General features: G+C 59.6%; 56 protein-coding genes, 1 tRNA gene, 1 pseudogene and 1 riboswitch. Of the genes and pseudogenes, 22 read left to right on the forward strand and 36 right to left on the reverse strand.

Annotation, left to right across the window (positions count from 1 at the left end):
- Positions 1–665: 665 nt before the first annotated feature.
- From AA309_RS11995 to AA309_RS12005, 3 genes are all read left to right on the forward strand, one after another.
- Entirely contained in the window at positions 666–1,265 is a 600-nt protein-coding gene (locus AA309_RS11995) for a hypothetical protein (protein ID WP_150117515.1), read from the forward strand.
- Between the two features lie 382 nt (positions 1,266–1,647).
- Complete coding sequence (locus tag AA309_RS12000) at positions 1,648–2,157, forward strand: helix-turn-helix domain-containing protein (protein WP_047189266.1); 510 nt, start codon at positions 1,648–1,650, stop codon at positions 2,155–2,157.
- Between the two features lie 10 nt (positions 2,158–2,167).
- Complete coding sequence (locus AA309_RS12005; protein WP_047189267.1) at positions 2,168–2,743, forward strand: hypothetical protein; 576 nt, start codon at positions 2,168–2,170, stop codon at positions 2,741–2,743.
- 298 nt (positions 2,744–3,041) lie between these two features.
- On the opposite strand, the gene AA309_RS12010 is transcribed toward AA309_RS12005, so the two are convergent.
- The 11 genes from AA309_RS12010 to AA309_RS12060 form a co-directional block, all read right to left on the reverse strand.
- Entirely contained in the window at positions 3,042–3,722 is a 681-nt protein-coding gene (locus AA309_RS12010) for a recombinase family protein (RefSeq protein WP_047189268.1), read from the reverse strand.
- A 230-nt stretch (positions 3,723–3,952) separates the two neighbouring features.
- A complete protein-coding gene (locus AA309_RS31925) occupies positions 3,953–4,444 on the reverse strand; it encodes an HNH endonuclease family protein (RefSeq protein WP_150117516.1) in 492 nt (163 codons plus the stop codon).
- Between the two features lie 96 nt (positions 4,445–4,540).
- On the reverse strand, positions 4,541–4,738 hold the full coding sequence (locus AA309_RS12020) for a hypothetical protein (protein WP_047189269.1): 198 nt from the start codon (positions 4,736–4,738) through the stop codon (positions 4,541–4,543).
- Between the two features lie 18 nt (positions 4,739–4,756).
- On the reverse strand, positions 4,757–5,104 hold the full coding sequence (locus AA309_RS12025) for a hypothetical protein (protein ID WP_047189270.1): 348 nt from the start codon (positions 5,102–5,104) through the stop codon (positions 4,757–4,759).
- Between the two features lie 2 nt (positions 5,105–5,106).
- On the reverse strand, positions 5,107–5,556 hold the full coding sequence (locus AA309_RS12030; RefSeq protein WP_047189271.1) for a hypothetical protein: 450 nt from the start codon (positions 5,554–5,556) through the stop codon (positions 5,107–5,109).
- A gap of 221 nt (positions 5,557–5,777) precedes the next feature.
- Positions 5,778–6,482, reverse strand: a complete 705-nt coding sequence (locus tag AA309_RS12035; RefSeq protein ID WP_047189272.1) for a hypothetical protein — start codon at positions 6,480–6,482, stop codon at positions 5,778–5,780.
- Positions 6,483–6,575: 93 nt separating this feature from the next.
- A complete protein-coding gene (locus tag AA309_RS12040; RefSeq protein ID WP_047189273.1) occupies positions 6,576–6,932 on the reverse strand; it encodes a hypothetical protein in 357 nt (118 codons plus the stop codon).
- Positions 6,932–7,168, reverse strand: a complete 237-nt coding sequence (locus AA309_RS12045) for a type II toxin-antitoxin system TacA family antitoxin (protein ID WP_047189274.1) — start codon at positions 7,166–7,168, stop codon at positions 6,932–6,934. Before AA309_RS12045 ends, AA309_RS12040 begins: the two co-directional genes overlap by 1 nt.
- A 9-nt stretch (positions 7,169–7,177) precedes the next feature.
- Entirely contained in the window at positions 7,178–7,813 is a 636-nt protein-coding gene (locus AA309_RS12050; protein ID WP_150117517.1) for a hypothetical protein, read from the reverse strand.
- Positions 7,814–7,966: 153 nt separating this feature from the next.
- A complete protein-coding gene (locus AA309_RS12055; RefSeq protein ID WP_047189276.1) occupies positions 7,967–8,173 on the reverse strand; it encodes a helix-turn-helix domain-containing protein in 207 nt (68 codons plus the stop codon).
- Between the two features lie 285 nt (positions 8,174–8,458).
- The gene (locus tag AA309_RS12060) at positions 8,459–9,073 is read right to left on the reverse strand and encodes a hypothetical protein (protein ID WP_150117518.1); all 615 of its coding nucleotides are present in this window, start codon (positions 9,071–9,073) and stop codon (positions 8,459–8,461) included.
- Between the two features lie 331 nt (positions 9,074–9,404).
- Here AA309_RS12060 and AA309_RS12065 point away from each other — a divergent pair, with 331 nt between their 5' ends.
- Together AA309_RS12065 and AA309_RS12075 are read left to right on the forward strand one after the other, a co-directional pair.
- Positions 9,405–9,779: a hypothetical protein gene (locus AA309_RS12065; protein ID WP_160310444.1), complete on the forward strand. Its 375-nt coding sequence runs from the start codon at positions 9,405–9,407 to the stop codon at positions 9,777–9,779.
- A 363-nt stretch (positions 9,780–10,142) separates the two neighbouring features.
- Entirely contained in the window at positions 10,143–11,366 is a 1,224-nt protein-coding gene (locus tag AA309_RS12075; RefSeq protein ID WP_047189280.1) for a site-specific integrase, read from the forward strand.
- 88 nt (positions 11,367–11,454) lie between these two features.
- Here the strand turns inward: AA309_RS12075 and AA309_RS12080 are convergent.
- From AA309_RS12080 to AA309_RS37420, 4 genes are all read right to left on the reverse strand, one after another.
- A tRNA-Gly gene (locus tag AA309_RS12080) sits at positions 11,455–11,529 on the reverse strand.
- A 44-nt stretch (positions 11,530–11,573) separates the two neighbouring features.
- Positions 11,574–12,665: a 2'-deoxycytidine 5'-triphosphate deaminase gene (locus tag AA309_RS12085; protein ID WP_047189281.1), complete on the reverse strand. Its 1,092-nt coding sequence runs from the start codon at positions 12,663–12,665 to the stop codon at positions 11,574–11,576.
- A gap of 73 nt (positions 12,666–12,738) precedes the next feature.
- Entirely contained in the window at positions 12,739–13,038 is a 300-nt protein-coding gene (locus AA309_RS37415) for a hypothetical protein (RefSeq protein ID WP_342027943.1), read from the reverse strand.
- The gene (locus AA309_RS37420; RefSeq protein WP_342027944.1) at positions 13,023–13,367 is read right to left on the reverse strand and encodes a CDP-alcohol phosphatidyltransferase family protein; all 345 of its coding nucleotides are present in this window, start codon (positions 13,365–13,367) and stop codon (positions 13,023–13,025) included. Before AA309_RS37420 ends, AA309_RS37415 begins: the two co-directional genes overlap by 16 nt.
- Positions 13,368–13,458: 91 nt before the next feature.
- On the opposite strand from AA309_RS37420, the gene apaG reads away from it, so the two are divergent.
- Positions 13,459–13,851, forward strand: a complete 393-nt coding sequence (apaG, locus tag AA309_RS12095; protein ID WP_047189310.1) for a Co2+/Mg2+ efflux protein ApaG — start codon at positions 13,459–13,461, stop codon at positions 13,849–13,851.
- A 7-nt stretch (positions 13,852–13,858) separates the two neighbouring features.
- Positions 13,859–15,031, forward strand: coding sequence for an acetylornithine deacetylase (gene argE, locus AA309_RS12100; RefSeq protein ID WP_047189282.1), 1,173 nt, complete (start codon positions 13,859–13,861; stop codon positions 15,029–15,031).
- Positions 15,032–15,162: 131 nt separating this feature from the next.
- Here argE and AA309_RS12105 read toward each other — a convergent pair whose 3' ends face one another.
- From AA309_RS12105 to AA309_RS12115, 3 genes are read right to left on the reverse strand one after another with little or no spacing between them, the layout of a single operon-like run.
- Positions 15,163–16,152: an Hsp33 family molecular chaperone gene (locus AA309_RS12105; RefSeq protein ID WP_047189283.1), complete on the reverse strand. Its 990-nt coding sequence runs from the start codon at positions 16,150–16,152 to the stop codon at positions 15,163–15,165.
- A complete protein-coding gene (argF, locus tag AA309_RS12110; RefSeq protein ID WP_047189284.1) occupies positions 16,149–17,075 on the reverse strand; it encodes an ornithine carbamoyltransferase in 927 nt (308 codons plus the stop codon). The genes AA309_RS12105 and argF overlap by 4 nt, the downstream gene beginning before the upstream one ends.
- On the reverse strand, positions 17,072–18,280 hold the full coding sequence (locus AA309_RS12115; protein ID WP_047189285.1) for an aspartate aminotransferase family protein: 1,209 nt from the start codon (positions 18,278–18,280) through the stop codon (positions 17,072–17,074). The genes argF and AA309_RS12115 overlap by 4 nt, the downstream gene beginning before the upstream one ends.
- 390 nt (positions 18,281–18,670) lie before the next feature.
- Between AA309_RS12115 and AA309_RS12120 the strand changes: the two genes are divergently transcribed.
- On the forward strand, positions 18,671–19,204 hold the full coding sequence (locus AA309_RS12120; protein WP_047189286.1) for a GcrA family cell cycle regulator: 534 nt from the start codon (positions 18,671–18,673) through the stop codon (positions 19,202–19,204).
- A gap of 190 nt (positions 19,205–19,394) precedes the next feature.
- Here the strand turns inward: AA309_RS12120 and phoB are convergent, their stop codons facing one another.
- The 8 genes from phoB to AA309_RS12160 form a co-directional block, all read right to left on the reverse strand.
- Positions 19,395–20,117 carry a phosphate regulon transcriptional regulator PhoB gene (gene phoB, locus AA309_RS12125; RefSeq protein ID WP_047189287.1) on the reverse strand — a complete coding sequence of 241 codons (723 nt, stop codon included), beginning with the start codon at positions 20,115–20,117 and terminating at the stop codon, positions 19,395–19,397.
- 2 nt (positions 20,118–20,119) lie between these two features.
- Complete coding sequence (gene phoU, locus AA309_RS12130) at positions 20,120–20,833, reverse strand: phosphate signaling complex protein PhoU (protein ID WP_047189288.1); 714 nt, start codon at positions 20,831–20,833, stop codon at positions 20,120–20,122.
- A 25-nt stretch (positions 20,834–20,858) separates the two neighbouring features.
- Positions 20,859–21,680: a phosphate ABC transporter ATP-binding protein PstB gene (pstB, locus tag AA309_RS12135; protein ID WP_047189289.1), complete on the reverse strand. Its 822-nt coding sequence runs from the start codon at positions 21,678–21,680 to the stop codon at positions 20,859–20,861.
- On the reverse strand, positions 21,677–22,573 hold the full coding sequence (gene pstA / locus AA309_RS12140) for a phosphate ABC transporter permease PstA (RefSeq protein ID WP_047189311.1): 897 nt from the start codon (positions 22,571–22,573) through the stop codon (positions 21,677–21,679). Before pstA ends, pstB begins: the two co-directional genes overlap by 4 nt.
- Positions 22,574–22,584: 11 nt before the next feature.
- Positions 22,585–23,535 (reverse strand): phosphate ABC transporter permease subunit PstC, encoded by a 951-nt coding sequence (gene pstC / locus AA309_RS12145; RefSeq protein ID WP_425286871.1) that lies wholly within the window; start codon positions 23,533–23,535, stop codon positions 22,585–22,587.
- A gap of 62 nt (positions 23,536–23,597) precedes the next feature.
- Positions 23,598–24,632 (reverse strand): phosphate ABC transporter substrate-binding protein PstS, encoded by a 1,035-nt coding sequence (pstS, locus tag AA309_RS12150; RefSeq protein WP_425286872.1) that lies wholly within the window; start codon positions 24,630–24,632, stop codon positions 23,598–23,600.
- 171 nt (positions 24,633–24,803) lie between these two features.
- Positions 24,804–26,111 (reverse strand): ATP-binding protein, encoded by a 1,308-nt coding sequence (locus AA309_RS12155; protein WP_047189292.1) that lies wholly within the window; start codon positions 26,109–26,111, stop codon positions 24,804–24,806.
- Positions 26,112–26,169: 58 nt separating this feature from the next.
- Entirely contained in the window at positions 26,170–27,228 is a 1,059-nt protein-coding gene (locus tag AA309_RS12160) for a lysylphosphatidylglycerol synthase domain-containing protein (RefSeq protein WP_052954657.1), read from the reverse strand.
- Between the two features lie 254 nt (positions 27,229–27,482).
- Here AA309_RS12160 and AA309_RS12165 point away from each other — a divergent pair, with 254 nt between their 5' ends.
- Positions 27,483–28,874, forward strand: a complete 1,392-nt coding sequence (locus tag AA309_RS12165; protein WP_047189293.1) for a sensor histidine kinase — start codon at positions 27,483–27,485, stop codon at positions 28,872–28,874.
- 34 nt (positions 28,875–28,908) lie between these two features.
- Positions 28,909–29,454, forward strand: a complete 546-nt coding sequence (gene cobU, locus AA309_RS12170; protein ID WP_047189294.1) for a bifunctional adenosylcobinamide kinase/adenosylcobinamide-phosphate guanylyltransferase — start codon at positions 28,909–28,911, stop codon at positions 29,452–29,454.
- Positions 29,455–29,465: 11 nt separating this feature from the next.
- Here cobU and AA309_RS12175 read toward each other — a convergent pair whose 3' ends face one another.
- Complete coding sequence (locus AA309_RS12175) at positions 29,466–30,218, reverse strand: ABC transporter substrate-binding protein (protein ID WP_244470334.1); 753 nt, start codon at positions 30,216–30,218, stop codon at positions 29,466–29,468.
- Positions 30,219–30,336: 118 nt separating this feature from the next.
- A riboswitch (cobalamin riboswitch) is annotated at positions 30,337–30,555 on the forward strand.
- 36 nt (positions 30,556–30,591) lie between these two features.
- Here AA309_RS12175 and AA309_RS12180 point away from each other — a divergent pair.
- Both AA309_RS12180 and AA309_RS12185 read left to right on the forward strand, forming a co-directional pair.
- A complete protein-coding gene (locus AA309_RS12180) occupies positions 30,592–32,568 on the forward strand; it encodes a TonB-dependent receptor plug domain-containing protein (RefSeq protein WP_047189296.1) in 1,977 nt (658 codons plus the stop codon).
- Positions 32,569–33,256: 688 nt separating this feature from the next.
- Positions 33,257–34,075 carry a transglycosylase SLT domain-containing protein gene (locus AA309_RS12185; protein ID WP_160310445.1) on the forward strand — a complete coding sequence of 273 codons (819 nt, stop codon included), beginning with the start codon at positions 33,257–33,259 and terminating at the stop codon, positions 34,073–34,075.
- Here the strand turns inward: AA309_RS12185 and AA309_RS12190 are convergent.
- Both AA309_RS12190 and AA309_RS12195 read right to left on the reverse strand, forming a co-directional pair.
- Positions 34,030–35,319 (reverse strand): MFS transporter, encoded by a 1,290-nt coding sequence (locus tag AA309_RS12190; RefSeq protein ID WP_160310446.1) that lies wholly within the window; start codon positions 35,317–35,319, stop codon positions 34,030–34,032. The two genes, AA309_RS12185 and AA309_RS12190, sit on opposite strands and share 46 nt — an antisense overlap.
- Positions 35,320–35,449: 130 nt before the next feature.
- Positions 35,450–35,680, reverse strand: a complete 231-nt coding sequence (locus tag AA309_RS12195) for a hypothetical protein (protein WP_047189298.1) — start codon at positions 35,678–35,680, stop codon at positions 35,450–35,452.
- A 191-nt stretch (positions 35,681–35,871) separates the two neighbouring features.
- Here AA309_RS12195 and rfbD point away from each other — a divergent pair, with 191 nt between their 5' ends.
- The gene (gene rfbD, locus AA309_RS12200) at positions 35,872–36,777 is read left to right on the forward strand and encodes a dTDP-4-dehydrorhamnose reductase (protein ID WP_047189299.1); all 906 of its coding nucleotides are present in this window, start codon (positions 35,872–35,874) and stop codon (positions 36,775–36,777) included.
- A 75-nt stretch (positions 36,778–36,852) separates the two neighbouring features.
- Positions 36,853–38,043: an O-succinylhomoserine sulfhydrylase gene (locus tag AA309_RS12205; protein ID WP_047189300.1), complete on the forward strand. Its 1,191-nt coding sequence runs from the start codon at positions 36,853–36,855 to the stop codon at positions 38,041–38,043.
- A 9-nt stretch (positions 38,044–38,052) separates the two neighbouring features.
- Here AA309_RS12205 and AA309_RS12210 read toward each other — a convergent pair whose 3' ends face one another.
- On the reverse strand, positions 38,053–38,556 hold the full coding sequence (locus tag AA309_RS12210; protein WP_047189301.1) for a DUF2243 domain-containing protein: 504 nt from the start codon (positions 38,554–38,556) through the stop codon (positions 38,053–38,055).
- Positions 38,557–38,883: 327 nt separating this feature from the next.
- Here AA309_RS12210 and AA309_RS12215 point away from each other — a divergent pair, with 327 nt between their 5' ends.
- The 6 genes from AA309_RS12215 to AA309_RS12235 all read left to right on the forward strand — a co-directional run bounded on the left by AA309_RS12215 (position 38,884) and on the right by AA309_RS12235 (position 43,229).
- A complete protein-coding gene (locus tag AA309_RS12215) occupies positions 38,884–40,020 on the forward strand; it encodes a TRAP transporter substrate-binding protein (protein WP_047189302.1) in 1,137 nt (378 codons plus the stop codon).
- Between the two features lie 89 nt (positions 40,021–40,109).
- Positions 40,110–40,694 carry a TRAP transporter small permease subunit gene (locus AA309_RS12220; RefSeq protein ID WP_047189303.1) on the forward strand — a complete coding sequence of 195 codons (585 nt, stop codon included), beginning with the start codon at positions 40,110–40,112 and terminating at the stop codon, positions 40,692–40,694.
- Positions 40,694–42,031, forward strand: coding sequence for a TRAP transporter large permease (locus AA309_RS12225; protein WP_047189304.1), 1,338 nt, complete (start codon positions 40,694–40,696; stop codon positions 42,029–42,031). The genes AA309_RS12220 and AA309_RS12225 overlap by 1 nt, the downstream gene beginning before the upstream one ends.
- Before the next feature lie 96 nt (positions 42,032–42,127).
- Positions 42,128–42,292, forward strand: coding sequence for a hypothetical protein (locus AA309_RS35180; RefSeq protein ID WP_160310447.1), 165 nt, complete (start codon positions 42,128–42,130; stop codon positions 42,290–42,292).
- Between the two features lie 4 nt (positions 42,293–42,296).
- On the forward strand, positions 42,297–42,506 hold the full coding sequence (locus AA309_RS12230; RefSeq protein WP_150117519.1) for a hypothetical protein: 210 nt from the start codon (positions 42,297–42,299) through the stop codon (positions 42,504–42,506).
- A gap of 312 nt (positions 42,507–42,818) precedes the next feature.
- Positions 42,819–43,229, forward strand: a complete 411-nt coding sequence (locus tag AA309_RS12235; RefSeq protein WP_047189306.1) for a hypothetical protein — start codon at positions 42,819–42,821, stop codon at positions 43,227–43,229.
- Positions 43,230–43,458: 229 nt separating this feature from the next.
- Here AA309_RS12235 and AA309_RS12240 read toward each other — a convergent pair whose 3' ends face one another.
- Complete coding sequence (locus AA309_RS12240; protein WP_052954659.1) at positions 43,459–44,739, reverse strand: polysaccharide lyase family 7 protein; 1,281 nt, start codon at positions 44,737–44,739, stop codon at positions 43,459–43,461.
- A 65-nt stretch (positions 44,740–44,804) separates the two neighbouring features.
- Between AA309_RS12240 and AA309_RS34215 the strand changes: the two genes are divergently transcribed.
- On the forward strand, positions 44,805–45,173 hold the full coding sequence (locus tag AA309_RS34215) for a hypothetical protein (RefSeq protein WP_150117520.1): 369 nt from the start codon (positions 44,805–44,807) through the stop codon (positions 45,171–45,173).
- A 179-nt stretch (positions 45,174–45,352) separates the two neighbouring features.
- Positions 45,353–47,548, forward strand: coding sequence for a right-handed parallel beta-helix repeat-containing protein (locus AA309_RS12245; protein ID WP_047189307.1), 2,196 nt, complete (start codon positions 45,353–45,355; stop codon positions 47,546–47,548).
- On the opposite strand, the pseudogene AA309_RS12250 reads toward AA309_RS12245, so the two are convergent.
- From AA309_RS12250 to AA309_RS36090, 5 genes and pseudogenes are all read right to left on the reverse strand, one after another.
- Positions 47,447–48,135 (reverse strand): annotated as a pseudogene (locus tag AA309_RS12250) (SDR family oxidoreductase). The gene AA309_RS12245 and the pseudogene AA309_RS12250 overlap by 102 nt on opposite strands.
- A gap of 134 nt (positions 48,136–48,269) precedes the next feature.
- The gene (locus AA309_RS37425) at positions 48,270–48,569 is read right to left on the reverse strand and encodes a 3-keto-5-aminohexanoate cleavage protein (RefSeq protein ID WP_342027945.1); all 300 of its coding nucleotides are present in this window, start codon (positions 48,567–48,569) and stop codon (positions 48,270–48,272) included.
- Between the two features lie 148 nt (positions 48,570–48,717).
- A complete protein-coding gene (locus tag AA309_RS31930; RefSeq protein ID WP_052954660.1) occupies positions 48,718–51,012 on the reverse strand; it encodes a putative bifunctional diguanylate cyclase/phosphodiesterase in 2,295 nt (764 codons plus the stop codon).
- A 1,211-nt stretch (positions 51,013–52,223) separates the two neighbouring features.
- Positions 52,224–52,373, reverse strand: coding sequence for a hypothetical protein (locus AA309_RS35185; protein ID WP_160310448.1), 150 nt, complete (start codon positions 52,371–52,373; stop codon positions 52,224–52,226).
- A gap of 192 nt (positions 52,374–52,565) precedes the next feature.
- Positions 52,566–52,759, reverse strand: a 194-nt coding sequence (locus tag AA309_RS36090; protein WP_210166510.1) for a hypothetical protein, incomplete at its 5' end; no start/stop codon positions are given.

The following is a 52,759-nucleotide window of genomic DNA, read 5'->3' on the forward strand; positions in this document are numbered from 1 at the left end:
CGCCGTCGATGAAGGGATATCTAGCAAAACTCGTTTCCGACGTCAACAACAATCTTGAAGTTTTTATCGGTTCGAAGTTCGATCCCACCAACCTTTCAGTATTCCGGACAAACTTCATCGTTCGCAGAAATGAGACTACCCCTGCGTTTACTATTCCTCAAGCCACTTGCGCAGCCTGAAGACTTTCACTGTTCGTCAGAGGAGCCGCTAAGACTTGCCGTTTTCTGGCAGCTACGGCTCGTGGCGTCGATCGGGACCTCTGAGAGAGTCCGATCAGACCCGGCATCCAGTGGAGTTCCCGTGGAACTCTGCTGACGCGGTGTCTGTGACATGAAGCCTGCCTGGATCTGAAATCCGGCGGGGCTGCGGATATGTCGATTAGCCGGCGCTTTGTCAACACCTCATCAAGCGGATTTCGCATTTTCCCGTGCCCCACCCGGGAGGCATGCTTAACGGCTCATAAAACCCTAGCGCCAGAGGCTGGGCCGTCGTTGATCCGTATCAAAGTGAAGAAGGTTGGAGCGGGCGATGGGAATCGAACCCACGACATTCAGCTTGGGAAGCGCTCTCAAGCCATTGATTTCATTTTCTCACGTTCCCTAGCCCCCTCCCCTCTTTCCAGTCCGGCAGCAAAGGCTAAGCTTGGCGTCGAACAGGGGCGAGTGATGATCTTTAGCAAAAAGCAGGCAGGTCGGACGAAGGAGCAGTACGAGCGAGACGTCGGGCTGCTCTATGGGCGCGACGTGACCACCTTGTTGATCGCGCAAGCACATTCCTACTTTGCGCACAGCGCCCGCGAAGACGATCACCCTTGGCGTGAAGGCACCGTAGAGCTAACCGGCGTGCTATCGAGCCGCGGAGGCTTGGCGGATGGCGATCTGGCAATCCGCGTCCGCCTCAAGTTTCTGGACTTTAGCAAGATGGACGGGTCGATCGGTAGTTGCTCCCTTACCCATCTGCTCACGGACGAGAAGCTACCTGTCGAACAGCGCCGCCTCTTATGTGAGGTTACGATCAATGACCCTGAAAACCGGCTCGCGCGGCGCGCCTTTGCGGCCGTGCGTGATGCAGCAATCTCACGACGGCCCTTCGAGCGGTTCCGGATGCACATCGAGAAGGTCGATCTGCAAGCCGCTCTGGCGGAACTCAAAAAGAAGGGCGTGGGGCCCTACCTCAAGGTACAGGGGTTTGGGATGTGGCCTACGGTAACCTTGCCGGATGCGCCGCAGTGGGCTTGGCTTGACGAGGGAGACCTGCCCTACTGACGCGGCTTATGGTATGGCCCGCAACTGCCACTTTCGGTATAGCCTGTTGGATCCCGCCGACGATCTCATCGCACGACACATGCAGTCGATGGCATCGTCAGGCCGGGCAGTACCGGTCTATGGAGGATCGCCCTCCCTCCTCCGGCTCGTCTGCTGTTGCAGTGGTATGGAAATTTGCGGCCATACCGGTAAGGAAGATCTTACACCTACCTCAGGTCGAATTCCGACCACTAAAGTAGCGGATACTGAAAGATCGAGTGTTGTCGGGAGTATCTCAAGTATCGCAGGAGGGGTGGCCCTCCACGTTTCCATACCCCCTGCCCTTCGGACGCATTGATCCGGCTCTTCGGCTCCCGTATCTCCTTCGGCGAGGAGAATTACTATGTCGACCGAAGAGACCGGCCCGGAGGCCGATGATCCTGCCGTTGTTCCATTTCCGGCTACGGCTGCCGCGAAGCGGCAGCCGTCATCGGTCGAGAAGATATGGGGCCGTCCTGTCGTGAGCTTGGGCTATGCGGCAATCCCCTCGATCCTCATTCAGGCGCAGAAGCGCATCGGCATCACGCCGACGCAGATGAACATCATCGTCCAACTGCTCGATTATTGGCATGAGCCCTCTCGTCGTCCCTTTCCGCCGAAGCGTGAGATCGCAAAGCGGATCGGGATCACAGAGAAGACGGTGCAGAACAATATCCGCGCACTCGAAAAGGCAGGTCTGATCCGGCGGGAGATCCGAAAGACGGCTGCGGGCGACTATAACACCAACGTTTATCATCTCGACGGTCTCGTCTCGAAGGTGCAGGCGCTTGAGCCCGACTTCGCAGAGGCCCGCCGGAAGCGCGCTGAGGCCCGTACCGCAGCCGAAACCCCGGCCGGGTTGCGATCGGCGTAAGGGCGCAGTCATGAAACCTCTCGATCCGGCGGGACAGGCCGTTGCGCCCAAGCCCTATCATCCCCCTCTGCTCATTGGCGGCTCGCTCATCACGTTCCAACACTTGGAGCCGACCTACCTCAACTGCTTCATCAAGAACCTTGAGCGCACCCTCAAGATTGCGGTGAAGTTCTCGAACCACTGCTTCACCGATCACTTCAAGACAGGGGTGCATGAGCCCTCTTGGAAGGTGATGGACGGCATTAAGGAGAGGGTCTTCTGTCACACTCGGTATGGCCTGTCCGAACGGCTCCCCGGCATGATCGGAGCCCTGCCGGAAGCGGCCGTATGGCAGACCACATGGGAACGAAATTACGTTTACTTCATCACGCTCGATGATGGGTCGGGTCATAATTACCCGATGTTCTTCCGATTGAAGAAGGACAAGGGCAACGGATGCCATCTCGAACTATTTGTCGAGAGCGCCTACCCGTTCGCCGCCGAGGAGACGAAAGCCCTGATTGCAAGCTCCTCAAAGGTCAAGTTTGCAATCCTCTGCGCCAACGTGTTTATGGGGAAGAGTGTAACCTTCAAGGTGAAGCGCTAAAAGTAAAAGGCCCCACAAAGGGGGCCTTTTGGGAACTCACCAACCCACTTCGACCTTGCGGTCTATCTCGCGTTGCGCGTGGACCATAGCACAGAGGCTACGGCGGGGAGAGACTGTTGCAGGTGATCTGTTCTCTCCGACGAGACCAACGGCCCCATCTGCGAGGACAATACGCAGGAGCCGGATCGGTTTCAAGAAATTTTTGTGGCCTCATGCCACACATCTGCACAAACCCAAGGGGCATAAGGGTTTGGTAGTTACCCACAGGGGTAACCGGCGGCCAAGGCCTTTCCTAAGGTCAAGCCGCAGCTCGGTCGAGCACGTTCTTCACGCTTGTCGCATACCACCGGCCACCGCGCGGTGTCGGGATCCCGCGGGCGTTCAAGGCGTCGGCGACGTCTCGAAGCGTCTTTGCTCCGGCTTGTTGAATTTGCCGGATCACTGGAACAACATTACTGGCGTTCCGATCGGCCTCGGCTTTGATCGTTTCTAGGCCAAGCCCGCGCGCCTTTTCGAGTTGAGGGCTCCCGAGCCGCCTACCCCGCGCCTTAGCGGCCGCGAGAGCGTCCTTCGTGCGCCGAGAGATAAGCGCCCGCTCCTTCTCGGCTAACGCGGCGTAGATATGGAGCATGAACGGATCGGCATCCGCTCCAAGCTCGGCGACGATGAAGGGCACCCGCTGCGCCATGAGACCGGAGATGAAGGCTACGTCGCGAGACAGGCGATCGAGCTTTGCGACCGCTACCGCGCACCGCCGCTTCTTGGCGGCCGCGAGGGCGGCGGCGAGCTGCGGCCGCCGGTCGAGTGCATCCGAGCCCTTGCCGGTCTCGACCTCGATGAATTCGGCAACGATCTCGTAGCCTTCCGCCTCGGCGAACCGAGTGAGGGCGGCGCGCTGTCCTTCGATGCCGAGGCCGGAGCGGCCTTGCGTCGAGGTCGAGACGCGGAGATAGGCGACGAAGTGGCGAGGAGAGGACATGAGCAAAGATGCCTTAAAACGCGTCTGTATAGAAATAATACGAACGTTTGGATTTTATACAAGGTGGATTTTCGCGACCTCGCCTTCTATGTGACCTTGTAAAGTCACCTCATTGACCCCACCTAAGATACAACCCGGTCGCGATCTCACGCTTGACCGGAGACGGCCACGAGCCGAGGCATGACGCCGGATGTACGCGCATGCCTCGCCCTTCGTGGCCGTTGGCGTTTCTAGGCGGCTCTCCGATCCCAAAGCATTCGGACATGCTTCCATGTCACCCCTGAAAGGGCCCACCGGGCGGTCTTGGCATCGACGTCGAACCGTTTAGCGAAGTCGACTGCGGACATTCCAAGCGCGCGGCCGATCGCAACCTTCCGCTCGTCGAGCTTTGCGATCCCACTGTGCGACCCATGAGCTATGCGCCCCTTGCGAGCGGCCTCACCCATGTTGTCGAGCCTGGTGCCCGGCCGGAGGTGCGCTTCCGCTACGCAGCAAGGCGTGTCGCAGGAATGCAGGGCCTCCACTCCCGGCGCGAGCGGCCCGTGAACCTGCTCGCAGGCGAACCGATGCGCGCGCACGGTCTGCTCGCCATCGAAAAAGGATCCGTACCCGTCACGATCAATGGCACCGAGCCAAAGCAAACAGCCGGAGGTCGGCTCGGGAATGCAGAGGGCCTCGAAGCGCTCACGGGCGGGCCGGGCGCGGCTAGACTTCTTCGTCATGGTCGTCCTTTCGGGAGGCCCGGCGCTCGGCTCGGGCATGAAAAAGCCCGCTCGAAGCGTGTGCTCCGGCGGGCTCGGGTTTGAGTTGTGTTATCTTTAGGCCTTGGGCTCTTCGCCTTTCAGCTCGCGGAGGCGGGCCTCAGCCTTCTCAAGCTCCTCGCGGGCTTCGGCCGCCTCGGCTTGGGCGATGGCGGCGCGGATGCGATCCTTCCCATCGCCGCCACTCCAAGGTTCCATAGAGCCACCGAAGCGCTCCGCGATCTCCTCGGGAGTTGTCTTCTTCTCGTGGGTCACAGCAGCTCTCAATCGTCGCTATGCGGCTAACGGCCCGCTACGAAGGCCGAGAAACTCGCCCAACGTGACCCACTCAAAACGCACGATACTCACACGAGAATTCCCGCCGCGTCCGAGAGGGGGAGCCCGGAAGCGAAGACGCTTGGGATCATGACGCAGGTGCCACATCAAACACGCGGCCTCGATCAAAGGGAAGATCGCACTGTCCTTCTTAGGTCCCACGCGGACCCTCGTGCCGCAAGAATGGTCCAGACGACGACCATCCTCGGTGATACCGACCGGGATGCGCTTCTTGAGAAGGTCGGGGCGGTGGACCTTGAGGAAATCAAGGATCTCGGCAGGCTTGCGGTTAACGATCGTCTTCATTTTCAGTCCTCCAGTTCTGACAGTTGCTTCTTCAAAGTCTCTTTTTTGCGATCGCGACCAAGTGCGCGAAGATGCTCTTCGGTCCGGCCGGTCTGGCGAGCCAAGAAGCGCTGCTTCTTCTCTTCAAGCGGATCACGAATGAAAGGCTTGAGGTCGGGATATGCCTGCTTGAGGACATCACACGTCCAGTAGTCAGTCTTGTCGGCAGGGAAACCAAGAGCAATGCAGATCTTCGGAAAAGCCTCCGGAGGGATCTGCAACTTAGACCCTTGCTTGCGCCAGTTGATGACGTTCGCCTGACTTCCACCCTCATATCCGAGATCTTGAATGGCTTTCAGCAGCGCCGCGTTGGTCATACCTACACGGTTCATATGCTCGTTGAGCCATTCACTGGGCTCCACATGTCCGACCTCAGGGTCCTCGGCGGGAACCCTGTACTCCCTCGTTCTCATCGTCGCTTCCTTACTGCTAATTCACTTCAACTGAACTTATATAAGTTGAACTGAATTGCAAGAGGGCCGATCCGTTTTTCTGTCTTTGTGCAGCCCCCCGAGAGCAGATCGCTAGAGATGGCCTGTAGCAGGCGCGAACTAGCATTCGGCACTGGCCCGTAACAAAGAGGCTAAATGCCCGCCCGTGGCCGCGAAAACGGGCCGGACGGGCATGTTTGGTGTTAAACCGCAGCCTTGAGGCACTCATACGTCGCGCGATCGTCTCGAAAGAGCCTACCCTGCTCTGTGAGGTTCCAGCTCTCGCGCTTAAATGGGTTCAGCCTGCTAAAACTGCCGGAGCTGCGCGAGCTGCCGAGCGTGCCGGGATTGACATCGGCCTCGACCATGAGCCGCCGGGCGAGATCTGGGTTGTCGCGAATGATGCGCCCCTGCATCGTGAGGTTGCGATGAGCTGCAAGCCACGGGTTCGGCCCGTCGAAGCCGGTCGCCCCCGGCTTCTTGTTGTCATCGCGGAAGCAACGCGGCCGCTTCTGTTTCAGCTCGGCGACGAAGCCTTCGAGCGTGAGCCAATCGCCCCGAGAACCGATGCGGCGCAGGCCTTTGTCGTCGACGATCTCGACCTCGACTTTGTCTCCCTCCTCGTGGAGTTGAGCTGCGGCCGTCACTTGGGCGAGGAAGTAGTCGCGCCATGCCGGGTCGATCTGCGCGCCATCGAGGGCGGCTGCGGCCTTCTCCGCGACGAGGAACCTCTCGACTTGGCTGCGCCATTTATCGGCCGTAGCCTTGAGCCCGTCGACGTTGCCAAGGGAGAGGCCGCCGACGGGCTCAACGTCGAGAACGAAAGAGCCGTCACCCGTGGCGCGATAAAGGTCGCGGTGCTTGGCTTCGACTTCGGTGAGGGATGCGATTTTTGCCTTGAGGGGCATGGTATTCTCCTACGGTGTTGGGTGTTAGTCGCCGCCTTCGTTTTGCAGCAGAGCGCCGGACCTAAATCTGCGCTACGAAGGAATGGGTGATGGCTATGCGCTGCTCACGCGCTTGCCGTTGAGGATCCGAAGCAGGTCCGCGTCGGAGAGCGGCCTCGGAGGGGCTTTTGCTTCCACTCGATCGGGCATTTCGAGCAGGTTCTTAGCCAGGTGAACCATGACCTGCGGGTCGTTTGAGGCGAACAATCGCCGCCGAAGGTCGATCCGGCCGAGAGCCTGCCCGCGATCGAAGGCCTCGCGGAGCCGGGGATGCCGCTTGAAAGCCCGATACAAAGACCGCTCCGTCACGTCGAAGAATGAGGCGGCCTCTGCCATGGTCGCCCATAGGCGGCCGAGGCGAGCGAGCGTGTCGCAGGTCTCGGGATCTTCTCGGAGCCTTGCGTTCGGCATCAGAGCGCTCCTTCGTTCGTAGCCACAATAAGGGACCTGATGACAAAGGGGTCTTTGGCGATCTCCTTCTCGATCCGCTCGGCGCGCTCGGTTGCGGCTCGGCGGATGAACTCGCTCATGCAGGTGCCCTCCTCGAAGGCTGCGGCTTGAATGCGCTCCCGAAAGCCGGGAGGTGCGCGGAACCGGAGAATGTCCCGCCATAGGGTGCCGTTCTCGGCAAACAGGTCGAAGAACATGGTCGCCTCTCAAAGAAAAACCCGGCTCTCGGGCCGGGCTGCGGTGGTCGGTCGGGTGATAGTTCTCGGCGGTGCGTGCTGCATGGTGCGCCAGGCGTCGATAGCCTCGGACGCGAGGTTGTCCGTCATGCCGGAACGCTTGCCGAGAACCGGGTAGGTTCCCTTGTATCGGGTGAGGCCTCGGCTCCATGCGGCCTGCGGCGTGGATTGCTTTGCCAGGTATCCGAGGGCGCTTCGCAACTTGCCGTTTTCGGAGATGGTCGTTCGGCGATCGGCTTGTCTGACGTCGATCTCGAAGGGCTCGGGAAACCAAGCGTTGAGCGCAGCCTCGAACTTCTCGAAGAAACGGGGAGCGACATGCACGAGCATGTGCAGGTGCTCGCCTCGGCCGTCCTCGTTGACTTCCCTCGACCATAGGAAGGTCGGCTTGAAGCCGTGCCGCCGGGCGAAGATGCCGAGCCGGTTGCGGAAGGCCCGGTAAGCCTTGACGTGATCGGCCGGGCTCATGGTGCCGTCGGGATCAAACGGCCGGTAGGTGACGAGAGCGTTGAGCGGTGTGCCGATGCGGGCCGCGTGATGCCATGCCTCGGATAGCTCCTTCACCTCTTTCACGCCGAGGCCGTTGGTGGTTTTCTGGACGAACAAGAGAGCCTCCATCTTGAACTGAAAGAAGCCGCGCTCGCGTACGCACGCGAGGGACAACAAAAAACCCAAGCCATTGAATGACTTGGGCGGATGACTTCGAGAGCAGATGATGATTACAGCTTGAGCCGAGGATCTGCCTCGCTTTTGGAGCCTTTACGCGGCCTGCGCGGGCTCGGTTTTCGGCTTGATCTCGCAGCTCGCGAGCCAGGTATCGAGATCCTCTCGTGCAATGCGGATCGTCTTCGGCGACAGGCGGAAAGCGCGGATCTCGCCGGATGCGATCAGCTCGCGCATTAGAGGCACCGAGACGCCGACGTACTTCGAGGCTTCGGTAAGGTTCAGATGGGTCTCGCGGTTCATGGGTTCTCTCCAAACGAAACACCCGCCCGAGCAGGGCTCGGGCGGGTGCGGTTGAACGGTGGAGATCTGCGGGCAGGCCGTACTTGGCTGCGGACGCAAAACTCCGATCATGCCTGCAAGAATGGTGAAATTTGTGCGGGTAGTGAACCCCTACCGAAAGATTATCGACAGTATTCTACGATTTGAGTGCTTCGATCCCCGATCATCATACAATCTGCATACAATCCTGCGAATGACGTCTGTCGGACCTATACTTCACAGATCCCGATAACCGTGACGGCGCGCCTACTCAATCCGGTTCGGGTCGGGGGCCAAGTTCTCCAACCGCATGCGGAATGTGGTAAGGCCTCTTACCTCGTCGACGCCGCCGCTGATCTGATCGAGCAGCCCGTCGATAACATCGCAGCATTGATCACTTCCCGGCAATTCAAGCCATACCGTCCCAGGATATCGAAACAGCTGCTTTTTATGTTCGGGCGACATCAACTCAATGACCTTGTTGAGCAGAGGCTCGGCTGGCTGAAAGCCATATTCGACCTGAGCCCGCTTGTAAGATGCGTTGAGATCATGTCCTAGGCCCATGAGCATGGACCAGCGGTCGCCATTTGCTGCGAGGAACGCCTTCAGACCCAGCTCTAGCCCATGGCAGAGCAGGAAGTACCGTGGGCTGAGGAACTGCTGTCGACCCTGTTCAAGCTTCCTCGCCGCTCCGATGTAGGACCGCGCTGCTTTATGAAGCTCGCCCGCATGTATCCCCGGAGGCATGGGAACGAGCCGCCTTACTTTCCTTTTCTTCGACGTAGTGGAGGGTAGAGGACCTGCAATTTCAGTCGCTACAGAGAACGGCGGTTCAACGATTTGATGTGCAGATGCATTTCTTCGAGCAAGGTCATCGGACATTACGCAACACTCCGGCGTTTTACCCCCACTCAAGATCAACTCTCAGTTCTGCATCTACGTTGCTTCTCCTGCCCTCGGGCACAATGCCGCGTCACAAATCTCGATAGCGCTGCCGATGCTCGGCTTCGAGCGCTCTCCTTGCCTCGATCTCACCGACGTGGATCTCGAACATCTCCTGCCCGGCGATACCTATCTGACCGCCTTTAGGCGAACTTCATGTAGATGGAGCCGCTCCCTGCCTTTCATGGCGACTTCCTCAAGGCTAAGCTTCCTACACGCTACATCATAGGGGGCTACGTTGTTCAAGATCGCAACTATCATCGCAATCAGCATGCTTGCCGCCATCCCGGCACATGCCGAGATCATCGGCGCGAAGGTCGTAGACGCCATGGACCTTCAGATTTCACCGAACAAGTACAAGCAGAAGGGGATCGAAGTTAGAGGAGTTCGCTGCTACCACGCGGACGAGGATGAATATCGCTGCACTCACACGAGCGCAGATATTATGATTATGGGCCTTAACATCGAGCCCGCCTCTGCGAAATCTGCACTTGAGGAAAGCTGCGGCGAGATCCGCAAGGTTTTCAGCTCACCGAAGTGCCGCTTTACGATCCGCCTCTACCCCTCCCTAATCGATCAAGACGAGATCAGTGGCGGGCAAAAAAGGACGGTGATCGGAGCGGAGACAATCGAGATCGTTAAGTGAAATCGATACCCGCTTGAGGAAAACTCATGCGGGAAAGATCGACGAAGGTCCTTTGCAGCCGATATGTGCGTGACCCTCTTCAATGAGGATCACGCATGGCGAACGCAACCGCTCGCACTGAGACCGCCCGCCCGCGGCACGAAGGCGACTTCTTCCCCTCCGAGCGGGAGATTGCGCGTCGCCTAAATCAAACACCGGCAGAGTGGGCGGCAAAGGCGAAGATCCTCGAAGGAGACGGCCTCCCCCCTGTAGATCCGCTCATGGGCGGCAGATATTGGCCCGCCGTGCGGCGCTACTTTGACTGTCGCCACGGGGTGACTAGCATCGGTCCGCTCCATCATGCCGATGGAGAGGAGAACTTAGATGCATTGTGAATGTCCAACGCCCGGCCTAAAGCGCCGGAAGCGAAAGAGCGGCCCCGACATACTTTATTGGGTTGCCCGCGCCGATCTCGTGAAAGCGGGCTACCGGCCGGAGACGGTACGCCTCTCCTATTCGCCCGACGATCCGGCGCAGATGCCTTTGATCTCGGCGGCGTGCCTCAAGCTTCAAGCGGAAATGCTCGAATGGTCATCGGGCCGGAAGCGTGATCCGGCCCGCTTCGACGGGACAATTAAGGGCCTCTCCCGCCGGTACCAGACCGATCCGGCGAGCCCATTCCAACGCCTAAAGCACAACACCCGGCGGAAGGATCTCTACACGGTTGCCATTATCGAGAAGGCCTTCGGCAAGCGGGCTCTCGCGGCGCTTAGGATTGCTGATTTCTACCGATGGTATGATGAAGCAAAGAAGCCGAAGATGCCCGGCGGGCGGGAACGCGTGCGCCGAGCATATGGGATCATCAAGAAGCTGCGAGAGATGATCTCCTATGGCGTCATGGCCGAATTGCCCGAGTGCTCCCGCCTCTCAGAGGTATTGAGGCATGCCCGCTTCGAGCAGCCTGCCCGGCGGTCCGAAAAGCTGGAACTACATCACGTCGAGCAGTTCGTCGCGAAGGCTCTCGATATGGATCGGCTCTCTCTCGCCCTCGGCACGGCTATCCAGTTCGAGGCCGTGATGCGCCAGAAGGACGTGATCGGCGAATGGGAGCCGTTACCGCCGGGAGCATCCGCGAGCGGGATCGTGCTGCGAGGGCGGCGTTGGGTAAACGGCCTCACTTGGTCGGACCTCAATGAGGAACTCGTAATCCGGAAGCGCACGACCAAAACTGGCGCATTTGTCGCACACGACCTCAAACTCTCCCCGTTGGTGCTCGATCTCCTCGCGAGGATCCCGGCCGATCGGCGGGTAGGCCCTCTCATCATCGACGAGAAGGCGGGACGCCCCTACGCCCACGACGCCTACGGGCGAGAATGGCGACTTGTGGCGCGGGCTGCGGGCATACCTGACGAGGTATGGAACATGGACGCTCGGGCAGGCGGCATCACCGAAGCCGAGGACGCAGGCGCGACCCTTGACCATATCCGGTCAGCGGCGGCCCATTCGCAGACCTCGACGACCATCCGCTACTCCCGCGGCGCGGTCGGCAAATCGCAGGAAGTGGCTCGGCTCCGGCAGGCCTTCCGAGCTGCGAAGAACGGGACCTGAACAGCCTATAGGGAACGCGACGGGGAACGTGGGGAACACGAGATTAGTGGCAGAACGTCGGAAAGCTTTATCCACCAAAGGGTTAAGGTGGAGCGGGCGATGGGGATCGAACCCACGACATTCAGCTTGGGAAGCTGACGTTCTACCTCTGAACTACGCCCGCGCTCTTTCAGAGCATATCGATCTTGGCTGCACTTCCGCAAGGGGTCAGCGGAAGTGCTTCGACAGTTTCAAGCCTTGAGCCTGGTAGTTGGAGCCAGCCCCTGCCCCGTAGAGCACCTTCGGGCGCTCGGCCATGCGCTCATAGACAAGGCGTCCAACGATCTGCCCGTCCTCCAGGATGAAGGGAACATCGCGGGAGCGGACCTCGAGAACCGCGCGGGCCCCCTCCCCTCCTGCGCCGACATGGCCGAAGCCCGGATCGAAGAAGCCGGCATAATGGACGCGGAACTCGCCCACAAGCGGGTCAAAGGGCACCATCTCGGCCGCATAGTCCGGCGGGACATGCACGGCCTCCTTCGAGGCCAGGATATAGAACTGGCCCGGATCAAGGATCAGAGTCCGGCTGGCATCAGCGTAAAGCGGCTCCCAGAAATCGGAAATCCGGCAGGAGCCTGGCTTGTCCACATCCACAAGCCCCGTATGGCGTTTGGCGCGGTAGCCGATGAGATTGTCGGAGCCGAAACCCGCCAGATCGACGCTCACCGCCACCCCCTCCTGGATCGACGGCTCGGCTGAAGTGACGACCCGTTCGCGTTCATGCAGCGCCTGGAGTTCGGTATCGCTTAAGCGCACCTCACCCTTGCGCAGGCGCAGTTGCGAAAGCCGTGTGCCCGTCCGCACCAGGACGGGGAAGGTGCGGGGCGAGATCTCCGCATAGAGCGGGCCGGCATAGCCCACACCGATGGTGTCGAATTCCTGGCTGCGGTCTGTGATCACACGGGTGAACACGTCGATGCGGCCCGTCGAGCTCTTGGGGTTCGCGGCGGCGGACAGGTCATCCGGCAGGGCCAAGCTTTCCTGCAGTTCCGCGATATAGACGCTGCCCGTCTCCAGAATAGCCCCGGCCGAGAGGTCGATTTCATGGAAGCTCAGCTGGGTCAGGCGATCCTTCACCGTATGGTTGCGACCCGGCAAGAAGCTGGCGCGGACGCGATAAGCCCGGCGGCCCAGCCTCAGATCGAGGCTTGCAGGCTGCACCTGATCGGAGGCGAATGGCGTCTCCGGTTTGATCACGCCCGCTTCCGCAAGGCGCATAATGGCATCAGCCGATTGGATCCCGTCCTTCAACGCAACCATGATCTTGTTCCAGGGCCCTGCCCTTACTCGAGTGTTCTAGAAACTTAGGTGTCGACGTCGTGTAGCGGAATTGTCAATCCGTTTCACCATTCTCGTCGCGAAATGCGTACCAGGCCAGCCCCACCCGGCCCAGGGCGCTCATGAAGGTTAATCCGGCAAAGGCATAGGCCAGAACCGGGAACAAGCCGGGCACTATCATCATGGCGACAAAGAACAGGATGGTCTCCGTACCCTCCATGAAGCCGGCCATGTAATAGATGGACTTGATCTCCCGGGAGCCGCCCGTGATCCCGCGCTTGGCCGCAACCGCCGCGAAGGCCAGGAAGCTCGCCCCGTTCACATAAAAGGAGACGAGGATCACGGTTGCAGGCACGGCATTGGACCCAGGGTCCTGCAGGGCGAGAGGCCAAGGGAATGGCTCCGTAAATCGCGAAGTCGCAGACGATATCGAGGAAAGCCACCCCGATCCGTAGGCCCAATGGAGCGTGCGATGGCTCCGTCCAAGCCATCGAGCACGCGGCTGAGAGCGAAGAGAAAGAGAGCTGCCACTTCCATGCGCATCGTCAGCATGAAGGCAGCGGCTAATCCGGCACCGAAGCCCAGCAGGGTCGTGGTATCGGCGGAGACACCGGCCTGGGCAAGCCCCTGCCCGATCCGATTCAAGCGCGGATCGATTCTGCGCCTCACCCACCCGTCAAGCATGGCCCCTCCATGAAGCCCTCGATTGACGGGGCTTCATGGCCGCCTTACCACGGAGACCGAGCATTCCACCACTGGCTTCAAGGGACCACTCATGTACAAGGCCGTCACCCGCGGCATCAGCGTGACCGTGACACCCCGCTACTTGCCGGATGAATCCTCGCCCGACGAAAACCGCTATTTCTTCGCCTACACGGTCGAGATCATCAACCTGAGCCTTGAGCGCGTACAGTTGCGCGCCCGCTACTGGCGCATCATCGACGAGCAGGGCCGCGTGCAGGAAGTGCGCGGCGCGGGCGTCGTTGGCGAGGAGCCGGTGCTCGGCCCCGGCGAGAGCTACAGCTATACCAGCGGCTGCCCCCTGACCACGCCGAGCGGCACGATGCAGGGCAACTATGTGATGGAAACCGCAGGCGGCGAGACCTTCGACGCCGAGATCCCGGCCTTTTCACTCGACATGCCGCGCAACAAGCGCGTGCTGCATTGAGGTTTGCATGTCTTCCAACGGTCAGCGGCTCACGCCGCTTGAAATGCTGGCGAAGCTGGTTGCGTTCGATACGGAGAGCGCGAAGTCCAATCTGGCTCTGATCGAATTCGTAGAAAGCTATCTGCAGAGCTGGAATGTGCCCTACGTGCGCGTGCCGAACGAGACCGGTGACAAGGCCGCGCTCTACGCCACGATCGGCCCCCAGGACAAGGGCGGCATTGCGCTGTCCGGCCATACCGACGTTGTGCCCGTGGCGGGCCAGCCCTGGACGTCCGATCCTTTCACCCTGCGCGTCGAGAACGGTCGTGCCTATGGGCGCGGCGCGGTGGATATGAAAGCCTTCGACGCGCTGGCGCTCGCGCTGATCCCGGAATTTCAAGCCGCCAATCTCAAGACGCCGATCCACATCATGCTCTCATACGATGAGGAGACCACCTGCCTCGGCGTCGTCGACACCATTCGCCATCTCGGCCACGACCTGCCGCTGCCGAAAGCGGTGATTGTCGGCGAGCCGACGATGCTGGAAGTGGTGGATGCGCACAAGAGCGTCTTGACCTTCACAACGACTGTGCATGGAGCGGAAGCGCACTCATCCAAGCCCTATCTCGGCGCAAGCGCCGTGATGACGGCGGCGGAGATGATTGGTGAGCTCAATCGCATCGCCGACGAGATGATGGAGCGCGGTGACACGAGCGGGCGCTTCGATCCGCCCTACACCACCGTGCATGTGGGCGTGATCTCCGGTGGCACCGCGCGGAACATCATCTCGAAGTCCTGCACCTTCCATTGGGAATTCCGCGGCCTGCCTAGTCAGGATCCGAACGAAATTCCGGGCAGGCTCGAAAAATTCGCGCAGGAAGTTGCGCTCAAGCGTCTCAACCGCTTCGGCGATTTCGGGCGCATCGAGACGAAGCTCCACGCGCATGTGCCCGGCCTTGCGCCGGAGCCCGGATCATTCGCTGAAACATTGGCGCTCCGTCTGGCAGGCAAGAACCGCACGCAAACGGTGCCGTTCGGAACGGAGGCCGGTCATTATCAAGCGGCCGGCATTCCGACCGTCGTCTGCGGCCCCGGCTCCATTGACCAGGCGCATCAGGCCGACGAGTACATCACCCTCGAGCAGCTGGAGGCGGGCGCGGCCTTCATGCGCCGTTTGGCGGCGACCTGCGCCGAGTCATGACAGCCTGTATCCACGCCATGGCCGCACTTGGTTTACGGCCGCCCACACCTTCGGAACACCAGGTCGCAAAGACCTAGATGCCCGGGACGAGCCCGGGCAGGACGATGAGGACACGTTAGCGAGAACAGATTTTACGCATCCGTCTTCGCGATCTCGGCCTCCACTTCGGCAGGATCGAGATCGTAGAAGCGCGAGCAGAACTCGCAGGTGATGCCGATGCGCCCGTTGTCGCCCACCATGTCACGCCGATCCTCGGGCGAGAAGCGGCGCATCATGCCCATGATGCGCTCGTGCGAGCAGGTGCATTCCTCGTGCACGTGCTGGCCTTCGAACACGCGCACGCCACGCTCGTGGAAGAGACGGTAGAGCAGCCGCTCGCTCGACACCGCGGGATCGATGAGCTCGTGATCTTCCACCGTCGCCAGAAGCGACTTGGCTTCGACCCAGGCATCGTCCTCGGAAGGCCCAGCGAGATCGTTGGAAGGATGGCCCTCCGGAATGTCGCCGGGATGAAGGTCGGCCTGGCGCAGCCGCTCGGATGAGGACGGCAGGAACTGGATCATCAAGCCGCCCGCGCGATAGGTATGACGACCGCTTTCGAACTGCTCGGCAACGGCGAGACGCACCTGCGTCGGGATCTGCTCCGACTGGCGGAAATACTGGTGCGCAGCCTCCTCGAAGCCCTGACCTTCAAGCGCAACCACGCCCTGATAGCGGCTGCGTTCCGTGCCCTGGTCGATGGTCATCGCGAGATAACCATGACCGAGCAACTCGCCTGTGCTGGGCGTCGAGGAGCCGAGCGCTTCCAGTTTCTCCTTGTCGAAGCGAGCCGTAGCGCGCAACTTATCCGGCGCATTGAAGTCCACCACCACCATGTCGATGATGCCATCGGTCTTGGTCTGAAGCTGGAAGCGTCCTTCGAGCTTCAGCGACGCGCCGAGCATGACGGTGAGTGCAGCCGCCTCACCGATGACTCGCGCGACCATGTCGGGATAGCCGTGACGGGTCAGGATGGTGTCGATGGAGGGACCGAGGCGCACCACGCGCCCGCGCACGTCGAGCGGCTCCACCGCGAACGGTAGAACGACGTCATCATGTCCCTCGAACGAAGTTGAACTCATGCGCTTGCTGCTCCAAGGCACCACGCCAGGATGCCCTTTTGTGCATGAAGCCGGTTCTCGGCCTCATCGAAGACTACGGATTGCGGACCATCCATGACGTCATCTGTCACCTCCTCCCCGCGATGCGCCGGCAGGCAGTGCATGAAGACGGCATTCTTGGCGGCCACGCTCATCAGCCTGCTGTTGACCTGATAAGGCTTGAGCAGGTTGTGGCGGCGGAACTCGTCATCATCGCCCATCGAGACCCAGCAATCGGTGACGACGGCGTCAGCCCCCTCCGCTGCCTCGAAGGCGTCGGTCGTCACGCTGATCTTTGCTCCTTCCTGCTTTGCCCAGGACAAAAGCTCCGGGCGCGGAGCAAGTTCCGGCGGAGATGCGATCTTCAGCGTGAAATCAAGGCGCCCCGCCGCGTGAACCCAGGAGGCGAGCACGTTGTTGGCATCGCCCACCCAGGCGATCGTACGCCCCTCGATGGAGCCGTTATGCTCCTCGAAGGTCATGACGTCGGCCATGATCTGGCACGGATGCGTCATCTTGGTCAGGCCGTTGATCACGGGGATCGAGGCGTACTGCGCAAGCTCCGTCACCATGGCATGATCGAGCGTGCGGATCATGATGGCATCCACATAGCGCGAGAGAACACGCGCTGTGTCGGCGATGCTCTCGCCACGGCCAAGCTGCATCTCCTTACCCGTGAGCATCAGCGTCTCGCCGCCGAGTTCGCGCATACCGATATCGAAGGAGACGCGGGTGCGGGTGGAGGGCTTGTCGAACACCATGGCAAGCGTCTTGCCCTCGAGCGGGCGCTCCTTCGAGCGCTCCCCACGGCGACGCTTGGCCTTGATCTCGGATCCCACCTTCAGGATATGACGGATCTCAGACCCGGAAAAATCGCTGAGATCGAGAAAGTGACGGGTCTTCATTGAGCTGCTCCAGGCTGAGCGGTTTTCTTCAGCTCGGCTTCCATGGCCGCGCAGGCGGCATCCAGACGATTGAAGGCTTCCGTGATGTCTGCATCCGAGATGATGAGCGGCGGCAGAAGCCGGACCACGTTGTCGCCGGCAGCGACCAGAATGAGCTTCTGAGCGCGGGCGGCGGCGATGAAATCGGTGTTGGGCACAATCGTGCGAATCCCCATGATGAGACCTTGCCCGCGAACCTCGGCGATGATGCCAGGATGACGGTCCTTCAGTTCGGCGAGGCGCTGCTTCAGCAGCAGCCCCTTGCGCTCGACCTCCTGCAGGAAGCCGGGCTCCAGGACAACATCGAGCACAGCGCTTCCAACCGCCATGGCGAGGGGGTTGCCGCCGAAGGTGGTGCCATGCGTTCCGACCGTCATGCCCTTCGCAGCCTCGGCCGTCGCAAGGCAAGCGCCCATCGGGAATCCGCCACCGATGCCCTTGGCCACCGACATGATATCCGGCTTCACGCCCGTCAATTCATAGGCAAACAGCTTGCCGGTGCGCCCAACACCCGTCTGAACCTCATCGAAGATCAGAAGGAGGCCGTGTTGATCGCAAAGCGCGCGCAACTCCTTCATGAAGGCGGCATCGACCGGTCGTACGCCGCTCTCGCCCTGGATCGGCTCGATCATCAGGGCTGCCGTCTGCGGGCCAATGGCGGCCTTCAGGGCGCCGAGATCATTGAAGGGCACCTGATCGAAGCCTTCGACCTTGGGACCGAAGCCTTCCAGATATTTGGCCTGGCCGCCCGCCGCGATGGTCGCAAGGGTGCGCCCATGGAAAGCGCCCTCGAAGGTGATGATATGGAAGCGCTCGGGATGACCGTTCACATAATGATAGCGGCGCGCCATCTTGACCGCCGCCTCGTTCGCCTCAGCACCTGAATTGGTGAAGAACACCACATCCGCGAAAGTGTTCTCCACGAGCCGCCGGGCCAACCGCTCTCCTTCGGGGATCTGATAGAGGTTCGAGGTGTGCCAGATCTTGGACGCCTGCTCCGTCAGCGCCTTGACCAAGCGCGGGTGGGCGTGACCGAGGGCATTCACGGCAATGCCAGCCCCGAAATCGAGGTATCGCTGCCCGTCTCGGCCGTAGAGCCAGGGCCCCTCCCCCTTCTCGAAGGAAAGCTCGGCACGCGCAAAAACAGGCAGCAATGGCGATGTCACGGGTTGTCTCCGCCTCTCATGGTGACCCAAGGTCGCACCTGGAGGCCGGCCTTGAGCCTTAAAAAAGAAAGCGCCGCCCAAGCGGGGCGGCACGGTAGAGATTCTAACGAGGTGCGAGTCCCTGTCAATTCAAGAGAAATGAAGTGACTCATCACGGGCAAATTTTCCGCAAGGTGACTTCCCTGGGGAAAACGACAGGGGGTGGCCGGGGACTCTTGCGCCCGAGTCCACCCATCCTGTAACTTCAGGGCAGTCGAGTACGGCATTCGTGCGGCGGCTCTCACCCTCAGGAGCGACCCCTCTCAGCGCGGTCGGACATCAAGTTTCTGTCCGCGAGGTATGGGGGATTCTGGGTTTAAAGAAGCGGCCACGATGGAGGCAGGTTTAAAAATGACAGATGCGGGCGCAACTTGGACGGATGAGCGGGTCGAGCTTCTCAAGAGGCTCTGGACCGATGGCTTGAGCGCAAGCCAGATCGCTGCCGAGCTTGGCAATGTGACCCGCAACGCGGTGATCGGCAAGGTTCACCGCCTCGGCCTCTCCGGCCGTGCCAAGGACGCGAAGCCCACCACTGCTGCCCCGCGCGCCCGCAAGGTGACCCGCGCACCCAGCGCCCCGACCCCGATTGCGCCTCAGGCCCACAGCAATGTGGTTCTCGCCCCCATTCCGCTTCAGCCGGCGCGAGAGGAGCGAGAGGTGATGGTCGAGGAGGAGGATGTGGCGATCCCCATGTCCGAGCGCGTGACCATTATGGACCTGCGCGAGTCCATGTGCCGCTGGCCCATGGGCGATCCTACGAAGCCGGAGTTCCGCTTCTGCGGCGCCCGCTCCATCACGGGCCTGCCCTATTGCACGCACCACGCCCGCATCGCCTACCAGCCGGTGACCGACCGCAAGCGTGAGCGCAAGCTGGCCCGCGCCTAGAGCCTCGGACCCAAAAGTGGAAGGCACTTTTGGGACCCACCCGACGCTCATTTTCTAGAGCAGCGCATCGTTGAAAGCGGAAAACCGGGTCCACTTTTCCGTGCGACGTGCTAAACGCGATAGGGAGTTTCAAACAAAAAGGCCGCACTGAGATCATCAGCGCGGCCTTTTGATTTTTTGATAACCGATCTCAACTCTCTGCGTTCGCAGCCTGCTCGGCCCGGGCGAATGTTTCGTCAAAGGAATAGCCGGCCCCGCGCACCGTGCGGATGGGATCGGGCATCTTGGGTAGGTTGATCGCCTTGCGCAGGCGGCCCACATGCACGTCCACCGTGCGTTCGTCGATATAGACGTCGTGTCCCCAAACCGCATTGAGCAGATGCTCGCGAGAGAAGACGCGACCCGGGCTCTGCATGAGAAACTCCAGCAGGCGGAACTCCGTGGGACCCAAGTGCAGGTCCTTGCCGGAGCGGCGCACGCGATGGGTCTCGCGGTCGAGCTCCATGTCGCCGGCCCGCAGCAATGTCGCAATATGGGCAGGCTTCGTGCGGCGCAGCAGCGCGCGCACGCGGGCCAGCAGTTCCGGCACCGAGAAAGGCTTGACGATGTAATCGTCCGCGCCGGTGGCCAAGCCGCGGATGCGGTCGCCCTCTTCGCCACGGGCTGTGAGCATAATGATCGGCAAACGCTCCGTTTCCGGACGCACACGGATGCGGCGGCAGAGTTCGATGCCGGAGAGGCCTGGCAGCATCCAGTCGAGCAGCACGATATCGGGCACCTGCTCGCGCAGGCGGATCTCAGCCTCGTCCCCGCGCGAGACGCTGTCCACCTCGTAGCCCTCGGCTTCGAGGTTGTAGCGCAGGAGCAGCGTCAGCGGCTCCTCGTCCTCCACGATCAGAACGCGAGGCCCCATGCTCAGGCTCCTGCCTCGGCGCTGGTGTCGATGGACCGGTCATTCTTAGGCCGATCAATCGCGAGAGTCTCGCCCGTCACCAGATAGTGCACCGTCTCGGCAATGTTGGTGGTGTGATCGCCGATGCGCTCGATGTTCTTGGCGCAGAACAGAAGATGCGTGCAGAATGAAATGTTGCGCGGGTCTTCCATCATGTAGGTCAAAAGCTCGCGGAAGAGCGAGGTGTAAAGCGCGTCGATGGCGCCATCGCGCTTCCACACGTCGAGAGCGCGAGCTGTGTCCTTCTGGGCATAGGCATCGAGCACGTCCTTGAGCTGACCCAGCACCAGGTCGCTCATGTGCTGAAGCCCCACCACGATCTTCTGCGGCTGGAAGTCGGAGCCGATGGCGAGCGCACGCTTGGCGATGTTCTTGGCGAGATCACCGATGCGCTCGACGTCGCCGGAGACGCGGATGGCCGAGATGGTTTCGCGCAGGTCCACCGCCAGCGGCTGGCGACGGGCGATCGTGAGGATGGCGTTCTCCTCCACCTCGCGCTGAAGCACGTCCAGGCGCTTGTCCGAAGCAATGACGGTTTGCGCCAGGGCCGTGTCGTGGCGGACGAGCGCTTGGATCGCATCGACCAGCATCTTCTCGGCGATGCCGCCCATCTCGGAAATCCGTCGCCGGAGGGCCTGCAGGTCGTTGTCGTAGGAGCTGACGATATGCTCCGCCATGGGAAGCCTCCTTGTAGTGCTTCAGTCAGCCGAAGCGGCCCGTGATGTAATCTTGTGTTTGTTTCTTGGACGGGTTCATGAACATCTTGGTCGTCGGCCCGAATTCGATGAGTTCGCCCAGATACATGAAGGCGGTGAACTGCGAGATGCGCGCCGCCTGCTGCATGTTGTGGGTGACGATGACGATGGTGAACTCGGAGCGGAGCTGCTCGATCAGCTCCTCGATCTTGCCGGTGGAGATCGGATCGAGGGCAGAGGTCGGCTCGTCGAGCAGGATCACCTCAGGACGCTGCGCGATGGTGCGCGCGATGCAAAGGCGCTGCTGCTGACCGCCGGACAGACCCATGCCGGACTGGCGCAGCTTGTCCTTCACCTCGTCCCACAAGGCCGCCTTGCGCAGAGCTTCCTCAACGCGACCGTCGAGCTCGCTCCTGGACAGCTTCTCATAGAGACGAATGCCGAAGGCGATGTTGTCGTAGATCGACATCGGGAACGGCGTCGGCTTCTGGAACACCATGCCGACGCGAGCGCGCAGCTCGTTCACGTCGATGGACGGCAAGAGAACATTCTGTCCGTCGAGCAGGATCTGCCCCTCTGCACGCTGCTCCGGATAAAGGCTGTAGATGCGGTTGAACGTGCGCAGCAGCGTCGACTTTCCACAGCCGGAAGGGCCGATGAGGGCCGTCACCTGCCGGTCATAGAAATCGAGGGAGATGTCCTTCAGGCTGCGGAAATCGCCGTAGTAAAAGTTGAGTTTCTTGACGGCGATGCGGGCCGGTGCGTTGGTATCGGCAGCGGCCGCATTCCCGATGGCGCTGCTCGTATTGACGGCAATCGTGCTGCTCATCGGACTTTATCCTTCTTCAAGAGCAGGCGCGCCACGATGGACAGCGCCAGGATGGACAGGGTGATGATGAGTGCGCCGGCCCAGGCGAGCTGCCGCCAGTTTTCATAAGGTGCCAGCGCGAACTGGTAGATCGTGACGGGCAGATTCGAGACGCCGCCCATCAGGCTCGGACTGAACCAGAAATTATTGTTCAGTGCAGTGAAGAGCAGCGGCGCGGTCTCGCCGGCGATGCGGGCCGTGGCAAGGATCACGCCCGTGACCATGCCGGCGCGAGCGGCCTTCCAGCTGATTTTCACAATCACCGTGGACATGGGCGCGCCGAGGGCCGCTCCTGCCTCACGCAGGGAGCCCGGCACGAGGCGCAGCATGTCCTCGGTCGAACGGACGATCACGGGCACGGCGATGATCGCTAGTGCCACACCGCCCGCCCAGCCGGAATAGCCGCCCATCGGCTGCACCATCAGAATATAGACGAAGAGACCGATGAGAATGCTGGGCGCTGCCAGCAGAATGTCGTTGACGAAACGAATGACGGTCGCGAGCTTCGAGTTCTTGCCGTATTCGGCGAGGTACGTCCCCGCGAGCACGCCTATCGGCGTGGCTATCATGACGCCAAGAATGGTGAGGATCAGACTGCCGACGATGGCATTGGCGATGCCGCCTCCTTCGGTGCCTGGACCCGGTGTCGTTTCGGTGAAAACAGCGGGCGAGAGGCCACCGATGCCTTCAACAAGGAGCATCAGCAAAATCCATCCGAGCACGAAGGCTCCGAGACCCGTAAACAGCGTGCAGATGATCTTCAGGGCACGGTCAGCGACATGGCGGCTGCGACGCACACGGCCCCAGGGCGCATGAGCCGTCGTGGCGGGGTGATCATAAACAGCGGTATCCATCATCCACCTCTTCAGTGCGTCTTCACGCGGGCGATCAGGAGACGCGCGAGGGCCAGAACAATGAAGGTCACGACGAAGAGAATGCAGCCGAGCGCAAGCAGGGCATTCATCTGCAAACCGGCCGCCTCATTGAACTCGTTGGCGATGCGGGACGCGATCGTGGAACTCGGGTCGAAGAGCGAAAGCGACAGACGGTTTGCGTTGCCGATCACGAAGGTGACCGCCATCGTCTCACCAAGCGCACGGCCGAGCCCCAGCATAATGGCGCCGATGATGCTGACGCCCGCTTGCGGCAGAAGGACAAAGCGCACCACTTCCCAGGTGGTGCAGCCGATGCCGTAGGCGCTTTCGCGCAGCACGGTCGGGATCTGGTCGAGAATGTCGCGTGTGATCGAGGCAATGAACGGAATGATCATGATCGATAGGATGATCCCCGCCGTCATCATGCCAACACCGGACGGCACGCGAGCGTAGAGCACGGTTCCGAGGATCGGCATGCCCTCGACGATGGAGGTCAGCGGAACCTGGACGTATTTGGCAAAAAGCGGGGCGAAGACGAAGAGACCCCACATGCCGTAAATGATGCTGGGCACCGCGGCCAGAAGCTCGATCACCGTTGAAACGGGACGGCGCAGCCAGGGCGGGCAAAGCTGGGTGAGGAAGATCGCGATGCCAATGGAAATCGGAACGCCGATCACAAGCGCGATGAGAGCCGATGTGAGCGTGCCGGAGATGGCGACCCATGCGCCATACTGATCCTGCCCCACATTCCACACGCTGGAAGTAACGAAGCCGAAGCCGAATTCCTGGAAAGCGGGCCATCCACCATAAATCATGGTGCCGATGATACCGGCGAGGACGGCGAGGACGACCAGGGCGGAGCCGTAAGCAGCCCAGCGAAAGCCCTGATCGAAAGCAGGAGAGGAGCGGCGGCGGAGGGTCTGCATGTTCGATACGGTCATCTTATCAGACACAACAACCATCCGCCTCACTCCTCACGACAAGCTACGTAGAGCTGTCTTTCTTACTTCTTGTAGACCGGCTGTCCCGAGGCGTTCTTGATCTCGTTCGCCCAGGTCGTGCGGATCTGCTCGACGACGTTGTCCGGCAGCGGCACGTAGTCAAGGTCGCTGGCGAGCTTGTCGCCGTTCTTGTAGGCCCAGTCGAAGAACTTCAGAACCTCAGCGGTCTGCTCTGGCTTCTCCGCGGTCTTGTAGACCAGGATGAAGGTGGGATTCGTGATCGGCCAAGCGTCGTCACCAGCTTGGTTGGTCAGCGAGATGCCGAAGCCGGGAGCGGACGACCAGTTGGCGCTGGCGGCAGCGGCCTGGAATGACTTGATCTCAGGCTGCGGATACTTGCCCGCCTGGTTCTGGAGCAGAGCATAAGGAATGTTGTTCTGCTTGGCGTAGGCATACTCGACATAGCCGATCGAGTTCGGAACCTGCTTCACGGTTGCGGCGACACCCTCATTGCCCTTGCCACCCTGGCCAATCGGCCAGCTGATCGTGGTATTGGCGCCGAACTCGTTCTTCCAGGCCTCGGAGACCTGCGACAGATAGGTGGTGAACACGCTCGTCGTGCCCGAAGAGTCAGAGCGATAGACCGGGGTAATGTTGGCGTTCGGCAGGTTCACGCCGGCATTCAGCTGGGCGATTTTGGGATCATTCCACTTGGCGATCTTGCCTTGGAAGATGTCAGCCAGAACCTGGCCCGTGAGCTTGAGCTGGCCCGCCTGAACGCCCTGGATGTTCACGACGGGGACGACGGCGCCCATGACGGTCGGGAACTGGACGAAGCCGTTCTTCTCGAGATCGGCGCCCTTCATCGGAGCGTCTGTGGCGCCAAAATCGACGGTCTTGGCCTGGATCTGCTTGATGCCGCCGCCGGAACCGATCGACTGGTAGTTCATGCCGATGCCGGTCTCTTTCTTGTAGGCCTCAGCCCATTTCGAATAGACCGGGAAGGGGAAAGTCGCGCCTGCGCCGGTGATGTCGGCAGCGGACGCCGTAGTCGTCAGGCTCGCGACGGCAAGGCCGGCCGCAATGGCGAAGGACATGATCTTCACGATAAATCTCCCTGTTCATACAAGCGCGGCAGGTGGTTCCATGACCTACTCCAGACCGCGCGAGGGACAGCTAGGCCCAGCGGATGTCGGCTCTACGACAGTTGGATGACAATTAAATGACACCCGAAAAGGATCCCATGGCAATGTCTCGGGATCGTGTTGTCACCCAGTTGAGGGAGCCTCGGGAAGCGTAACGTTAAAACGCGCGCCCTGCCCTGGCTCGCTGGTGATATCGAGCTGGCCGCGGTGACGGTTGACGATGTGCTTGACGATAGCGAGGCCTAGACCCGTGCCGCCCTTATCCCTGCTCTCGGCGACATCGACACGGTAGAACCGCTCCGTCAGGCGCGGCAGATGCTCCGGTGCGATGCCGGGGCCGTAATCCCGAACGGAGAAAACCGCTGAGCGGCCTTTGGAGTTGTCGTCTGCCTCGACACTCTCAACCGTAACGTCCACAGCCCCGCCGCTCTCACCGTATTTCACGGCGTTCTCGATCAGGTTCTCGATCACACGCAAAAGCTCGTCCCGGTCGCCGAGGACCAGAACGGGGCGCGACGGCAGCGCCATCCGGATCTCTACGCCTCTCTCCTTAGCCCTGGGCGAAAACGTCTCGACCATTGGAACGACGAGAGAACCAAGATCGACGATTTGCGTCGGCGAAACATGAGCCCGCATCTCGATGCGCGAGAGGGACAGCAAATCATCGATCAGCCGCCTCATGCGCTGGGCCTGCAATCGCATGATCTCGAGAAAACGCTCGCGCGCCTTGGGATCGTCCTTAGCCGGTCCCTGTAAGGTCTCGATAAACCCTAAGAGAGAGGCGAGAGGCGTGCGCAGTTCATGGCTCGCATTGGCTACGAAATCCGCCCGCATGGCCTCAAGTCGTCGCGCCGAGGTGAGATCGCGGAAGAACAGGACGACACCGGACTGCACGGCCACGCCCGGCCCCTCGGTGTGCAAGGGGCCGATATGCACCTCGAAGGTGCGTTCCGTAGGAATCCGCTCGGAATATTCGATGCGCAACGGAGTTGTCACCTCCAACACCTCCTCGATGCCGTCGAGCACATCGGGACTGCGCAGAGCAAAGGACAGGGGGTGGCCGACCTTCAACCCTGGCAGGAGGAGATAGGCAGCCTTGTTTGCCTCAAGAATGACGGCCCTTCGATCGACAAGGATGACAGGATCGGGAATATGAGCCAGCACAGCCTCCGCCATGCCGCTCCGGGCAGAGGATTTGGGACGCGTTTGCAGGGCTTGGCCTAAGCGTTGCCGCTGCCGATGGCTTAGAACTAGGCTGAGCGCTATGGCGCTGATGGCCCCCACAACAAACCAGATGTCGCCGTATCCGCGCCAAAGCGCAACAAGGCTCAGCAGCAGGCAAGCCAGGAGTGCCCCGCGAAACGCGGCCATGCGCAGCGGGTTGGCGCCTGAAAAGCTGCCTTCCGGCCTGATCTCGCCTGGATCTGTCATGATGCTGCAGGGTTCCCGATGAGTTTCGCGTCCTCATTAAGACGCGTACCCCAAAGAGTCATCTCCCGGCCAAGCTTTCCTCTGCGGCGTCCTCATCCGGCTTGAAAGCCCCCCGAGAGGAGCGCAGGCGGTTGCGGACCTCATAGGCTCCCAGAAGAGCGAGCGCCACGACGAAGGGGATCAGGTAGTAGCAGAGGCGGTAAAGCAAGAGCGCGCCGAGCACCGGCTCCCGAGGATAGCTCGAGAGGGCCAGGAGAATGGTGGCCTCGAAGACGCCCAAGCCTCCCGGCGCATGGCTTGCCACACCCAGCATGACGGCAAAGATGTAAACGGCCAGGAACGTCTCGAAGCTCAGGCCATGTCCACCCGGCAGCAGGACGAACAGAACCCCTGCCCCGGCGCAGACATCGGCGGCGCCGATCAGGATCTGCCCCAGGGAAAGGCGCAGTCCCGGCAGTTCCAGCTTCCAGCCTTGGATTCGCACCACCCGACGCTTGAACGAGACCCAGATCAGATAGCCGGCGACGAATACGGCCGCAGCGAGGCCGATCAGCTGGTTGACCCAGATATGAGTGTAAACGAGGCTCGCCAGCTCATCCGCCTTGCGGATCAGGCTCCAGGCCAGGACGAGGGCCATGCCGAGCCAGAAGGTGACTCCGGTGATGACGGTGAGGCTTGCCACCCGTCCCGGGCTGATCCCCTTCGGAGAATAGATCCAGTAGCGAACAGTACCCGCCGTGAGGAGAGGGAAGCCGAGGGTGAAGCTCACCGCATAGCTGGTGAAGGAGGCCATTGCCGTGGTGCGATAGGGAATCTTCAGCTTGAGCTGCTTGAGGGCGATGGCGTCGTAGCAGGTCAGCAGGCTGTAGCTGATCGTCGTGAAGAGGATTGCAAGACCGATCTGCCGCAGGCTCGCTGCCGTGAAGGCTGCTTTGAGCTCATTGACGTCGATTTCGGAGACAATCCTCCAGAGAACGACGAGAGACGCACCGAACAGAATCACACTGGCTGCCATTCCGATCCAGGCGAACCGGCGGGAGCGCCGCTCCTTGGGGTGCAGGGCTTCGGCAGACGTGATGTCCGGCGGAGCAACCGAATGAGGGCTCATATCGTTCATGAAAGGGTTCAATCAGCCTCAGCGTGAAAACGCCCCAAGGGTTCAGGAGCAGCCCTGCATCTATGCGCTCCGACAGCGGAGCGCCAGCCTGTGAGGCGGTTTCTTAATGCTTTCCCTATCATCGGGACTACTCTTTCGCCCCTAAAAGCACAGATTGAGCACGATTTAGGTTGTCAGCATCGAAAAGGCCCACAACAATGAGGTTCCCTTTGGCAGGAGAAAAGGCTGCAAGTCGCGCCCCCAGGGAGATTCGCGTGGATTTCAACGAAACGGAAAATCAGTTTGCCGTTCTGGCGGAATCCCTGCCGCAACTCGTTTGGTCGGCCAGGTCCGATGGATCTCACGATTATTTCAACCGTCGCTGGCATGAGTTCACGGGCATGTCCCCCGAGCAATGTCTCGGAAACGGCTGGCAGAGCGCCCTTCATCCCAACGATCTGCCCATAGTCCAGGAGCAATGGTGCCGGTCCATCGAAACCGGCACTTCCTATGAAATCGAGTACAGAATCCGGAACGCTGCAGGCGAGTATGAATGGGTGCTCAGCCGCGCCCTGCCGATTCAAGATCTCTCCGGCCACGTTGTGCGCTGGTTTGGAACCAACACCAATATCGATGCGCAGAAAAAGGCCGAGGAAGCGTTACGCAGCCTCGACACCCGTTATCGCCTGGCGCTCGAGGCCGCCGATCTCGGTACGTGGCAGATCGACCTGGAAAAAGGACAGATCTTCTGGGACGAGGGAACCTGCGCGCTCTATCAGCTCCCTCACGATGAATCGTTCAGCATGCCCCTCGAACAGGCGATCGGCATGATCCATCCTGATGATCGTGAAACCGCATGGGGGCGCATCGCAAAAGCCTGCGATCCGCAATCCGATGGCCATTATGAGAACGAGTACCGGGCCATTCTGCCCGATGGCAAGACCCGTTGGTTTCGCTCAGTCGGTCAGGCTCTTTTTGCACCCGATGGCGATAAACCTCATGCGTTAAGCCTCTCCGGCGTGATCAGCGATATCACCGAACGTCATGCGTTCGAGGAAGCCCAACAGCTTCTCACGCGGGAACTGAACCATCGCGTCAAAAACCTTTTCGCCATCGCAAACGGCATGGTCTCGATGACGGCACGCACGGCCAAGGACCCGAAGGAAATGGCCACTGCTCTGCGCGGCCGCCTGAGCGCACTCGCGCGCGCGCACGAACTGGTCCAGCCGGCAGCCACCATGGGACATGGAGCAGGATCGGATGTCGATCTCGCCCGATTATGCGAGGCCGTTCTCGAGCCCTACCGGCAGACTGATGCAAACAGAGTCTTGATCGAAGGACCTGGTGTGCGTGTAGGCTCCAACACCACGACGAGCCTTGCCCTCGTCCTTCACGAGCTTGCTACCAACGCAGCGAAATATGGATGCCTGTCCAATCCGGACGGTCGGCTCGAGATAAGCTGGACGCTCCATGACGAGGTGATCGATCTTCTCTGGGTGGAGACCGGTGGCCCAAATGTGGAGAGCCCGCCTGATTTCGAAGGTTTCGGCACTCAGCTTTCCCAAAGAAGCATCGCTGGCCAGCTCGGCGGCACATTGGAGCGGGAATGGTCGCCGGACGGACTGCGTGTGCACATGACCTTGCCTCTTGCCCGACTGGCAGGCTAACGCCTCGTTTGATGACCTCCACCTGGAAACATGCATGACGATCCATCGCCGCGTCCTCGTTCTGGGCGGAGCACGTTCGGGCAAGAGCCGCACGGCTCTTGATCTGGCGGAGGCCTCGTCTGACACACGCATTCTCATCGCGACGGCGCAAGACTTCGACGATGAGATGCGCGAGCGCATTGCGCATCACCGATCGGAGCGCGATCCATCCTGGAAGACGGTGGAAGCTCCGCTCGATCTCATCGCTGCCATTAGCGCGAATGCAGGTCCAAGTCGGATCGTCCTCGTCGACTGCCTGACACTGTGGCTTTCAAATCTCATCATGAGCGAGCGCGACCCAAGCCGCGAAGTCGACGCATTGATCGATGTCTTGACGGACAGCGCAGGTCCGGTGGTTCTCGTGTCCAACGAGGTCGGTCAGGGGATCGTCCCCACAACGGCTCTCGGGCGTTCTTTCCGGGATCAACAGGGTCGATTGAACCAGCGCATCGCCAAAGCGTGCGATGCGGTCGTCTTCATCGCAGCGGGATGCCCAGTTCTCCTCAAACCCGCCCCTCCCCTGGATTTGCACCTGGGTTGAGCCAGCCACTTTTAACGCACCTTCGCCCTGACCTCTGCCGCCAGAGCCTCGATAGCCCCAGGGGTCGAAGGCCCACCACAGATCGTGAGCTTTCTCGGCACCACGAGACGCCGCTCCAGCGGAACCGCTTGCACGAGCGCCGGATGGACGAAAAGCGCCGTACCATTGTCGACGGCTTTATCCGAGTCATCATCCAGGAGCAGGAAATCCGGGGGCGTCGTGACGATGGCTTCAAGGCGAGCCATGCCGCCATGCGGCAGCCCTAGAGCCTCCTGATGCGGCTTGAAACCCATATGGATCAGGAGCTCGTTCATGGGGGAATCCGTCGAAGATACCCAGCTTCCCCGGTCGTAGACAAGGATGCTCGGTCTGCCCTGAACGATGTCCTTCGTGCGTTGGAGCGCGGCATCGATCCGCGCGATCAGCGCCTCACCTCGCTCCGGATGGCCGAGCGCACGCGCCATGGTGCGGATCTGCTCCTGTCCCTCATTGAGACTCGTCCAGGGACCAAGCGTCAGCACCTCAAGTCCTTGCGCCTTCAGAAGTGCGACCTGGCCCTGCTGGCCATAGGTGCCGGACAGCACGAGATCAGGCCCGCTGAACAGGATGGTCTCGGCTCTTCCATCATTGACCGGCAATCCTTGCGCCTGCCCGGTCATGAAGGAGATCGACGGATCCTTGATGAGAAAGCTCAACGAGGCGATCTGATCGCGGTCGGCAAGCGTGAGCAGCATCTCGTCCGTGCAGAGATTGAGGGACACCACGCGCTGAGGTCGCGGTTGTGCTCCCGCGACGCTCCCCCAAAGGAAGGCGATGCAGATGGGCAACATCCATCTGGAAAACCGACTGAGACGTAGTTGCGGCATGAGAGGCAAGCCCGTAAAGAGGTGATCCGACGTTGGTGCCTCGACTATCGAGGTGAAACGGGAACACGGTGCGGACCTTGTCCTATTCCGTGGCTGCCCCCGCAACTGTAAGCGGCGAGCGGCAATCCTTCATGCCACTGAATCTTTGGGCCAGACAAGCTCAAGAGGATTTGGGAAGGCGGATTGCTCGCGATGACCTGCAAGCCAGGAGACCGGCCGGCGTCAAAACGCAACCCGTATTGCTCGCCGGTGGGGCGGGCAGGAGGTCTCCATGGCCATGCCTTCATGCCGCCTGCTCGCGGCATCCGTGTCTTTTTTCGCCCTCTCACTGGGTGCAGTCCACGCTCAAACCTTCACCGAACCGGCGCCGGCCCCTGACTTCGTCGTCACGGCCACGCGCTCACCGCTCGCGATTTCGCAGGCCGGCAGCGCGATTTCCGTGATTACGGCTGAGGAGATTGCAAAGGAATCGCTGACGAGCCCGGCAGAGGTGCTGCGCCGCGTTCCCGGTGTAACGGTCGTCGAGACCGGCGGTCCAGGCGCGACGACGACGGTGCGCCTGCGTGGCGCCGAATCCGGCCAGACCCTCGTTCTCATCGACGGCATCCGCGTGAACGATCCTTCGACGGATTCCGGCGAGTTCGATTTTTCGAACCTCGCCGCCGTCGATATCGAGCGCATCGAGGTTCTGCGGGGCCCGCAATCCGCCATTTACGGCTCCGACGCCATGGGCGGCGTGATCAACATCATCACTCGCAAGGGCAAGGGCGCACCGCGCGTCAGCGTCGGCGTCGAAGGGGGAAGCTATGGCACGAAGGCCGGGCGTGCTTCGGTCTCCGGTAGCGACGGCCCGGTGTCCTACGCCTTCTCGACCACCGGCTTCGATACCGCCGGTTTTTCCCGCTACGGCTATCGCATCGGCCGCATCGAAGACGCCCTCTCCTCCCCTCTTGAGCCCGACAGCGCGCAGCGTCTCGGCGCGGCAGGCCGCATCTCGGTTGCTCTTTCGCCGGATGTCGAATTCGAGATCGGCGGCTATGCAAGCTACAACAGGGCGCAGATCGATAATGCCGCGTCGGCCTTCGAATTTCTTCCCGATGCCCCCTCTCAAACCCAGCAGCGTTTGTATGAGGGCCATTCGCGCCTGACGATCAACGCGTTCGACGGCATTCTCAGGAACACGTTCCTCGTCTCCGGCAGCCGGACAGATCGTGACTACCGTCTTGTGGGAATCTCATCATTCTCCGGCCCTTACTGGAATAATTACGGTTACCAGGGCGACCGTTTGTTGGCGGAGTATCAGGGTGATCTGAAGCTCGGCCCTTACGGCCTCCTCACTTTTGGTGCAAAGGCCGAGCAGGAAGATCTGGTCTCGACGTCACGCAGCGTTCTTCCCTTCGCAACTCCGGAGAATGAAGACATCGATGCATCGCAGACCACACGCTCGGTCTATGCACTCCATCAGTTCAGCCTCTTCGAAAATCTGCATCTCTCGCTTGGCGGCCGCATCGACGACATCGAGGATGGCGATACCTTTGGCACGTGGCGCGCCACGGCGGCCTATGAGATCCCGAGTTCCGGCACCAAGCTGCGCGCCAGCGTCGGCACGGGTGCGAAGGCTCCGACCCTGTACCAGAAGTTCGATCCGTTCTCAGGCACCGCAGATCTGGAATCGGAGCGCTCCATCGGTTTCGACGTCGGCATCGATCAGCGCCTTGCGGATGACCGCGTGCTTCTCTCAGCCACGTTCTTCGCCAACCGCTTCCGCAATCTGATTGCGTTCGGCATGGCGGATACTTGCCGGCCGGATCAGTTCTTTGGCTGCTTCATCAACGTGAACCGGGCGCGCACCAGCGGCGTCGAGCTCTCGGCCGATGTGGATGTCATTCCCACCTGGTTGCGCGTAAAGGCAAGCTACACGTATCTGGAAGCGTTCGATGAAGAGTCGGATCTGCGCCTTGCACGCCGCCCGGAGAACCAGGGCCGTCTCGGCGTTGCGATCACGCCCCTGCCGGGCCTGTCTATCGAGCCGTCTGTCGTATTGGTGGGGAGCCGCTTCTCCTCTCCTGGCGAATTGAACGAGCTTGCACCCTACGCCCGCTTCGATGTTTATGCCGATTACAAGATCAACAACACCTTCAGCATCTATGCCCGTGCGGAAAACCTGACGGACGCGGATTATCAGGAGGTGTATGATTACGGCACAGCAGGCCGCTCCTTCTACGCTGGCCTGCGTGCGACTTGGTAACAGTCGCGACGATCATGCTCATATGAATTGCAAAGGTCAGGTGCTACGGCACCTGACCTTTTCTTTTGACCTTCTGGAATTGTGGCCATTCAGTGCAACCGATGCGGTACAGCATGGTTCTCGGTAGTGTTTTTACCGCCCTGGATAAGGTGGGGGTTCCGTTGCGACAACTCGCCCTATCAAGAATAGGAACCGACCGGAGAGTGTCCAAAAACTCTCTGAATGCAGGGATTTACTCTTCATTCGGACGGGCGACCGTTCGACGCATTTCGGAAAAACTACCTAATAAAAGGCCAAGCTGACCTATTCTGGACATATCCGCCTAGCACATACTGGCTCTCGTTTAATCAAGAAGGGCTGCGCACCGCCTTAGCGGATAAGCAGTCGTTTGAGGGGGCAAGTCCGAATGCGGGTTGTTCTGACAGCGCTTTATCGCGCATGCCAGTCATCAGTGTTTCGTAATAGGAGCAAGTATTACTTCAGGCTTCAGCCATGTGGCGTGCTGAATAGCCTCTCGATCCTTTGCAACCGTCAGGCTTTGCTTGGCATCGCCGCGAGCGCGTGCTTCGGCGCATGCATCACCGCAAGCCCGATGGCTGCTCCCGCTGAAGCGAGCCCATCTCAGCAGCCCTCCTCGCGCGCGCTTGAGTCCACGCCTGGGCCGATCATGCTGCCGAGCAGCGATCCATTGGAAAACATTGCTCACCCCGAGTCGGCGAAGATCCTCACCTATGCCGAGCTGCAGGAACTGTTCATCACGACCATGCCGCTCACCAATCCGCCTGCTGTGGAAGGCGACACCGAGGACGATATCGATGTCACGCCTGTCGAGTATCTTGAGTTCGAGGAAATGCGCGTGCCTCTCTGGATCGTCGACACGATTATGCGCGCGTCCGAAGTCACCGGAGCTGATCCCGTCTACATGATGGCGCTGGCCGATAAGGAATCGAGCTTTCTCCCGGGCAACAAGGCATCCACCTCCTCTGCGGTGGGCTTGTTCCAGTTCATCTCGAGCACGTGGCTTGAAACCGTTCGCTCGTTTGGCCCCAAACATGGCCTGATCATGGAAGCGGCGGCCATCGAAAACCATGGCGGCAAGCTCTCCGTTCCGGATGAGACCAAGCGTGAGTACATCCTGGGCCTACGCCGCAATCCTTTCATCTCCGCGCTGATGGCTGCGGAAATGATGAAGCGCGACAAGGCTAAGATCGAGGCACGCCTGGGCCGCAAGCTCAGCCGCTCCGAGTTCTATCTATCCCACTTCTTCGGCGTGGACAGCGCCAGCAGGTTCATCGCCCTCGTGGACGACACGCCGAAGAAGAGTGCCGAGAGCGCATTCCCGGCTGCGGCGCGTTCCAACAAGTCGCTGTTCTTCGCCAAGGATGGCAAGAAGACCCGCGAGCTCACCGTGTCGGAAGTCTATGAGAAAATCGACACGATGATCGACAAGCGACTGAACCGCTATGAGGACGTCTCCTCCCGGATAACGGCAGACGCAGCGTTCTGATCCGGCTGCTTCCTGTTATCCGCTGCCGTCTCCGAAAGAGCGACTATAGCAGGAGCGGCGGAACTGGTAGGTGCGATGGTCACGAACTCGCCCTTTGGTGCGCGCTGAACCTGCACGATGCGCAGGATGATGAAAGCGGCAAGGCCCAGAGAGGCGAGCGCCGAATAGATGAAGAGCCCCTTCGGCCCAAGGAGCTCCATGGCCCCTGCACCGAACAAGGGGCCGATCGTAACGCCTACCGCCCATGCGAAAAGCAGTGTTCCGACTGTCGACACGATGCGGCCGGGATCGACGATATCGCAGGCATGGGCCACGCAGACCGAATAGATACAGAGAGCCAAGCCGCCCCAGGCGGCGAAGCTCCAGAGGATCGTCTGCTGCGCACCTTGCGCGCTCGCAATCAGGATGAGGATCGAGATCAGGCTCGTTCCCGCAGCCAGTCCTGCGATGATATAGCGGCGGTCCGCCCTGTCCGAGAGCCAGCCGAGCGGCCATTGCATGACGAGGCTTCCGGCCTGCAATGCGACAAGCAGCGCCGCTGCCGTCTCCTGGCTCATGCCGATGCTTACGCCAAAGACGGGTGTAATGGCAATTACCGGACCATTGACGAGGCCGACGACGAACGATCCGACGACCGCCGAGGGCGCGGCAACGAAGAGACCTTTCACGTCGATCTTCACGCCCAAGGGCGCAGGCGGCTCCTTCGTGGTTGTCGCTGAGATGGGAATCAGCGAGAGCGCCATCACTCCGCTGATCGCCATGAACAGCCCATCGGTCTTGATATCGCCGAAGCCAATCCCGAGCGGCGACAGCATGAGCGCCACTTTGGTTGAGATCATGTAGATCGACAAAATCCGTCCGCGGTGACTCGACGTGGCGCGGGAGCTGATCCAGCCATCGGTCACGGTAAAGATGCAGGCGAGCGTCACGCCCGTCAGTCCTCGCAGCAGAACCCATGCCAGCGTGGTGTGTGCTTGCGTCATCCCCAGCACGAGCACCGCCACCATGACCGCTAGGCTCGAGAAGGCACGGATATAGCCGACGTGACGGATGAAGGAGGGAGCCAGGAAACAGCCCGTCGAGAAACCGAGGCCATAGGCCGCCGCGACGATACCGATAGCAGTGACGGAGAGGCCCTCTGCCTGCATACGCAGCGGCATCACGGCCTGAAGCAGACCATTGGCAACCTGCAACAGCGTGGTTGCAGCCGTCACGGACCAAATAAGAGCGAGAGAGGAATTCACGGATCCACGCGAGGAAAAGGCGGCGGACGCCGCGCTCGCGAAGTAGAGAGCAGACGTCCTACCAGATCAAGCCCGATCCGCTCTGTATCGATCCTTCTTCAAAAAGTTTCATGCAATCGATCAGCCCGGCTTATTGATGTGTCTCATTCTTCTGGAAAGAAGCGAACAGGTAGAAGCCGTTGAAGCGAACGCCAGTCATGGCAGCCTCTCTGTCAAAGCCGAGAGGAGCCTCGCCATTGTCGAGACGGCCGCCGAACTGCCATTGCGGGCTGGTCACGAAGGCAGGGACCGAACGCTCCTCCGGAACTGCGCAGACAAGGCCGTCCTGCTGCGTGCTGCGGAACAAGTTGTAAGCGTACATGCCCTCCTCCATCGTCGTCCCCCAAAGCCATCTTATCGCGTTGCGAATCGCAATGTGCCGGAGAACCATGACGGGAGTGTGATATTGCAGCGCAACAATAACAGAAATCTTCGGATCTTATTCTTATGCCTTGTTGCGTCTGGCAAGAGGTTGGAACAGCCTCATTCAAACAAGGAGAAGAGTAAGTGGCTATGCGCGTCATTGTGATCGGCCGGGAGGGACAGGTGGCCCGCGCTTTGGCGGAGCGTGCTCCTGCGCACGGCGCGAAGGCGGTTCTGCTCGGGCGCCCCAGGCTGGACCTCGCCGACCCATCCGGGATCGAGGACATTCTCCGCGAAACCGGTGGCGACCTGATCGTGAATGCAGCAGCCTACACTGCCGTCGATCAAGCGGAGACCGAGCCGGAACTGGCCGAGGCGATCAACGGCATCGGGGCGGGCGTGGCCGCCGGTGCAGCTGCCGTCATGCGGGTGCCTTTCATCCATCTCTCCACTGATTACGTGTTCGACGGCAGCCTCGACCGCCCCTATCGGGAGGATGACACGGTCAATCCCCTGGGAGCCTATGGCCGGTCGAAGCGGCTCGGCGAAGAGGCTGTTGCGGCCGGGATCGCAGACCATGTGATCCTGCGCACGGCCTGGATCTACAGCCCCTTCGGCCGGAACTTCGTGAAGACGATGCTGCGTCTCGCCAAGGATCGGGAGGAGGTCGGCGTCGTTGCCGACCAGCTCGGCTCTCCCACGAGCGCCTCTGATATCGCCGACGGCATCTTTACGGTTGCCAAGAACCTTCTGGAAAGGCCCCAGGACCGCGCCCTGCGGGGCGTCTTCCATATGACGGGGGCAGGATTTGCGAGCTGGGCCGAGTTCGCCGCCGAGATCTTCACCCTGTCGGCCCGGTCCGGCGGGCCCAGCGCCCGGGTTCGCCCGATCATGACAGCGGATTACCCAACTCCTGCCAAGCGGCCTTTCAATTCACGGCTGGACTGCACGAAGCTGGAGACGATCCACGGGATTAGGCTCCCCTCCTGGCAAACCTCGCTGGCCTCTTGCGTCGAGCGTCTCATCGCGGAAATGCGGGAAAGCGGCGTCTCTTGAGCCGAGCCGGGCGGGCTGCCACCTTCTCCAAACAAAACAATTGTTCTTTTAAAAGAACGAATTTAGTATCGGCCTATGACGACGCAGCGCGACCCTGATTACCGCCTCGAAACCCGCCTCGTTCACGAGGGACAGCAACGCACGCCTTTTGGCGAAACGTGCGAGGCCCTCTTCATCACGCAAGGCTTCATCTATGAGAGCGCGGAGAGCGCCGAACGGCGGTTCCTCAACGAGGAGCCAGGCTACAGCTACAGCCGCTATTCTAACCCGACCATCGACATGTTCGAGCAGCGCATGGCCTCGCTCGAGGGCGCTGAAGCGGCCCGAGCGACCGCGAGCGGCATGGCGGCGGTGACAGCCGCCATGGTGAGCCAAGTGCAGGCAGGAGACCATGTGGTGGCCGCACGCGGCCTCTTCGGATCCTGTCGATGGGTGGTCGAGGATCTCCTGCCCCGCTTCGGGGTCGGCTGCACCCTGGTCGATGGCATGGATCTCGACGCCTGGCGCAAGGCCGTCAGGCCTGAGACGAAGGCTTTTCTCCTGGAGACTCCTTCCAACCCCAGTCTCCAGATCATCGATATCGCTGCCGTCGCCAAGATCTCCCATGAGGCCGGAGCGACGCTGACGGTCGACAATGTCTTTGCAACGCCCCTCTACCAGAGGCCTCTCGCACTGGGCGCCGATTGTGTCGTCTATTCCGCAACGAAGCATATCGATGGCCAGGGCCGATGTCTCGGCGGCGTCATCCTGGGCTCCACCGAATTCATCGAGAACAAGGTGCAGCAGTTCCTGCGCATGACGGGACCGTCTATCTCGCCCTTCAACGCGTGGGTTCTCCTGAAGGGTCTCGAGACCCTCTCCCTGCGGGTGGAGCGGCAGACCGCGAATGCAGGCTTCCTCGCCGACGCCCTGCACAATCACCCGAAGCTCACCAACCTAACCTATCCCGGCCGCGCAGATCATCCGCAGGCCGAACTGATCCGTCGCCAGATGAGCGGCGGCTCCACCATGATCGCGCTGGACGTGAAGGGCGGGAAGGAAGCTGCATTCCGCTTCATGAATGCGCTCCGGCTCATCCGCATCTCGAACAACCTCGGCGATGCGAAAAGCCTTGTCACGCATCCGGCCACCACCACCCATCAGCGCTTCGCGCCGGAGCTGCGCGCGGAAATGGGGATTTCCGACGGCATCGTCCGCTTGTCGGTCGGCCTAGAGCACCGCGAGGACCTGCTGGCTGATCTCGTGAATGCGCTTGAGCGCGTGTGACAGCCGCATTCACGAAAAATTGTTTCGGCTCCTGCGCCCAGCCCTGATCAGCAACCAGCCCCCGATCAGCATGGCCGCTCCCCATGCGAGGAAGCCGAGGTCCCAATAGATCCAATGCTCGTGCGCCACGGTCTCGTTGACGTGGTGGATGCCCAGGATTTGATGGTTGATCGTGCCCTCAACCAGATTGAACAGACCAAAGCCTATCAGCAGCGCGCCGAGCAGCAGCTTGCTCGACCAGCGGATGTGGCTGCGCCGTGCAGCCCGCCAGAGAATGATGAGCCCTAAGACGACGAACACGTAGGTGAGGCTGTGAAAGAGGCCGTCCCAGAACGTGTTCACCTTGAGGTTCTCGATACTGTCCGGCGGATAGCCTGCGCTCGTCACCAGATGGTGCCATTGCAGCAGCTGATGGAAAACGATGCCATCGAAGAAGCCGCCGAGACCGAGGCCGAAAATGATCCCGGATGAGAGAGGGAAGTCCTGACTCTTGTCAGCATTGTCCTGCCTCATGCTAGGCCTCCCTTTCGACCAGGTTTTAAGCAGCCTACCACCCAAGGAATAGACCGCCCGCAGGTTCCGCATTCGGCTCCGCAGACTTCGTGCAGAAGGAGCGGCACCGCGCCGAGCTGCATGCTCCCCCTCATTCAAGACTTTTGTCTAAACAATGCGACGGGCACGGCAAGTAAATGAAAAGACCTCCCCCAATGCACACTCTGTTTTCAAGGGGTTACCCCTTGAAGTTCCCGCCAAATTGACACACCCTTTACTCGGGAATAACGCGCTCAGGCTCAAGAAAGCGCGATCCTTCACAACAACCAGGGGGTGAGGGAGGAAGCCATGAAGAAAGGCAAGTCCCCGGAGGGTAAACTTTCGGGACCGTCCAAACATTCGCGCCGTCGTTTCCTGCAGGTTGCTGGCCTCGGCGCTGCCGCAACCATCGCATCGCCGCAGGTCTCGCGAGCGCAGACAGCAACCTGGAAATTCCAGTCCACCTGGCCCAACCGGGATATCTTCCACGAATTCTGCAATGACTTCGCCAAGCGCGTGAACGACATGTCGGGTGGGCGCCTGAAGCTCGACGTTCTCGCCTCCGGCGCCGTCGTCCCGGCCTTTCAGCTGCAGGACGCCGTCCATGCCGGCATTCTCGATGGCGGCCATGGCGTAGCCGCCTATTGGTACGGTAAGAACAAGGCCTTCGCCCTGTTCGGCACTGGCCCGTCCTTCGGATGGAATGCCAACTCGTTCCTCGGCTGGATGAACTATGGCGGCGGCTATGATCTCTATAACGAGCTGCAGCAACAGATCCTGAAGCTCAACATCGTCGGCTTCCTCTCCGGCCCTATGCCGGCTCAGCCCCTCGGCTGGTTCAAGAATGAGATTACCTCGGCCGATGCCTTCAAGGGCTTGAAGTATCGCACCGTGGGTCTTGCAGCCGATCTCAACCGGCAGCTCGGAGCAGCCGTCACCATTCTCGCCGGCGGCGAGATCGTTCCCGCCCTGGAACGCGGTGTGATTGATGGAGCGGAGTTCAACAACCCCTCCTCCGATCTGGTGCTCGGCTTCCCAGACGTCTCGAAGAACCTCATGCTTCAAAGTTATCACCAGGCGGGCGAGACCTTCGAGATCATCTTCAACAAGACGAAGTACGATGCGCTGCCTGCGGAGCTGAAGGCGATCGTCAAATACGCGGCGGAAGCAGCATCGGCCGACATGTCGTGGAAAGCGCTCGATCGTTACTCGAAGGATCTGGAGACCATCAGGAGCCGCGGCGTCAACGTGAGGAAGACCCCCGACTCCGTCCTGCAGGTTCAGCTCGATGCCTGGAACAAGGTGATCGATGAGTTCTCGAAGGATCCGTTCTTCAAGAAGGTCATCGACAGCCAGAAGGCTTGGGTACAGCGCACCTATGCTTACGAGCGCCTGAACGAGCCTTCGCGTGACATGGCCTACGATCACTTCTTTAAGACGACGTAAGGCGCAGCGCGACTCTCCAAGATTGAGGACGGCACCTTTCGTGCCGTCCTCGCCATGTTTCACATACACTCCCCAAGAAGGGCTCTTGCATGCGTTTCGTCTACTTCGTCGACCGCATCAATACGTTCATCGGCAAGACCGTGAGTTGGGCCATCGTCGTGCTCACCTTCGCGGTATGCTACGAGGTCTTTGCCCGATACGTGCTGCGTGCGCCAACCGAATGGGCGTTTGACGCAAGCTATATGCTCTATGGCCTGCTGTTCATGGTGGCCGGGCCCTACACGCTGGCCCGCAATAACCATGTGCGAGGCGACTTCATCTATCGCAACTGGCCGCCGCGCCGGCAGGCGGGCCTGGACCTTGTGCTCTACTTCCTCTTCTTTTTCCCCGGCATTCTTGCGCTCATCTATGCAGGTATTCCCTTCATGCAGATGTCGTGGCTGATGAACGAGCACTCCATGAACTCGCCCAATGGCCCGCCAATCTATCCGTTCAAGGCGCTTATTCCTATCGTCGGAACCTTGATGGCCGTCCAAGGCGTGGCAGAGGTGATCCGCTGCGTCACCTGTCTGCGCAACGGCGCATGGCCTCCCCGCCTCCACGACGTGGAGGAGACCGAAAGGCTCATTCTCGAACAAGCCGAACAAGAAGGCCTCAAGAAAGGAACTGTCTGATGCTGGCATCATGGGGGCTCGGAAATCCCGAACTGGGCGTGCTGATGCTCGGTCTCTTCATCGTGTTCATCATGTTCGGATTTCCCATCGCATTCACGCTGATGGCGCTAGGCTTCGGCTTCGGCTACATGGCCATGGGCGACATCGTGTTCGCGCTCGTGGTGCAGCGCGCCTACTCTGTCATGACGAACGATACGCTGGTCGCGATCCCGCTCTTCGTCTTCATGGGATATATCATCGAGCGAGCAAACATTCTCGATCGGCTCTTCTACTCGATCCAGATTGCCGTCGGTGGCATTCCCGGATCGCTTGCCGTCGCAACGCTGCTCACCTGCGCATTGTTTGCGACCGCCACCGGCATCGTGGGTGCCGTGGTGACACTGATGGGGCTTCTCGCCTTCCCGGCCATGCTGCGCGCGGGCTACGACACACGCCTTGCGGCAGGTGTCGTTTGCGCCGGCGGCTGTCTCGGCATTCTCATTCCGCCGAGCGTGATGCTCATTCTGTACGGTGCAACAGCAGGCGTTTCCGTGCCGAAGCTCTACGCAGGCGCCCTCTTTCCGGGCCTGATTCTGGCAGGTCTCTACATGATCTATGTCATCATTCGCTGTGCGCTCAACCCAAGCCTCGCGCCGAAGCTCCCGCCGGAGCAGCGCAAGGTCTCATTCGCGAAAGTCGTCTGGTCTCTCACGACCTCGTTCTTTCCGTTGGCCCTTCTCATCCTATCCGTGCTCGGCGCCATCTTCTTCGGAATCGCGACACCGACGGAAGCAGCCGCAGTGGGCGCTCTCGGCAGCCTTGTTCTCGCAGCAGCCTACCGCTCTCTTTCCTTCACGAAGCTCAAGGAATCCGTGATCCTCACCGCCCGCACGTCCGCCATGGTGTGCTGGTTGTTCGTCGGCTCCTTCATCTTCTCGTCGATCTTCGCCTTCCTTGGCGGCCATCAGCCCATTGAGAGCTTCGTCACACATCTGAACCTCTCGCCCTTCTGGTTCCTGATCCTGACGCAGGCTATCATCTTCGTGCTCGGTTGGCCGCTCGAATGGACGGAGATCGTGGTCATCTTCGTGCCGATCTTCCTGCCGCTCCTCGACAATTTCGGCATCGACCCGATCTTCTTCGGCGTTCTGATCGCCCTCAACATCCAGACGTCGTTCCTGTCGCCACCCGTGGCCATGGCGCCCTTCTACCTGAAGGGGATTGCGCCGCCCCATGTGACCATCAACGAGATTTTCGCAGGCGTGATGCCGTTCCTCTTTCTCGTGCTCGTCGCCATGGCGATGTTCTACATCTTCCCACAACTTGGCCTTTGGCTGCCTAGCTATCTCTATAGCTGAGGCTGCAGTCAGCTTTGCCAAAGAGCCTACGCCTGACGGCGGAACATGGCTTGATTCGTGGCGTTGGCCTTCCATCACGCCAACAAGGAGGCTGCCATGAAGTGCCAATTCTGCCATCAGGACGTGGACGATCCCTGCCGCAACGCACAGCAGATGCAGCAGCGTGCAATGAGCCATGTCGAGCGCTGCGAGCACGCGCTTCAGGCTCAACAAGGCATGGGCTCGGGCGCGCATCGCCGTGATGTCCAAGGCAATGGGTGAAGCCATGGCCGGCAAGGGTGAAGATCATGCTCAAGGCCTCGCCGAGCGGAGCGTGAACGCCAGCATCGTCCATCCCAACCAAAGCAGTCCGGACCACCAGGAGCAGGGTGACCGGACGGCAAGCGATCGCGTTCTTACAGAGAACCAGCAACGGGAAGGTCTGGAGAAGACCGATCCCGATCGGCCGAAACCGGAAGACCGCCATAAACCTTGAGGAGCAGCCATGTCCGGCAAAGCCCGCATGAGACCGTCCTGGAAGGAACAGAAGCGCCGCAAGGACAGGCCATCCGGATCGCGTGAGGAGCGTGTCACGCAGCGCAGCTGACGCGCTGCTTCGTTAGTCAGAAAGCAGCCCGCCTCGGCAGGCTGCTTTTATTATTGTACCGCATCAAGCATGCAAAAAGGTTATAATAAACCATACCCTTCTAGAGTATTCATTGTGATTTTACACACATAATGATTGGTGGGATTGTGATCAAAACAACAAACACAACCCATCAGGGGAATACTTTCAGGAGGAAACACCATGACCGCGTCGTCTCTCAGCTTCAAATTAGCTGTTCTTTTCGTGATTGCAGGGATGGCCATGGGCATTGGCATGGCCGCGTCGCAGAACCATGCGATCATGCCGGCCCATGCTCATCTGAACCTTCTCGGATGGGTATCTCTGTTTCTCTTCGGAATTTATTACGAGCGCCGCCCTGCTCTGAATGCGAGCCGCATGGCGCTGATCCAGGTTGCCCTGTGGTCCGTCGGCACGGTCATCATGACGATTGCTGTGGCCGCCATTCATCTCGGCTATCACGCTGCCGATCCGATTGCCGCCATCTCCTCCATCATCGTCCTCGCCGCGATGCTGATGTTTGCTTATTTCGTCTTCCGTCCTGCGCCGGTCGCAGAAGCCAGCCCCAATGTTCGCATGACACCGGCCGAATAAGCGCCGATCATTGCGGCGCCATCATAAAAAAGGCCCCGCACGAAGGCGGGGCCTGCTTTGAAATGTCTGTTTTCAAAATGTGATGGTGACGAGCAATTCCTGAAGAAAATCGCAATCCATCAAAACTGAAATATCGAGACGAACAGCGGACGAGAATGTGTCCGTGTAAAGGAAATGAGCAGGGGCGGTTCCGTTAAAACGAGAGCCGCCCCTGAATGGCAGGTTCTCGTTACATCACGAGGAGGTCTGCAGTCGTCAGAGCAGCCTTGTTCTCGATTACGGCGAACTTCACTGCCGCAGCCGAGCCCGAGCCGTCCTTGTCGTAATACAGGGCGCCGGTATCCTTATTGTAGACGATGTAGTCGTTGCTATCCAAGGCCTTCTCACCCACGCGGAACCACGACGAGCGCAACTGCCCTGTGTCGCTCAGCTTCGTGAAGACCGTGTCGTTGAGACGAATGGTGTCATCAACGACATTGAAATCCTTGATGGTGTCAACGTTGGCGCTGGAGCTCAGCGTCGTGTCGAAGGTGAAAGCATCCTTGCCCGAACCGCCGATGAGGATGTCATTGCCAGCCTTGCCCCAGAGCTTGTCGCTGCCGCCGAGACCGCTGATCACGTCAGCACCGGACGTACCCGTGAGGCTGTTGTCGGCCGAGGTGCCGAGCTTGGTTACCGTCAGAGGATCCGTCGGTGTAGGGGTGGGGGTGGGGGTGGGAGTAGGCGTCGGGGTCGGAGTCGGTGTAGGTGTCGGAGTGGGAGTCGGCGTCGAAGGAGTCGTCGTCGTGCCGTCATGGTTGAACGACAGCGCATAGAACGACGTCTGGCCGTAACCCGAACCATTGGTCTCGTTGGCACCGAGATAGGCGCCAGCCTTGAAGTAGAAGGTGTCCGACTGCCACACGCTGTTGATGGTGGTGTGGGAGTGATAAACCTTGCCGTCGGCATAGATGTCGACGTCGAGTGCATTGCCCTTGGCGTTGATGGTGTACGAGAACTTCTCGTTCAGCGACACGTCCGGCGCAGAGCCGTCGGCCGCCTTGAAGGTGAAGTCGTGCTCTTGGTTGTCGGAACCTGACTGGTCATTGGCGAAGTACAACTTGTTGTCCTGCCAATAGAGACGAACCAGCTCATCGTCCTGACCATGGATCTGGCCGATGACGAGTTTGTGTCCTTGGCCATCGCGCATCGGAGCCGCATCGACCTCGAGAGTGGCGCTCATGAAGCCGCCGGTGGAGAGATTCCAGGCAGCCTTTTCGGTGCCCTTCATTTCACGCAGCTCGGAACGAGCATAGGACGAGCCGCTGGTAGTCGCTCCATTGACGGGAGCATAGAAGACCATTGCGCCATCGGAGCCGGTGTAGAAATACTTGCTGTTCTGATAGCCGCTCAGGTTTTGCACCTCCACCGCCGTGCCGGAAAAGCCGCCGGAGGAGTCGACAGGAAGGGTGATCTTCCAATTGGATAGGTCAAAATTGCCGCTGGGTGCGACGTTCGGATTCAAAGACATGAGTATTGCCCCAAACGTCTACTGAGCTTCTTTTTTGATGCTTCCGAGACGCTTTTGATAGTGAGATGAAAAAACTTAGTCAGAACGACCGAAGGATACGCAACAGACACTTAAAAATTCATGCCGGTGCTTCCAAGCACCAAGATTTACTTCAGACTGCGGAGATCACTCTCCATTCATCTGTGGAAAGCCTTTTCTATATCAAATGGGGCGAAATCGTGACAACAATGAACCAATGTTCGATTTCTAAGGGTACTTACCTTCCAGAGGTTCAACTTACTCTTTGGCAGAAAAGCTATTCATATCTAGAGGCTCCTCTGCCCATGCCGGAGCAAGCCACCCCTCATATGGCAGGAAAGATGGAACACCTGAGTGATTTGATGAGAATACTTAAAAGACAGGCATTCCCACCTTCGCTACGCGCCACAGTGTAGGAGCTCCGTAAGGCCTGCCGATGCAAATCGTCTCTCCCCTTGCATTTTCTCTTCGCGCGTCACCCTGCCGAAATTCGCCGTACCTACAATTTCAGTTAAATTAACCCTTAGTTGCAGTGGATGCTGAGTTACGATGCAGCTTTCCTTGACTGGCTTTAATGCGCAGAGAGGGAACCGCCATGGCTGCACCAATCTTCACTGTTGCCCCAGCCACAGGCGACGCCAGGAGGGACACAGCCGCCATCAAAGCGGCAATCCAAGCAGCCCATAAGGCATACCTGCAGAACCCCACCGAACAGGTGAAAGTTCAACTCGGCACGGGAACCTATGTCGTCACGGGTGATCCCAACAACGCGTCTGTCGGTCCTGTTGAACTCCTGTCAGGCGTTGCTCTCGTCGGCAACGGCATGGGACAAACCACAATCAAGCTTGCTGACGACTTCAACGCCAGAATCAATGGCATTGTTCGAACAGCGCTGCAAACCGTCGAACACGTCACGGTTGCCAACCTGACCATCGATGGTAATCGCGCCAACAACACGGGGCATCAGGCGGGCTTCATCTGCGGTATCAAGGAGGACGGATCAGGGCTCACCCAATCGGACATCACCTTGTCCGGCGTCGAGATCAAGAATTGCACGGCCTACGGTTTCAACCCTCACGAGATCACCTATGACGTGACGATCAAGGACTGTGTCTCTCACGGGAATGGCCTTGATGGTTTCGTGGCCGATGGCGTGGTTGGCGGCACTTATGAAAACAACCGTGCTTTCGACAACGACCGCCACGGCTTCAACATCCAAAACGCAACCACCAATCTCGATCTGGCCAACAACAAAGCTTACAATAACGGATCGGCAGGCGTCACTATCCAGCGCGGCGACATCCTGCGCGAGGGTGAGACGACCATCGAATGGGTGACAGACATTCGGATCGTCGGCGGCGAGTATTACGGCAACACGAAAGAAGGCATCCTCGTCAAGCTGTCGGATGATGTCGCAATCAACGGCGCCAAGGTTCATGACAACCTGCGCCAGGGTATCCGGATCGAGGGAGCGACAGACACGGTCGTACAAAACAGCACGGTCTTCAACAACTCTCAGGAAGCCGACAACACCTACGATGAGATTCAGATCCGCTTGCGCGTGGATACTGTCACGGGCAAGACCTATTATGCGACCAACACGCAGATCCTGAACAACACGATCTACTCGGACAGCAGCATCAACGCACGCTACGGTGTGCGCGAAGAAGCCACGAACGATGATGGAGGACCGACCGGAACCATCGTCTCCGGCAATTCAATTTCCGGAATGGACTCAGGTTCCGTTTCCGTGCCGAACTACATCTGGCTCGGCACGAGTGGAAACGACATGCTTGAAGGCACGACAGGCGGCGAAGAGATGCGCGGCATGGCGGGCGACGACACCTACATCGTCAATCATTCCGGAGACCGTGTCGTCGAAACCTCGGGAGCTGGCACCGATACCGTCCGATCGAGCATCACCTATACGCTGCCGGCGAATGTCGAAAACCTCATCCTGACGGGTACGAAGGTGATCAACGGGCACGGAAACGGGCTCAACAATAAACTCGTCGGCAACAGCGCCGCCAATACGCTCAAAGGCAATGATGGCAACGACACGGTCGAGGGCGGACTCGGAGTGGATTCACTCTACGGCGGATTGGGCGATGATGCCTTCGTCCTTCGCAAAGGCGAGTTCGGAGGCGATACGATCTTCGACTTCTCCGGCAACGGCAGCGCCGCAGGAGACCGGCTGGAGTTTGTCGGCTTTACCAGCAATGCGACACTGACACAGACGGGGACCAACACCTGGAGGATCACGGATGGCACTTACGCGGAGACTTTTCAAATTGCAGGTGGAGCAGCCGTGCATTCAAGCGACCACAATCTGAAATCCGGCTCAGAGCCACCTCCCTCGACAACGCAGTATCCGGCCATCGGAGCCGGCATCATACAGATGGAAACGCTGAAACTGACGAACTTCACGCTTGTCAGCCTCAGCACGGCGCAAGGCGGGCAAGCCGTCGAAAACAGGAATAAGGGTGTGGAGGCCACCGCAAAAGGTACGTTCACGGGCGAGACCGGAACCTACAAAGTGAAGGTCGCCTATTACGACGAGAGTGATGGCGCCTCTCCCATGGGCATTCGCGTCAACGGAACCACAGTGAGCTCATGGATCGCCGACAAGCAGCTCGGCTCAACGGGTGCGGATTCCAGAACACTCACCTTCTACGAAGCCACTCTGCAGCTAACAACGGGAGCGACCCTGGAAATCTACGGCACGCGTCAAGGTGATGAACTCGTGCGGATTGACACCTTGACTGTCAGTAAATGGGACCTGATTGCTTGAGCCTGCCAGACGCCAAGGAAAAGTAGCGGGACCGATGAACGGGCCCCGCGCAGCGCACAGCAACACGACCTGATCCGCAATCTGCTGCGGTGTCACCATCGCCTTCATCGAGACATTGCCGAGGAATTCATCCTGCATGGCTTCGTAGGCGATGCCACGTGCCTGTGCCTTGCTGCTAATCACGTAGCGGATCCGATCACCTTCGACAACACCGGGGAGGACTGCGTTCACGCGGATTCCGAGTGGTCCCAACTCCGGGGCAAGCGTCTTCGTGAAACCGACCACAGCCCATTTCGCGACCGAATATCGGGAGCGGAGAGGAGAACCAAGGCGCCCTGCGACCGACGAAGATTGATGATGGAAGGATTGTCGCTCTCGGAGGGATATTTGACGGCAAGACGCACACAGTCGAAATGGCCTGTGATGTTGACGGCGAGGGTCTTGTCCCAGTCCTCAGGAGCAATCTGGTCCACGCGCGCAGCAGGCCATGCGATGCCGGCATTGTTCACCAGAGCGTCCAAGCCCCCGAGCACCTGCACAACCTCCTCGAAGTGGCGCTCCACATCGGCGCGGTTCGATACATCCACGCGTGAGCACTGATTTCTGGATCACTCTTCTCCATAACGACAAGAGCCTCTTCATGGGTGTCGCAGATGTGCACTTACGCTCCTTCGCGCACGAGGCCCGCGCAATTTCCAACCCGGTGCACTTGCACCGTCTGTCACCAGAACACGTAGATTTCGAACATCGGGATCCATGAATTTCTCCGCGCTGTGCTCGACGAGCCGAGCTCGCCAGTCATGATATTGATGATCGCGCTGCAACGCTCCTTGATGGAGGGAAGGAACTTAGTGAACAAGTCCGGTGATTGCGAAGGACGCCCGGTTTCAGGCACGCGGGCGTGCAGGTGCAGAACGCGGTGCCAGCCTCTGCGGTTCTGACGGCATCGTCGCGATCTGCTCAGACGTGATCGGGAGACAGGGCGACATGCCGGGCGTGTGGATGGAGCCCGTGAGCGCACAACTGCTGATGGTCTTGTTCGCGTTGCGCATACCCACCCCTTTTAACGGTATCCCGCTCCTCCGAGAAAGGTTACTGGAAGGGCCTTTTCGATCTAAACGATATCGCTATTGGCACGAAGCCTACATTCGGCGCATACGCAGGTTTGTTTAGGCTATAGCTCGTGTTGGGGACTGTTCGTCCCTGTTGTTCTGCTGGGCCCTTTGAACATCTGCGATGAAAGCCGCGATGGATTCGCGGGGCATCGGCTTGGCAATGAGGTAGCCTTGCGCCTGTGAGGCGCCAGCTAAGCGCAGGGCGTTGAGCTGCTCTTCCGTTTCGACACCTTCGGCCGTCGTACTCATCTTCAGATCGTTCGCAAGACCGATGGTCGCTTTGATAATTGCACGACTATCGGATGAATCCGTCATTCCACGCACGAATGACTGGTCAATCTTGATTTTGTCGAACGGAAAGCTTCTGAGATAACTCATAGAGGCATAGCCAGTACCAAAGTCATCAAGCGAGATCGAGGCCCCCAGAGCCTTGAGCCGTTTGAGCGTCGCGGATGCTTCGTCGGTAAGCTTGACGGACTCCGTGATCTCCAGGACTAGGCGATGGGCTGGCATGCCAGAGATGTTCAAGGCCTTGTTCACGCTGGCGAAAACGTCACGGCACTTGAATTGCACCGGAGAGAGATTGATCGCGACCTTCAACGGTAGATCCCAGGTCATGGCGGTTGAACAAGCCTCCTCAAGGATCCAGTCCCCGATGGGGCCAATGAGACCTGACTCTTCAGCGGTCGGGATGAACTGCAGAGGTGGAATCATACCTTTCGTAGGGTGCTTCCATCGCACCAGGGCCTCACAGCCCCACATCTGATTTGTCGCCAAGTCAAGGATCGGCTGGTAGTGCAACTCAAGCTCCCTGTTTTCAAGGGCGCTCTTCAGTGCCCCCTCAAGCGCGCGACGTTCTGTTCGAGAATCTTTCATGTTCGCGTCGTAGAGCCGATAGCTATTGTTGGAATCCGACTTCGCCGCATAGAGAGCGATGTCGGCCGACCTCATGAGCTCAGTCGAGGTCTTGCCGTCGGAAGAAGCTATCGCAACACCGATGGATAGCCCGACATCGATCTCTGTGTTGACGACTGTGCATGGAACCTTCATGGCGGCCTGAATGGCCATGATAAGGTCTGTGATCTGAGGCCGACCTCTGATCGGCCTTTGAATGATCGCAAACTCATCGCCACCGATACGAGCGATGAAATCGCTCCTTCTGAGCCGCTCGCGCAGGCGTCGTGCCACGACTTGAATAATCTCGTCTCCCGCTACATGCCCATAGTTGTCATTGATGTCTTTAAATCGGTTCAGATCGAGAAGGAGCAATGCAAAGTCTGTGCCAGATCTTTGAGCGGCAAGGAATGTCCGCTTCAGCTCCTCGGTGAAGAGCAGCCTGTTGGGAAGCTTGGTCAGGATATCATGACGCGACAGGTAGCTCTCGCTGGCCGCTCTAAGAATACCGGTTCTGACATGCTTTAGGCCTAGCAAACTGACCGTGTCGATTGCTATATCCATGAGATAGGCGATGAACCTGATTAAGCGAGATTCAAGGCGCCGTCCGGCCATGAGTTCTGCCACAGTTCTGCTGACGGCTATGCCGCCCGGATAATTGGCGAGAGGATAAAGAGCGACCAATCGCTCCTTCTTGTCGATCCAACTGACATCACGAATAAGCGTAGGACTGTTTTTCGCAATCATACGCTGCAGAGGGGTGTTGGGCTTCCAAATCCTATGTCCAACTGCGCTCTTAGCGTTTGGACTATGAGCAAGAATAATACCATCGCGCCGGTAAAGCGTGATTGCTAATGAGCGTGTCCCGAGATGATCTTCGTAAATTCTCTCGAAATGGCTGAGGTCGATCGTGGAAACGATAACGCCGAGAAAATTGCCTTCGGTGTCTTTGATTTTCCGGGCGAGGGAGAGAACCCTTTTGCCGGTGGCCCGGATCCTTATAGGCTCGCTCAGATACAATATGAGTGACGTATCCGTCGAGAGAGCCCGGTAATAGGATGTGTCTGTCAGATAGATAGGGTCAAAAATTAGATGCGGATTCGATGAGCCGACGATCCTCCCCTGGGCGTTGACCAGATCAATACGGATGATTTGGTCAAGGGAGTGAGACGCCCCTACCAGAGTGGCTTTTGTAGCATTCGACGCGGCAAATCTGTCGAATTCGTCCGCCTTGAGGCTAGCCTGCGGAATTCTGCCAACCACGTCGCGGAGAACGTTCTCAATGGACTGGAGGGCACCATCAGTCCGCTCCTGTAGAGCAAGTGCGAGGTTTGCCAGATCGCTCTCCGCTCTCGTGAGATCGTTGGTAAATCCACGCACGATGAAGAGGGCGGCCCCAATTACTGCGGCCGCCGAGACAAAGATGCTGAGCGAGATGATCAAATAAGCTGACACAACGGATTTCGTTTTGGCATTTTAGTGACGATCTCCGCCAGAATTCGCTGGGATTTGTCGTTATTTCGTTAACCCTGGCCGGACTGAGTTCACTTTGAGCAAAAAACAAAGCCCCTGCCTCCTCAAGCGGCTCAATCCCTCGTCGAAACCCGCTCCTTTTGCCATCGGGTGTCGCCGGGAGGTCATATTCGACATGCTTCTGAGCCTGAGGCAGTGGTTATGAGGGCGGTACAAACGTCTGCTTTGACCTTGGAAGCTGCCTTTCCCTGCGCGCCCATTGATCCATTGGACTTTGCTCTAGCGGAAGGTTCCATCTCAGCCGTCCTGCTTCAATACAGGACAAGTTGCTCATGGGCAACGCCGGCTCGCGCGATATAGTCGCCCACGTAATCAGCCGGATCGCCACCAATGCGCGGCGGCAGGCTCGACGAACGCTCGGATCAGAGAGCCTCGGACATGATGAGGAATTTCTGTTTCACCAAGTTTGCGGGCGATCGGGTGATAAACATTGCCGGTGCCGTCCTGGGCATGATCGTCAGCGAGTCCGGCGACCATCAGCCAGGCACAAAGAAGAGGAAACCGCTCGAAGTGATCGAGGAACCCTTCGGCGCCTCCCTGGCAATTGATCGAGACGCGTCCGCAACTTATCTCGTGAAAGCTGGAGGGCTTGCGGTATGTGAAGCTCCGCTTCGGAACTCGACACAGACCAAAGCGCAGTATCCGCTTTGTCCCATTAGGCGACGTTCGCGATCAACAAAAGGATGCCTGGTGCGGGGCCGCGATTGTCAAGTTAAACGTCAGTGCCTGATATTCGGACAAATGAGGCACAATATGAGACCATCCCTGAGGGAACTGTCGCGAACCATTCGGTAACTCAGTTTGGCATAAGCCACATGATGCGTAAGCGACAGGCAAAGTACGCCTGCAATCTGTAGTCGTCACTCGCCGAGCAGTTTCACCTGCTCGCAGCATGAGCACTACGGAGCCCCTGCTACCTCCTCGTTCCTGCTCTGGTTTGCGACGGAGCCATTCGCGCCTGTCCATGAATGGAGGCTACCTTGCCGACAGCTGGAACCTACGCTTCGAGGGCTTAGACATCTTACGGGCCGCTCGATTATCTGCGCAGCGGATCAGCGATGAAGATTGAAGCCGACTGGGAGAGCCAGGGACGCAGAAGCGCCCTGGCTATTCACCTATGCGCCTTCGATGATTTACCCGATCTGCTCGAGAATGATCGCTCGGATCTCTTCACGGGTGAGACTGCTCTGCTGCGGCTGCCAAGTCGAGAGGGCCTTCGTCTGCTTCTTCGGTAAAGGCTGAGAGAGTACCTTGGCGGGCTTCGTATAAGGGATTGTATCCATGATGACCTTGAGCGGCTTCGGCCTCGAGCCGCGCCGCTGTTGTTGATTGTATAGAGAGAGGAAAAACTAACGGAATCGCCGCGTAGTTCCACGCAGCGATCAAACTTCAAAAGTGCGGAAAGCAGGCTCGGTGCTCGATCATGAGCTTCAGAGAGCAGGCCGAACATGTCGGTTCGATAGATGCAATATGGGCTATCGTCCGGAATATTGCAAGCGAGAGTGGACAATAATGATGGCGACACCGAAGATGAAAGCTGATTGGGAAGTACCACCGGTGGGTGTTTTACGCCCTGAAGGTCCCAAGTATTGTTCGATTTTCGGTTTTCTAGACCGGGGGGCTGCGGCAAATGACTGTGCGAATTCGCCTTGTATTTGCCTGATTGGGG

Origin of the sequence: Microvirga vignae (genome assembly GCF_001017175.1) — a bacterium.
GTDB classification, from domain to species: Bacteria; Pseudomonadota; Alphaproteobacteria; order Rhizobiales; family Beijerinckiaceae; genus Microvirga; species Microvirga vignae.

Excerpts from the sequence above, each read along its gene's own strand:
- AA309_RS11995 (WP_150117515.1), top strand. The coding sequence starts at position 666 with ATGATCTTTAGCAAAAAGCAGGCAGGTCGGACGAAGGAGCAGTACGAG.
- AA309_RS12000 (WP_047189266.1), top strand. The coding sequence starts at position 1,648 with ATGTCGACCGAAGAGACCGGCCCGGAGGCCGATGATCCTGCCGTTGTT.
- AA309_RS12005 (WP_047189267.1), top strand. The coding sequence starts at position 2,168 with ATGAAACCTCTCGATCCGGCGGGACAGGCCGTTGCGCCCAAGCCCTAT.
- AA309_RS12010 (WP_047189268.1), bottom strand. The coding sequence starts at position 3,722 with ATGTCCTCTCCTCGCCACTTCGTCGCCTATCTCCGCGTCTCGACCTCG.
- AA309_RS31925 (WP_150117516.1), bottom strand. The coding sequence starts at position 4,444 with ATGACGAAGAAGTCTAGCCGCGCCCGGCCCGCCCGTGAGCGCTTCGAG.
- AA309_RS12025 (WP_047189270.1), bottom strand. The coding sequence starts at position 5,104 with ATGAAGACGATCGTTAACCGCAAGCCTGCCGAGATCCTTGATTTCCTC.
- AA309_RS12030 (WP_047189271.1), bottom strand. The coding sequence starts at position 5,556 with ATGAGAACGAGGGAGTACAGGGTTCCCGCCGAGGACCCTGAGGTCGGA.
- AA309_RS12035 (WP_047189272.1), bottom strand. The coding sequence starts at position 6,482 with ATGCCCCTCAAGGCAAAAATCGCATCCCTCACCGAAGTCGAAGCCAAG.
- AA309_RS12040 (WP_047189273.1), bottom strand. The coding sequence starts at position 6,932 with ATGCCGAACGCAAGGCTCCGAGAAGATCCCGAGACCTGCGACACGCTC.
- AA309_RS12045 (WP_047189274.1), bottom strand. The coding sequence starts at position 7,168 with ATGTTCTTCGACCTGTTTGCCGAGAACGGCACCCTATGGCGGGACATT.
- AA309_RS12055 (WP_047189276.1), bottom strand. The coding sequence starts at position 8,173 with ATGAACCGCGAGACCCATCTGAACCTTACCGAAGCCTCGAAGTACGTC.
- AA309_RS12060 (WP_150117518.1), bottom strand. The coding sequence starts at position 9,073 with ATGTCCGATGACCTTGCTCGAAGAAATGCATCTGCACATCAAATCGTT.
- AA309_RS12065 (WP_160310444.1), top strand. The coding sequence starts at position 9,405 with ATGCTTGCCGCCATCCCGGCACATGCCGAGATCATCGGCGCGAAGGTC.
- AA309_RS12075 (WP_047189280.1), top strand. The coding sequence starts at position 10,143 with ATGCATTGTGAATGTCCAACGCCCGGCCTAAAGCGCCGGAAGCGAAAG.
- AA309_RS12085 (WP_047189281.1), bottom strand. The coding sequence starts at position 12,665 with ATGGTTGCGTTGAAGGACGGGATCCAATCGGCTGATGCCATTATGCGC.
- AA309_RS37420 (WP_342027944.1), bottom strand. The coding sequence starts at position 13,367 with ATGCTTGACGGGTGGGTGAGGCGCAGAATCGATCCGCGCTTGAATCGG.
- apaG (WP_047189310.1), top strand. The coding sequence starts at position 13,459 with ATGTACAAGGCCGTCACCCGCGGCATCAGCGTGACCGTGACACCCCGC.
- argE (WP_047189282.1), top strand. The coding sequence starts at position 13,859 with ATGTCTTCCAACGGTCAGCGGCTCACGCCGCTTGAAATGCTGGCGAAG.
- AA309_RS12105 (WP_047189283.1), bottom strand. The coding sequence starts at position 16,152 with ATGAGTTCAACTTCGTTCGAGGGACATGATGACGTCGTTCTACCGTTC.
- argF (WP_047189284.1), bottom strand. The coding sequence starts at position 17,075 with ATGAAGACCCGTCACTTTCTCGATCTCAGCGATTTTTCCGGGTCTGAG.
- AA309_RS12120 (WP_047189286.1), top strand. The coding sequence starts at position 18,671 with ATGACAGATGCGGGCGCAACTTGGACGGATGAGCGGGTCGAGCTTCTC.
- phoB (WP_047189287.1), bottom strand. The coding sequence starts at position 20,117 with ATGGGGCCTCGCGTTCTGATCGTGGAGGACGAGGAGCCGCTGACGCTG.
- phoU (WP_047189288.1), bottom strand. The coding sequence starts at position 20,833 with ATGGCGGAGCATATCGTCAGCTCCTACGACAACGACCTGCAGGCCCTC.
- pstB (WP_047189289.1), bottom strand. The coding sequence starts at position 21,680 with ATGAGCAGCACGATTGCCGTCAATACGAGCAGCGCCATCGGGAATGCG.
- pstA (WP_047189311.1), bottom strand. The coding sequence starts at position 22,573 with ATGGATACCGCTGTTTATGATCACCCCGCCACGACGGCTCATGCGCCC.
- pstC (WP_425286871.1), bottom strand. The coding sequence starts at position 23,535 with ATGACCGTATCGAACATGCAGACCCTCCGCCGCCGCTCCTCTCCTGCT.
- pstS (WP_425286872.1), bottom strand. The coding sequence starts at position 24,632 with ATGTCCTTCGCCATTGCGGCCGGCCTTGCCGTCGCGAGCCTGACGACT.
- AA309_RS12155 (WP_047189292.1), bottom strand. The coding sequence starts at position 26,111 with ATGACAGATCCAGGCGAGATCAGGCCGGAAGGCAGCTTTTCAGGCGCC.
- AA309_RS12160 (WP_052954657.1), bottom strand. The coding sequence starts at position 27,228 with ATGAACGATATGAGCCCTCATTCGGTTGCTCCGCCGGACATCACGTCT.
- cobU (WP_047189294.1), top strand. The coding sequence starts at position 28,909 with ATGACGATCCATCGCCGCGTCCTCGTTCTGGGCGGAGCACGTTCGGGC.
- AA309_RS12180 (WP_047189296.1), top strand. The coding sequence starts at position 30,592 with ATGGCCATGCCTTCATGCCGCCTGCTCGCGGCATCCGTGTCTTTTTTC.
- AA309_RS12195 (WP_047189298.1), bottom strand. The coding sequence starts at position 35,680 with ATGTACGCTTACAACTTGTTCCGCAGCACGCAGCAGGACGGCCTTGTC.
- rfbD (WP_047189299.1), top strand. The coding sequence starts at position 35,872 with ATGCGCGTCATTGTGATCGGCCGGGAGGGACAGGTGGCCCGCGCTTTG.
- AA309_RS12205 (WP_047189300.1), top strand. The coding sequence starts at position 36,853 with ATGACGACGCAGCGCGACCCTGATTACCGCCTCGAAACCCGCCTCGTT.
- AA309_RS12210 (WP_047189301.1), bottom strand. The coding sequence starts at position 38,556 with ATGAGGCAGGACAATGCTGACAAGAGTCAGGACTTCCCTCTCTCATCC.
- AA309_RS12215 (WP_047189302.1), top strand. The coding sequence starts at position 38,884 with ATGAAGAAAGGCAAGTCCCCGGAGGGTAAACTTTCGGGACCGTCCAAA.
- AA309_RS12220 (WP_047189303.1), top strand. The coding sequence starts at position 40,110 with ATGCGTTTCGTCTACTTCGTCGACCGCATCAATACGTTCATCGGCAAG.
- AA309_RS12225 (WP_047189304.1), top strand. The coding sequence starts at position 40,694 with ATGCTGGCATCATGGGGGCTCGGAAATCCCGAACTGGGCGTGCTGATG.
- AA309_RS35180 (WP_160310447.1), top strand. The coding sequence starts at position 42,128 with ATGAAGTGCCAATTCTGCCATCAGGACGTGGACGATCCCTGCCGCAAC.
- AA309_RS12230 (WP_150117519.1), top strand. The coding sequence starts at position 42,297 with ATGGCCGGCAAGGGTGAAGATCATGCTCAAGGCCTCGCCGAGCGGAGC.
- AA309_RS12235 (WP_047189306.1), top strand. The coding sequence starts at position 42,819 with ATGACCGCGTCGTCTCTCAGCTTCAAATTAGCTGTTCTTTTCGTGATT.
- AA309_RS12240 (WP_052954659.1), bottom strand. The coding sequence starts at position 44,739 with ATGTCTTTGAATCCGAACGTCGCACCCAGCGGCAATTTTGACCTATCC.
- AA309_RS34215 (WP_150117520.1), top strand. The coding sequence starts at position 44,805 with ATGAAAAAACTTAGTCAGAACGACCGAAGGATACGCAACAGACACTTA.
- AA309_RS12245 (WP_047189307.1), top strand. The coding sequence starts at position 45,353 with ATGGCTGCACCAATCTTCACTGTTGCCCCAGCCACAGGCGACGCCAGG.
- AA309_RS35185 (WP_160310448.1), bottom strand. The coding sequence starts at position 52,373 with ATGGATACAATCCCTTATACGAAGCCCGCCAAGGTACTCTCTCAGCCT.